The organism is Pseudomonas sp. FeS53a, assembly GCF_000931385.1.
GTDB classification, from domain to species: Bacteria; Pseudomonadota; Gammaproteobacteria; order Pseudomonadales; family Pseudomonadaceae; genus Metapseudomonas; species Metapseudomonas otitidis.
The window spans coordinates 1-57,671 of the sequence record NZ_JYFT01000069.1 but is presented as its reverse complement, the minus strand read 5'-3'; the positions used below and the strand labels follow the sequence as shown (position 1 = coordinate 57,671).

46 protein-coding genes (1 of these 46 running past the window's edge) are annotated in these 57,671 nt (G+C 68.3%); 18 read left to right on the top strand and 28 right to left on the bottom strand.

The features are described 5' to 3' along the window. From SZ55_RS22185 to yaaA, 13 genes are all read right to left on the bottom strand, one after another. On the bottom strand, positions 1-43 hold the 5' portion of the coding sequence (locus SZ55_RS22185; protein ID WP_044411782.1) for a mannose-1-phosphate guanylyltransferase/mannose-6-phosphate isomerase. The gene continues 1,406 nt to the left of window position 1, outside the view; only the first 43 of its 1,449 coding nucleotides appear in the window; it begins with the start codon at positions 41-43; its stop codon lies beyond the left edge, outside the window. Between the two features lie 135 nt (positions 44-178). Then, complete coding sequence (locus SZ55_RS22180; protein WP_044411779.1) at positions 179-823, bottom strand: alginate O-acetyltransferase AlgF; 645 nt, start codon at positions 821-823, stop codon at positions 179-181. A 56-nt stretch (positions 824-879) separates the two neighbouring features. Beyond that, positions 880-2,013: an alginate O-acetyltransferase gene (locus tag SZ55_RS22175; protein ID WP_044411776.1), complete on the bottom strand. Its 1,134-nt coding sequence runs from the start codon at positions 2,011-2,013 to the stop codon at positions 880-882. Between the two features lie 13 nt (positions 2,014-2,026). Then, complete coding sequence (locus tag SZ55_RS22170; protein ID WP_044411773.1) at positions 2,027-3,583, bottom strand: MBOAT family O-acyltransferase; 1,557 nt, start codon at positions 3,581-3,583, stop codon at positions 2,027-2,029. A gap of 173 nt (positions 3,584-3,756) precedes the next feature. Continuing rightward, positions 3,757-4,863 carry a mannuronate-specific alginate lyase gene (locus SZ55_RS22165; RefSeq protein WP_044411770.1) on the bottom strand — a complete coding sequence of 369 codons (1,107 nt, stop codon included), beginning with the start codon at positions 4,861-4,863 and terminating at the stop codon, positions 3,757-3,759. 14 nt (positions 4,864-4,877) lie between these two features. After that, complete coding sequence (locus tag SZ55_RS22160) at positions 4,878-6,308, bottom strand: alginate O-acetyltransferase (RefSeq protein WP_044411767.1); 1,431 nt, start codon at positions 6,306-6,308, stop codon at positions 4,878-4,880. Positions 6,309-6,321: 13 nt separating this feature from the next. Continuing rightward, a complete protein-coding gene (gene algG / locus SZ55_RS22155; RefSeq protein ID WP_044411763.1) occupies positions 6,322-7,881 on the bottom strand; it encodes a mannuronan 5-epimerase AlgG in 1,560 nt (519 codons plus the stop codon). Positions 7,882-7,907: 26 nt separating this feature from the next. Next, a complete protein-coding gene (locus SZ55_RS22150) occupies positions 7,908-9,359 on the bottom strand; it encodes an alginate export family protein (protein WP_044411760.1) in 1,452 nt (483 codons plus the stop codon). Positions 9,360-9,369: 10 nt separating this feature from the next. Next, positions 9,370-10,743, bottom strand: coding sequence for an alginate biosynthesis TPR repeat lipoprotein AlgK (algK, locus tag SZ55_RS22145; protein ID WP_044411758.1), 1,374 nt, complete (start codon positions 10,741-10,743; stop codon positions 9,370-9,372). A gap of 11 nt (positions 10,744-10,754) precedes the next feature. Then, complete coding sequence (locus tag SZ55_RS22140) at positions 10,755-11,921, bottom strand: alginate biosynthesis protein Alg44 (protein ID WP_044411755.1); 1,167 nt, start codon at positions 11,919-11,921, stop codon at positions 10,755-10,757. Between the two features lie 25 nt (positions 11,922-11,946). Next, complete coding sequence (alg8, locus tag SZ55_RS22135; protein ID WP_044411752.1) at positions 11,947-13,428, bottom strand: mannuronan synthase; 1,482 nt, start codon at positions 13,426-13,428, stop codon at positions 11,947-11,949. A gap of 110 nt (positions 13,429-13,538) precedes the next feature. Further along, positions 13,539-14,849 carry a GDP-mannose 6-dehydrogenase gene (gene algD, locus SZ55_RS22130; protein ID WP_044411749.1) on the bottom strand — a complete coding sequence of 437 codons (1,311 nt, stop codon included), beginning with the start codon at positions 14,847-14,849 and terminating at the stop codon, positions 13,539-13,541. Between the two features lie 738 nt (positions 14,850-15,587). After that, complete coding sequence (gene yaaA, locus SZ55_RS22125; protein WP_044411746.1) at positions 15,588-16,367, bottom strand: peroxide stress protein YaaA; 780 nt, start codon at positions 16,365-16,367, stop codon at positions 15,588-15,590. Positions 16,368-16,547: 180 nt separating this feature from the next. Between yaaA and SZ55_RS22120 the strand changes: the two genes are divergently transcribed. The 6 genes from SZ55_RS22120 (at position 16,548) to moaE (ending at position 21,950) form a co-directional block, all read left to right on the top strand. After that, positions 16,548-17,732, top strand: coding sequence for a tetratricopeptide repeat protein (locus SZ55_RS22120; RefSeq protein ID WP_044411744.1), 1,185 nt, complete (start codon positions 16,548-16,550; stop codon positions 17,730-17,732). Positions 17,733-17,800: 68 nt separating this feature from the next. Beyond that, on the top strand, positions 17,801-18,943 hold the full coding sequence (locus tag SZ55_RS22115) for a polysaccharide deacetylase family protein (protein WP_044411742.1): 1,143 nt from the start codon (positions 17,801-17,803) through the stop codon (positions 18,941-18,943). A 311-nt stretch (positions 18,944-19,254) separates the two neighbouring features. Further along, positions 19,255-20,646: a PhoH family protein gene (locus tag SZ55_RS22110; RefSeq protein ID WP_044411740.1), complete on the top strand. Its 1,392-nt coding sequence runs from the start codon at positions 19,255-19,257 to the stop codon at positions 20,644-20,646. Between the two features lie 119 nt (positions 20,647-20,765). Continuing rightward, the gene (moaC, locus tag SZ55_RS22105) at positions 20,766-21,236 is read left to right on the top strand and encodes a cyclic pyranopterin monophosphate synthase MoaC (protein ID WP_044411737.1); all 471 of its coding nucleotides are present in this window, start codon (positions 20,766-20,768) and stop codon (positions 21,234-21,236) included. Positions 21,237-21,238: 2 nt separating this feature from the next. After that, positions 21,239-21,487 (top strand): MoaD/ThiS family protein, encoded by a 249-nt coding sequence (locus SZ55_RS22100; protein WP_044411734.1) that lies wholly within the window; start codon positions 21,239-21,241, stop codon positions 21,485-21,487. A 1-nt stretch (position 21,488) separates the two neighbouring features. Continuing rightward, complete coding sequence (moaE, locus tag SZ55_RS22095; protein ID WP_044411731.1) at positions 21,489-21,950, top strand: molybdopterin synthase catalytic subunit MoaE; 462 nt, start codon at positions 21,489-21,491, stop codon at positions 21,948-21,950. Between the two features lie 3 nt (positions 21,951-21,953). Here moaE and SZ55_RS28480 read toward each other — a convergent pair whose 3' ends face one another. After that, a complete protein-coding gene (locus SZ55_RS28480; protein ID WP_164707481.1) occupies positions 21,954-22,118 on the bottom strand; it encodes a hypothetical protein in 165 nt (54 codons plus the stop codon). A 299-nt stretch (positions 22,119-22,417) separates the two neighbouring features. On the opposite strand from SZ55_RS28480, the gene SZ55_RS22090 reads away from it, so the two are divergent. After that, a complete protein-coding gene (locus SZ55_RS22090) occupies positions 22,418-23,194 on the top strand; it encodes an ABC transporter substrate-binding protein (RefSeq protein ID WP_044411728.1) in 777 nt (258 codons plus the stop codon). 559 nt (positions 23,195-23,753) lie between these two features. Here the strand turns inward: SZ55_RS22090 and SZ55_RS22085 are convergent. The 8 genes from SZ55_RS22085 to SZ55_RS22050 all read right to left on the bottom strand — a co-directional run bounded on the left by SZ55_RS22085 (position 23,754) and on the right by SZ55_RS22050 (position 33,310). Beyond that, positions 23,754-24,395 carry a helix-turn-helix transcriptional regulator gene (locus SZ55_RS22085; protein WP_044411726.1) on the bottom strand — a complete coding sequence of 214 codons (642 nt, stop codon included), beginning with the start codon at positions 24,393-24,395 and terminating at the stop codon, positions 23,754-23,756. 76 nt (positions 24,396-24,471) lie between these two features. Then, positions 24,472-25,596, bottom strand: a complete 1,125-nt coding sequence (locus SZ55_RS22080; protein WP_044411725.1) for an NAD(P)/FAD-dependent oxidoreductase — start codon at positions 25,594-25,596, stop codon at positions 24,472-24,474. After that, complete coding sequence (locus SZ55_RS22075) at positions 25,593-26,549, bottom strand: ornithine cyclodeaminase family protein (RefSeq protein WP_044411723.1); 957 nt, start codon at positions 26,547-26,549, stop codon at positions 25,593-25,595. Before SZ55_RS22075 ends, SZ55_RS22080 begins: the two co-directional genes overlap by 4 nt. A gap of 173 nt (positions 26,550-26,722) precedes the next feature. Further along, on the bottom strand, positions 26,723-28,219 hold the full coding sequence (gene rhlB, locus SZ55_RS22070) for an ATP-dependent RNA helicase RhlB (RefSeq protein WP_044411796.1): 1,497 nt from the start codon (positions 28,217-28,219) through the stop codon (positions 26,723-26,725). Positions 28,220-28,314: 95 nt separating this feature from the next. Then, on the bottom strand, positions 28,315-29,478 hold the full coding sequence (locus SZ55_RS22065; RefSeq protein ID WP_044411720.1) for a dipeptidase: 1,164 nt from the start codon (positions 29,476-29,478) through the stop codon (positions 28,315-28,317). A 68-nt stretch (positions 29,479-29,546) separates the two neighbouring features. Continuing rightward, positions 29,547-30,485 carry a GGDEF domain-containing protein gene (locus SZ55_RS22060; protein WP_044411717.1) on the bottom strand — a complete coding sequence of 313 codons (939 nt, stop codon included), beginning with the start codon at positions 30,483-30,485 and terminating at the stop codon, positions 29,547-29,549. Positions 30,486-30,716: 231 nt separating this feature from the next. Then, positions 30,717-32,624: an acyl-CoA synthetase gene (locus tag SZ55_RS22055; protein WP_044411715.1), complete on the bottom strand. Its 1,908-nt coding sequence runs from the start codon at positions 32,622-32,624 to the stop codon at positions 30,717-30,719. Between the two features lie 26 nt (positions 32,625-32,650). Continuing rightward, the gene (locus tag SZ55_RS22050) at positions 32,651-33,310 is read right to left on the bottom strand and encodes an alpha/beta hydrolase (protein ID WP_044411713.1); all 660 of its coding nucleotides are present in this window, start codon (positions 33,308-33,310) and stop codon (positions 32,651-32,653) included. A gap of 466 nt (positions 33,311-33,776) precedes the next feature. Between SZ55_RS22050 and SZ55_RS22045 the strand changes: the two genes are divergently transcribed. From SZ55_RS22045 to SZ55_RS22030, 4 genes are all read left to right on the top strand, one after another. Next, positions 33,777-34,805 carry an amino acid ABC transporter substrate-binding protein gene (locus SZ55_RS22045; protein WP_044411711.1) on the top strand — a complete coding sequence of 343 codons (1,029 nt, stop codon included), beginning with the start codon at positions 33,777-33,779 and terminating at the stop codon, positions 34,803-34,805. A gap of 63 nt (positions 34,806-34,868) precedes the next feature. Further along, positions 34,869-36,053, top strand: a complete 1,185-nt coding sequence (locus tag SZ55_RS22040; protein WP_044411708.1) for an amino acid ABC transporter permease — start codon at positions 34,869-34,871, stop codon at positions 36,051-36,053. A gap of 10 nt (positions 36,054-36,063) precedes the next feature. Continuing rightward, positions 36,064-37,158: an amino acid ABC transporter permease gene (locus SZ55_RS22035; RefSeq protein ID WP_044411705.1), complete on the top strand. Its 1,095-nt coding sequence runs from the start codon at positions 36,064-36,066 to the stop codon at positions 37,156-37,158. Between the two features lie 10 nt (positions 37,159-37,168). After that, positions 37,169-37,930: an amino acid ABC transporter ATP-binding protein gene (locus SZ55_RS22030; RefSeq protein ID WP_044411703.1), complete on the top strand. Its 762-nt coding sequence runs from the start codon at positions 37,169-37,171 to the stop codon at positions 37,928-37,930. 107 nt (positions 37,931-38,037) lie between these two features. On the opposite strand, the gene SZ55_RS22025 is transcribed toward SZ55_RS22030, so the two are convergent. Next, the gene (locus SZ55_RS22025) at positions 38,038-38,991 is read right to left on the bottom strand and encodes a GlxA family transcriptional regulator (RefSeq protein ID WP_044411700.1); all 954 of its coding nucleotides are present in this window, start codon (positions 38,989-38,991) and stop codon (positions 38,038-38,040) included. Positions 38,992-39,115: 124 nt separating this feature from the next. Here SZ55_RS22025 and SZ55_RS22020 point away from each other — a divergent pair, with 124 nt between their 5' ends. The 4 genes from SZ55_RS22020 to SZ55_RS22005 all read left to right on the top strand — a co-directional run bounded on the left by SZ55_RS22020 (position 39,116) and on the right by SZ55_RS22005 (position 41,653). Continuing rightward, entirely contained in the window at positions 39,116-39,586 is a 471-nt protein-coding gene (locus SZ55_RS22020) for a nuclear transport factor 2 family protein (protein WP_044411697.1), read from the top strand. An 80-nt stretch (positions 39,587-39,666) separates the two neighbouring features. Continuing rightward, positions 39,667-40,365 (top strand): glutathione S-transferase family protein, encoded by a 699-nt coding sequence (locus tag SZ55_RS22015; protein ID WP_044411694.1) that lies wholly within the window; start codon positions 39,667-39,669, stop codon positions 40,363-40,365. After that, complete coding sequence (locus SZ55_RS22010; protein WP_044411691.1) at positions 40,362-40,670, top strand: GIY-YIG nuclease family protein; 309 nt, start codon at positions 40,362-40,364, stop codon at positions 40,668-40,670. The genes SZ55_RS22015 and SZ55_RS22010 overlap by 4 nt, the downstream gene beginning before the upstream one ends. Before the next feature lie 50 nt (positions 40,671-40,720). Further along, positions 40,721-41,653 (top strand): glutathione S-transferase family protein, encoded by a 933-nt coding sequence (locus SZ55_RS22005; protein WP_044411688.1) that lies wholly within the window; start codon positions 40,721-40,723, stop codon positions 41,651-41,653. 74 nt (positions 41,654-41,727) lie between these two features. Here SZ55_RS22005 and yejK read toward each other — a convergent pair whose 3' ends face one another. Continuing rightward, positions 41,728-42,732 carry a nucleoid-associated protein YejK gene (gene yejK / locus SZ55_RS22000; RefSeq protein ID WP_044411685.1) on the bottom strand — a complete coding sequence of 335 codons (1,005 nt, stop codon included), beginning with the start codon at positions 42,730-42,732 and terminating at the stop codon, positions 41,728-41,730. A gap of 170 nt (positions 42,733-42,902) precedes the next feature. Further along, positions 42,903-43,244 (bottom strand): hydrolase, encoded by a 342-nt coding sequence (locus SZ55_RS21995; protein WP_317620196.1) that lies wholly within the window; start codon positions 43,242-43,244, stop codon positions 42,903-42,905. Between the two features lie 258 nt (positions 43,245-43,502). On the opposite strand from SZ55_RS21995, the gene SZ55_RS28835 reads away from it, so the two are divergent. Then, positions 43,503-48,467: a C39 family peptidase gene (locus SZ55_RS28835; RefSeq protein ID WP_044411681.1), complete on the top strand. Its 4,965-nt coding sequence runs from the start codon at positions 43,503-43,505 to the stop codon at positions 48,465-48,467. Between the two features lie 48 nt (positions 48,468-48,515). Here the strand turns inward: SZ55_RS28835 and SZ55_RS21985 are convergent, their stop codons facing one another. After that, a complete protein-coding gene (locus SZ55_RS21985) occupies positions 48,516-49,856 on the bottom strand; it encodes a TAXI family TRAP transporter solute-binding subunit (RefSeq protein WP_044411679.1) in 1,341 nt (446 codons plus the stop codon). A 138-nt stretch (positions 49,857-49,994) separates the two neighbouring features. Between SZ55_RS21985 and sbcD the strand changes: the two genes are divergently transcribed. Further along, entirely contained in the window at positions 49,995-51,215 is a 1,221-nt protein-coding gene (gene sbcD / locus SZ55_RS21980) for an exonuclease subunit SbcD (protein WP_044411677.1), read from the top strand. Between the two features lie 4 nt (positions 51,216-51,219). Here the strand turns inward: sbcD and pdxR are convergent, their stop codons facing one another. Further along, positions 51,220-52,707 (bottom strand): MocR-like pyridoxine biosynthesis transcription factor PdxR, encoded by a 1,488-nt coding sequence (gene pdxR, locus SZ55_RS21975; protein WP_044411675.1) that lies wholly within the window; start codon positions 52,705-52,707, stop codon positions 51,220-51,222. Between the two features lie 152 nt (positions 52,708-52,859). Between pdxR and SZ55_RS21970 the strand changes: the two genes are divergently transcribed. Continuing rightward, positions 52,860-56,282 (top strand): AAA family ATPase, encoded by a 3,423-nt coding sequence (locus SZ55_RS21970; protein WP_044411672.1) that lies wholly within the window; start codon positions 52,860-52,862, stop codon positions 56,280-56,282. A gap of 381 nt (positions 56,283-56,663) precedes the next feature. Here the strand turns inward: SZ55_RS21970 and rlmF are convergent, their stop codons facing one another. Further along, positions 56,664-57,650, bottom strand: coding sequence for a 23S rRNA (adenine(1618)-N(6))-methyltransferase RlmF (gene rlmF / locus SZ55_RS21965; protein WP_044411670.1), 987 nt, complete (start codon positions 57,648-57,650; stop codon positions 56,664-56,666). Positions 57,651-57,671 lie beyond the last annotated feature (21 nt).

Below are 57,671 nucleotides of genomic sequence, written 5' to 3'. Positions count from 1 at the left end.
AGAGCCGGGAGCCGCTACCGCCAGAAAGGATTACAGGGATCATGGTGTTTCTCCTAAGAAGCTTGTCCGTTTGTGAGGTTGCTCATCACATCGATCACTGGTTTCTGTCTTGTAGTCCCACTGTCTCGTGCGGCGGGTACGAAGCGTGGCCCGGGGCGTCGGCCCCGGGCGGGGCGGATCAGGACTCGGCGGGGCGCTTGACCCAGACCGGGGAGAGCTTGCCGCCGCTGCCGGTGATGTAGAGGCAGACGACTTCGCCGCGCTGCAGCGAGACGGGCTTGAGGTCACTGACCTTGCGGGTGCCGTCGAACAGGGCGAGGTTGACCTTCACCGGGTTGATCTCGCGCTCGCCACGGCCCTGGGCGGCCACGTCCTCGACCACGGCGGTCTTGCCGTCGGCGGTCTTCAGGGTGAGCTTGGCGTCGGAGAGGTTCTGCACCCGCAGCAGGGCCTTCTGCTTGTTCTTGAAGGCCGGCTCTTCCACCAGCTTGGGCTCGGCGCCCGGCTGGCTGACCAGGGTGTAGTAGCGGTCGGACTCCAGTTTCACCGGGACGCTGGCGCTGCCCACCTGGGCGTTGTAGTTGCCGGCCGGCAGGAACTTGAAGTCGCTGGAGCCCAGCGGGGCGACGTCGTTGAGGGCGGTGTTGCCGACGCTGACGTCCAGTTCGCTGGCACCGGCGTTGTAGGCGCGGACGAAGGCCGAACCCTTCGGCGCCTGCGGGCCGTAGAGGCCGCCTTCATCGGCCAGGGCGGAGAAGGCGCTGACGCCCAGGGCCAGGGCGCAGGCGTACGACGTCCAGGTGCGTTGCTTCTGTCGGTTCATGGTGTTTCCTCCTTTGGTGCAATGCGCATGGCGCTTGGGACCCGAAGGCCCGTTCGTTAATGGGTGGCGGCGACGCGCTCGCCGGGGGCGCCCTTGCGCAGCTGGGCGATCCACTGCGGGTCGAACTCGCTCAGGTCGTTGGGCATGGGCAGGTAGCGCTCGGGGAATTCCCAGATCACCAGCTCGGGGGCGGCGTCCTTCAGCTCGTCGCTCTTGAGGTACTTGAGCATCGGCAGGATCGGGCCGTGGCCGTCCTCGGCGTGGTTCACCAGGTCGCGCTGCAGGGACTGGCGCAGGGCGCCTGCGAAGTTCCAGTTGGGGTTGGCGCTGTAGCTGGTGCCCACCAGGGCCACCGGCACGCTGCTGTCGCCGAACAGGTCGCCGGATTCCTCTTCGCCTGCGGCGCGGGTCTCGCGCTTCTGCAGGGTGTCCGGGGCGGGCATCAGGTCGGCGAACAGCGGGTCGAGCGGCAGGAAGCGGGTCAGGTCGCCCTTGTAGTCCTCGTTCTTCACCGCTTCGGTGACGAAGGCCTGGTCGCTGCCGGACAGGCTGACGCGCTCGCGCACCACCTGGCCCAGGCGCTGGGCCACCACTTCGGCGCCCTGGGGCGTCCAGTGGGTGTCGGTGCGCAGGAACACCTGGCCGTTGTTCTTGGCCTGTTCCAGCGGGCCGAGCAGGTCCGGGGCGATGATTCCGGCCTTGCGCACGGCGCCACGGAAGTGGGCGTAGAGGTCCTGGCGCAGGGCGGTGGGGCGAGCCTCGCCGACGTGCTCGGGGTAGATCCGCGACTTGGACGGGACGATCGCCAGCACCAGCTTGATGCCCCGGCTGTCCAGCTCGTCGCGCACGCCCTGGATCAGCGCCAGGTTCTCCTGCAGGTGGCGCTCGCCTTCGGCCACCGGGTCGAACTCCTCGTCGGAGAACAGCCAGCCGTCCTGGCCGATCACCACGCCCTGGCGGCCTTCGCCGAACAGGCCGTAGTCCACCAGGGCCCAGAGGTTGGTGCCGATCTGCTTGATGGGGAATTCATCGTCGTAGTGCTTCTCGAAGGCGTGGGCCAGCTTGCCGTTGAGCACGGTGGTTTCCTTGGCGACGCTGAAGCCGACGATGCCGCGCATGGACCACAGGCTCAGGGCCAGCAGCATGCCGGCGAAGGCCACGATGTAGAGGGTGTTTGCAGTTCTGCTCATGTGTGCGCTCCCTTCAGAACTGGAAGTAGAGGAAGGGGGAGAAGCTCTGCGCCGAGAGCTTCAGGATCGACGCGGCGAACAGCAGCAGCAGGGCGACACGGGTGGCCAGCACCGGCAGCTGGGTCATCCAGGTCTGTTGCCAGACCAGGGCGCCGCTGGGGGAGTAGGCGATGGCGGCCGGGTCGTCGGCGGCGGCCTGCGGGCTGCGCGGCTGGGCGGTGGCCGGGCCGTTGGCGTCGACGTGTTCGTCGGCACGGGCCTTGGGCGCGCCGGTCAGCGGCTTGGCGTGGAACTGGCGGATGCCGAACCAGGCCAGCACGACGTAGGCCAGCACCAAGGTGGCGATCTGCAGGCTGGTGAGCTGGGCGCGGTTGAGTTCGGAGAGGCTCCAGTCACCGAAGCTGAACATGGCGGCGTACATGCGCCAGGCGACGTCGAGGTTCTCGGCGCGGAAGATCACCCAGCCGATCACCACCAGCAGGAAGGTGAAGGCCCAGCGCAGCGGGTTGATCACCTTCGGCGCGGCGTCCACGCCCAGGGCGCGTTCGATGGCCAGCCAGGCGCCGTGCCAGGCGCCCCAGATGATGTAGGTGAAGTTGGCGCCGTGCCACAGACCGCCCAGCAGCATGGTGAGGAACAGGTTGCGGTAGGTCTGGAAGGTGGTGCCGCGGTTGCCGCCCAGGCTGATGTACAGGTAGTCCCGCAGCCAGGTGGAGAGGCTGATGTGCCAGCGCCGCCAGAACTCGGTGATGGACTGGCTGATGTAGGGCTGGTTGAAGTTCTCCATGAAGCGGAAGCCCATCATCAGGCCGAGGCCGATGGCCATGTCGCTGTAGCCGGAGAAGTCGAAGTACAGCTGCGCGGTGTAGGCCAGGGCGCCGAGCCAGGCATCCCCCGTGGTCGGGTCGGAGAGGGCGAAGCAGTGGTCGGCGATGGGCGCGATGCTGTCGGCGATGAAGACCTTCTTGATGAAGCCCTGCATGAACCGGGTGCAGCCCTCGGCGAACTTGTCGACGGTGTGGGTGCGGTGGTTGAACTGGTCCACCAGGTCGCGGAAGCGCAGCACGGGGCCGGCGATCAGGTGCGGGAAGATCGCCACGAAGGCGGCGAAGTCCACCAGGTTGCGGGTGGCCGGGGTGTCGCCCCGGTACACGTCGATGATGTAGCTGATGGACTCGAAGATGTAGAACGAGATCCCGATCGGCAACAGGATGTGGGTGATGACGAAGGGCTCCATGCCGAACTGGGTGAAGATCGCGTTGAAGGTCTCCACGCCGAAGTTGGCGTACTTGAAGTAGCCCAGCACGCACAGGTCCACCGCGACGCCGAGCAGCAGCCAGCGCTGCGCGGGCTTGGTGCGCACCCCGGCGGCGCCGATGCGCAGGCCGATCCAGTAGTTGAACACCGTGACGGCGGCGAACAGGGCCAGGAAGTCGATCCGCCACCAGGCGTAGAACACGTAGCTGGCGATGAGCAGGAGCAGGTTTCGATAGCGTGTCCCGACCAGGTAGTACAAGCCGAGGAAGATCGGCAGGAACAGGAACAGGAACACGTTTGAAGAAAAGACCATCCGAGTCTCTCCACTTGTACGTAACTTTCTGGGCCGCCGCCGGACGTTCCAGCCCGGTGTGCGACCCGCCATTCCCTCCCCAGGGTGTGGCGTTCAAATCCTTGCGCCGCCGCGTCTGCCGCGCGGTCGGTTCGTTGCGTCAGGTGGCTCCCCCGGTGGGGGAGGGCACCGGGTCAGCTGCCGCTGCCGCCCTCCTTCTTCGGGTGGAACACCTGGGTGATGTCGCCCCCCAGGCGGAAGGTCTTGTAGGGGGCCATGGAGTCCTTCCAGCGCAGGGTCTCGGGCTTGCAGCCGTAGAGCGCGCACCAGGGTTCGAGCCAGGCGAACTTGGCGCGCTTCTCCAGGTCCTCCATGTCCTGGTCCTTGCCGGTCCTGTCGTCGAAGGGTTCCTGGTCATCCACCCCGGCGATGACCTTTTCGCCGAGGCGGCGCAGGGCGCCGTCGTTCTCGTTGCGCAGGTCCACGCCGTTGGCCTGGGCGAAGGCGGCGATCATGGCCAGCGGCGGCAGGCTGTAGTTGTGGTAGGCCAGGGCGCGCTGCTCGCGCTTGAGTTCGTTGGGCAGGAAGCCGTCCTTGTCCACCTGGCTGGCGGCGACGCGGAACTGGGCGACGGACCAGTCGAAGAGGTCGCGGCGGTTGGTGGCGACGGCGGTGGCCATCACCGACCAGGCGGCCCAGTAGGAGTGGTTGTTGATCTTCTTCAGCGGCAGGCCGCTCCAGTCGTGCACCGTCTGGTCGGCCAGGCGCGAGAACCAGGACTCGATCTGCTGGCTCTGCTGGGTGTAGCCGGCCAGCGGGTGGGAGTTGGAGAACTTCAGCCGCAGGTAGGCCGAGGACAGGCTGCCCAGGGCCCATTTGCGGATGGACTTGCCGGTGTGGTTGTACTCGGTGCTCTGCAGGGCGTTGGCCTGGGCCCAGCTGCCCATCCACTGCAGGGCGCACTCCAGTTGCGCCCGCTGGCCGTCGCGCATGTACGCCATGACCATCTTGTTGACCCCGCGCTCCATGCGGGTGATGTCGGCGGTGCTGTCGCGGAAGGCCCGTTCCGCCGTGGGGTTGAGGGTGGCGCGGGCCTGGTTGGAGCCCTCGTACTTGCTGCGGAACTCCAGCTTGCCGGTGTATGGCGGCGGTGGGGCTTCGCAGCTGTCGGCCTTGTGCTCGTCGACCTCCACCGGGGCGTAGTAGCCCGAGGGCGGGACCAGGTCGCCGGCGTGGGCGAGCGGGCCGAGCAGGGCACCGCCGAACAGGCAGGGGGCGAGCAACCGGAGTCGGGGTTTCATGATGACCTCCTTCCTCACTCGGCCTTGGCCGCGAGGTGTTCACCCGAGTGGCCTGGGCGCTTGCACAGGGTCACGTCGACGCTGAGGTTCTCAGGCATCTCTTCGGGGCTGTGGATTTCCAGGGCGAGGACGTTGAGGTCCCGCCAGTCGGGGTCGTTGCGCAGTTCGAAGGCGTAGCGGCCGCCGGTGTCGACGCGGTCGCTCTGTTCGATCTTGAAGTTCTCGCGGCGGCCGTTGAGGTACCAGACGGTGGCCTTGGACTCGTGCACGGTCGGGTCGCTGAAGGTCAGGTCCACCTGGTAGTCGCCGCCACGGATGTCCTTGATCGGCTGGTTCTGGCCGTTGACGAAGACTTCGTTGGCGCCAGGCTTCATGCGCACCTTGCGGTGCATCACCGCCGGCTGGCCCTCGCAGCCGTTGTTCACCAGCGGCAGGGCCTGGCGGTAGAAGCTCTTCTGCGCCATGTCGTAGTGGGTGGCGAACTCCCAGATGATGATCTTGGGCGGGTGCTCGTGGAATTCCGGGCTGCTCATGTACTGCAGCAGGGCGCTGTCGAAGCCGCCGCCGCTGACCGCCATGTTGAGCACCTCGGCGCCGCTGTGCTGCTGCAGGAAACCGGCGAAGTTGTAGGCCGGGCCGCTGTTGCTGGTGCCCACCAGGACGATCTGCGGGTTGGATTCGTCGCCGAACAGGGCATCGCCGGCGGCGCCGTCGCCCGAGGCTTCGGTCTCGTAGCGGTCGACGTACTGGGTGGCGTAGGTGGTGCCGCAGAGCTGGCCGGCGGTCTTGTGCAGGGTGCCGGCCTTGGGTAGCAGGCCGACGACCTTGCTGTCGAAGGTCTTCTTGGGGATCTCGTCGAAGCCGGGCATCTGCTTCAGCGTCTCGGCCACCAGCTTGGCGGTGCGGTTGGCGCCGGCCGGGGTCCAGTGGTGATCGGCCTTGAAGTAGTAGTCGGTGTCCACGCCCTTCTCGTCGAACAGCGGCGAGAGGTCGGTGACCCAGATGCCGGTCTTGCGGAAGTCGTCCACGGCCTTGAGGTAGTTCTTCTTCGCCAGGTCGTAGTCGAAGCGGGCCTTTTCCGCTTCGGTGAGCTGCTCGCGGTTCACCAGGCCACGGGTTGGCTGGTAGACCACCATCAGCTCGACGCCCTTGGCCTTGAGCGCGTCGCGCAGGCGCTTGAATTCGCTGTAGCCGAAGGCGCTGGTGCCGAAGTCGGTGCGCAGGTCGTAGCGGGTGCGGAACAGCCAGTCGCCACGGCCCTGGACCAGGGCGGTGAAGAAGCTCAGGTACTTGGTGTTGTACACGCTCGGGTCCTGGGCGACGGCGCACAGGGGGCCGGTGCGCTGCACGCTGTACTCGGGCGCGGCCCAGGCCCCCTGGGACGCGGCCAGCAGGGCGGCGGCGAGGGTGGAGGGGGCGAGCCATTTCATGGGGTGTCTGTGCATGGTGGTGTGTGCCTCAATCCTGGAGTTCGGCCTGGCTTTCGACGGGGTCGATGAGCACCGCTTTGTTGCGGCGCACCATCAGGTCGAGGATTTCCTCCTGTTTCTCGCCCAGTACGCCGGCGAAGCTGATGCCGGTGGATTTGCTCGGGGCGAGCATTTCCACGCGGTACAGCTCCACGGAGAGGGGGGAGTCGATGGACAGGGGCGAGGAGCCGTTACCGGCGAGCTTGCCGCCGACCACGATCATCGAGACCTTGGTGTCGAAGGGGTCCAGCTCGATGTCACGGTCGGTGTTGGACAGGTCCTTGATGTGCCCGTAGACGCCGGTCAGGCCGTTGGCCATGGACAGGTTCTCGTACAGGCGGATGTTGACGCTGTTGCGCAGGCGGATGCCGTGGCGCTGGTTGCCGACGATCTTGTTGCCCCACAGCAGGTTGTTGGAGCTCTCGTAGAGGGTGATGCCGTCGGAATGGTTCTGGTAGACCTCGTTGTAGGCCACCAGGTTGTTCACCGAGTTGCGGTCGATGACGATGCCCGACAGTTTGTTGTCGTAGCTCTTGTTGTTGATGATCCAGCTGTCGTCCACCTCGCGGGAGATGATGATGCCGTGCTTCTTCCTGGTGCCGTGGACGGTGTTCTCGGCGATGACCAGGCCGTGGGAACGGTCGTGGGGGTCGATGCCGTAGACGATGTTGTCGCGGTAGGTGTTGCCCTTGATGACCACGTCGCGGGCTTCGTAGCAGTAGAAGCCGTACCAGTGGTCGACGAACTCCGAGTTCACCAGCCAGCCGGTGGGTTCCGGGCGCTTGAGGCGCTCGTGCATGCCGGGGGTGTACTGGGTGATGGAGACGCCGTAGGACTTGGAGTTGTCGTAGCCGAGGCTGGTGACGGTGCTGTCGGCGATGTACAGCTCGCTGCCGCCCCAGGAGACCAGGAACGGGCGGAACTCCGAGGGCTTGCGGAACCAGGCCGGGGTGTCGTCCTGCTCGCGCCAGGCCGTCAGCCTGGTGCCGGTGATGAACAGCTTGCCGTCGTTGACCAGGAACGCGCCGCGCTCCTGGGACAGGCGGAAGTCACGGGTCTCTTCGCCGATGCGCAGGCTGGCGCCCTGGGCCACCACCACCGGCAGGCGGGCGATGTAGACGCCCGGTGCGGTTTCGGCGAACTGGCTGTCGGGCAGGACCTTGGCCAGGTCGGCCGGGGTGACGAAGCCGCCTTCGATGAAGATCGCCTGGGGCATGCCGCGCTGGCGGCTGACCCATTCGCGCATGCGCTCGTTGCCGCCGATGAAGTCCTTCAGGGCGTCCTGCTGGAGCATGCGCCGGACCACCACCTTGCCGGCGGTGCGGCGGTCCACCTTGGCCTCGATGGCTTGGCGGGTGTAGCCGGAGAGGTCGGGCAGCTCGGGCGGGTCCAGGTGGAGCTGGTCCACCGGGGCGCTGGTGACGGTGTAGTTCTGGGTTTCCTTGAGGCCCTTGGCCGGCTCGGCCGCGTGCACCCACGGGGCGCTGGCCAGCAGCGCGCCGAGCACCAGGCCGCTGAGCGGCCGGGGGGTTGCGAGGAGGTTGGGCATGGCTGTTCTCCCTGGGCTCGCTGGCATCAGAAGCGCCAGATGAAGTCGACGAAGGCGCGGTGCATGAGCGAGTCGGTGCCGCTGCCGTAGGCGTCTCCCGGCTTGAACACGCCGCCACGGAAGCGCACCAGGGCGGAGGCGTCGTCCAGGTGCTCGGCCATCCCGGCGGGCAGCAGGCCCTGGCGGAAGTAGCGGGTCACCACCAGGTCGACTTCCTGGCCGATGTCCTTCTCGCCGTCCTCCAGCGGGGCGGTGATGCCGGCCTGGCCGACGTCCTGGTTGTCGTCCACGCGCCAGAAGCGGTGGTAGACGAGGCTGGCGTCGTAGTCGTCGTGCAGCTGCCAGGAGGCGAAGGCGGTGGCCACCTGCAGGTTGCTCAGCTCGCCGCGGAAGGCTTCGCCGAAGCGGTGCATGCGGGCTTCGGTGCCGGTGAAGTTGGAGCGGTTGCTCTCCATGCCGGTCTGGCGGAACTGGCGGGAGCTGTCGTCGTCACCGCCGCCGCTGCCACGGGCGTAGGCGCCGCCGACCTTCCATTGCTCGGAGAGGTTCCAGCGCAGGCCGAGGTCGACGCCCCAGGCGTTGACGTCGACGTTGCGCGAGCCGCTGGCGAGGCGCTGGTCACCGACCACGCTCTGGGTCAGTTCGTCGGTGTCGCCGGTGAGCCAGGTGGCCTGGGCCCAGTAGTTCAGCGGGGCGGTGGAGCGCCGGTCGAAGAAGCCGCCGTCGGCGTCGATGCCGACCCAGGTGAGGTCGCCGGTGTAGCGCTTGTCCAGGGGCTCCACCACCTCGCCGGCGTCGGGCAGGCTGCCGTTGTCGCGGCTGTGGTGGACCTTGAGGCCGACCCAGTGGCCCGGGGCCCACTGGGTGGCGATGTCGCCGAAGACGTGCTGGCGGTCCTTGTCTTCGGGGGCCAGTTCGTCGAGGTCGGTGCGGTATTCGCTGAAGCGTTCGGCGACGCCGACGTGGGCGGTCAGCAAGGTGGTGTCGAAGCTCCAGCGCAGGGCTTCGATGTTGGTGTCCCACCAGGTGCCTTCGGCGCTGCGCACGCGCTGGCGGCCGAAGCGCAGGTGTTCGCCGGGGTAGGCGGTGAGGCCGCCGTAGTCGACCCAGAATTCGCGCAGGGCGAGGTAGCTCTTGTCCGGCTGGCGGCCGTCGTCGCGCGCGCCCTGTTCGCCGTCGGTGTCGCTGGATTGCAGGGTGTCGGTCTCGACGATGTCGGTGGCGCTGACGGCCTGGCCCATGGCGAAGGCGCTCCAGTCACCCCGTTCGGCGTAGACCCAGGGGCGCAGGTCGATACCCACGCCGCTGACGTCGCCGCCCTTCTGGGTGCCGAGGTCGCGGTCGTCCTCGGACTGGGCGGTGATCTTGATGTCGAGGCCGAAGTTCTTGTCGCTCATCTGCACGGCGAAGGCGCTGCTGGTGGAAAGAAGCGTGAGGCCCAGGCCGAGGCTGGCGGTCGTCCAGAGGTTGAATTTCATGTCGGTTCCTTCAAGGGGTCTGCATGGCCTGCATCTGCGTGGTGTCCTGCAGGGCGACGCCGCGGAACTGGCGTTCCTCGCGCAGGCGCTGTTCGGCGCGGGCACGGTCGGCGGGGCTCAGCTGCTGTTCCACGGTCTGCGCCAGTTCAATGGCCTGCGGGGTGTTCTTGGGCAGCGCCAGTTGGCTGAAGACGTAGGCGTTGACGAGGTCGGGGCGGATGCCCTTGCCCTGGGCGAACAGTTGGCCGAGGGCGTAGTCGGCGTTGATCTGGCCGTTGCGGGCGGCGCTCAGCAGGTAGTCCAGGGCCTTGTCCGGGTCGATGTCGCCCAGGTAGCCACGGATGTAGATCTGCCCCAGCAGGTAGTTGGCGGTGGGCTCGGTGGCAGAGGCCTTGAGCAGGTGGCGCTCGGCTTTCACCGGGTCCAGGGGGACCAGCTTGCCTTCGTAGTAGAGGCGGCCGAGCAGCAGTTCGGCGCGCGGCTGGGCGGCTTCGCGGCCGTGGTCGAGGTACTCCATCATCTTGTCGATGTCGCCCAGGCCCGGGTACTCGTAGAGCAGCTTGGCGAGGCTGACCCAGGCCGGCGGGTAGGCCGGGGCGATGCGTTCGAGCATTTCCTGGGACTTGCCTTCGTCAGGCTTGCCCAGCTCGGCGTCGGCCAGCACCTGGGCCACCGAGTCGACGCGCTGGGCGGGCAGGGTGCCGGCGGCGTAGCGGGCCATGACCTGCTCCACCAGGGCCTGGCGCTCGTCGCCCTTGCCCTGCTTGCTGTAGACGGTGGCCAGTTCGACGTAGCAGGCGTCGGCCTGCTGCAGGTTGCGGGTGCAGATGTCCTCGATCTCGGCCAGGTGCTGGTCGTAGGTGCCCTGGGTCCGGTAGTAGAGGATCTGCGCCAGCTCGGCCTGGGGCTGGCCGTCGGCGCGCCACTGGGCGATGCGCTGCTGCACGTTCACGCCGGGGAAGTCCTGGGGGAAGGTGAGGTAGAGCATCACCAGGGGCAGCAGGCTGTTGGGCTCGCCGGCCTTGTAGGCGTCTTCCAGCAGCTGGGCGGCTTCCTGGCGTTCGGCCGGGGTGCCGTCGGGCTTGCGCGCCAGCAGCTTGCCGAGGCGGGCCTTGGCGCGCGGCGACTGGTCCATGGCCTGGCGGTAGGTCTGCTCGGCCTGGCGCATCTGCTCCGGGTCGCCACTGTCCACCTGCAGGTCGGCGAGGCCGACCTGGGCGTTGACGTAGCCGAGCTCGGCGAGCTGGCGGAAGTTGCGCTCGGCGGTGGCGGTGTCGCCGCGCTTGAGTGCTTCGCTGGCCAGCCGCTGGTCGGGCAGGCCGGCGCAGCCGGCCAGCGCGACGGCGACGCCGAGCAGCAGGGTGCGGGAGGGAAGGGTCGCCACGGGTGTCCTCCTCAGAAGCCGGCCGCCAGGGCGCGGTTGATCATCCAGTCGAAGGAGGGACCGCGGTCGATGCTGACTTCGACGGGCTGCCCGGCGAGCTTGCTGTCCAGTACCTGGTCGGGCTGGATGACGACGCGGATGTCGGAGGACAGGCCGCTGTCGATCAGGCTGGAGCTGATGATCTTGCCGTGGCGCGGGGTGTCTTCGCCGGCCACCTGGAAGGTGACGCTGGCGCCGGGCTTGGCCTGGGCGAAGTTGCGGTAGGGGAAGCGGGCGCTGACGGTGGCTTCGAAGTCCTGGGGCACCAGTTCGAAGATGACGTCGCCCTTGCCGGCGAACTGGCCGTCGGCCACCAGCTGGCGGGCGACCTTGCAGTTGCAGGGGCTGGTGAGGGTGCCCTTCATCTGCTTGCCGAACAGTTCCTCGACGTTGGCGGGGGCGAGCTGGTCGTCGGTCAGGTGACCCTTGAGCATCTCCAGCATGGTGGCGGAGAAGGAGGCGATCGGGGCGCCCTTCTGCACCACGGCGCCTTCGCCGCCGATCAGGCTCTGCACGGTGCCTTCGCGGGGCATGGTGACCTGCATGGCGGGCACGGCGACCATGCCGGATTCGGCGTGGGTGACGAAGTACAGGCCGTAGAGCGATTTGAAGATGAAGCCGAAGGCAGCCAGGCCGACGAGGAACAGGCCGGCGCTGAAGGTGACGGCGCGCAGGCGGCCGAACATGCCCATGCCGCCGCCGCTGCCGTTCTTGCGCGGCTTGGTGAAGTTCTCGCGCTGCAGGGTGTTGAGGATGTCGCCGGCGCTGACCACTTCGCCCGAGAGGTGGGCGCTGATGAGGTAGCGCAGGGTGGCGATGTCACGCGGCTTGAGGTTGTGGAACTGGCAGCCGGCGCGCTCCTGCTGGGGGTCGAGGAAGCGCACCTGGAACTCGACGTCCAGGCCGAGGCTGAGGTTGTCCACCTGGAACTGCATGCGGCCCTGGTGGTAGTCGCCCACCTGCACCTTCTGCCCCGGTTCCACCTGGAAGGCGAACCCGCCGGCGGAGAGGTCCAGCAGGCGGTGCTCGACGCGCTCCTTGCCCACCAGGTAGCGCACCTTGGCCGGGAGCTTGACCCGGGCGTGCTGGCGCTGGGCTTCGGATTCGTGCACCACATTGACGTTGACGGCTGTATTCATGGTCTGGATTTCCTATCGGGTTCGGTCACACGAACGCCATCAGCGTGGCTACGAAGACGCTGGTGGCGGTGAAGGTCATGGCACGGGAAGACCAGGTGTTGAACCAGCGGGTGAAGCTGGCCAGGTCCCGGTTGAGCTTGGTGTTCTGGCGCGTCCAGGACTGCTGGTCCAGGCGGAAGAAGACGTAGATCTTCACCAGCGCGCCGACGATCTGGTTGTAATAGAGGATCAGCGGGTAGGCCGGTCCTATGGGGTGCCCTGAAACGCTCAGCAGCAGGGTGAGGATGAAGCGGGTGAGGCCGATCCACAGCAGGTACACCAGGAGGTAGGCGATGCTGTACTTGAGGCTGGCGATCACCGCGACGGCCAGGCCCAGCAGGCAGGTCCACATGGACACGCGCTGGTCGCTGAGCACCAGGGTGGTGAACCAGCCGAGGCGGCGCGGGCCGAGGGCCAGGGCGCGGGTGTTCTGCCGCAGGTTGTTGCCGTACCAGCGGAACATCAGCTTGCGGCTGGCCTTGATGAAGCTCTTCTCCGGCGGGTGCTCGACGGTGTTGATGGCGGCGTCCGGCACGTAGAAGGTGTCGTAGCCCAGGCGCATCAGGCTGTACCAGCTGGACTTGTCGTCACCGGTGAGGAACTGGAAGCGGCCCAGGCGCCAGTGGTCGAGGTGGTCGCTCTCCACGTCGGCGATGAAGCCGGGGTCGGTGACCACCTTGGCGCGGAACACCGACATGCGCCCGGTCATGGTCAGCACGCGCTTGGAGAGCGCCATGGAGCACATGTTGATGTGGCGCTGGGCGAAGCGCAGCTTGTGCCATTCGCTCATTAGGTAGCTGCCGCGCACCTCGCAGAACTCGTTGGTGGTGAGGCCGCCGACGTTGGGGAAGTACTTGAACCAGGGCACGGTCTTCTTCACCACGCCCTGGGTGAGCACGGTGTCGCCGTCCACCACGGCGACCACGGCGTCGTCGTCGGGCAGTTGCCGGGAGATGGCGCGGAAGCCGTAGGCCAGGCCGTCGCGCTTGCCGGTGCCGGGGATGCGCACGAAGTCGAGCTTGACGCGCTCCGGCGGGGCCAGGCGGTTCCACTGGTTCTTGATCAGCAGCTCGTCGGAGAGTTCGACGATGGAGCAGACCACGGTGGTGGGGTAGCCGCAGTCGATGGCTTCCTGGATCACCGAGCGGTAGACCATGGCGGTGGTCAGGGCGTCGATGCGGAAGCTGGTGACCAGCAGGTAGACGTGGGACGGGTCGGCCGCTGCGCCGAGCTTGCGCACCTGGCGGCGCTGCCAGGGGTAGACGACGTAGAGGAACAGGGTGCCGCGCAGGAAGTGCAGGGCGCCCATGGAATAGCGCCAGATACCGACCACGCCGATGAGCAGCAGGAAGTGCTTGGACTCGGGATCGAACACCGAGCGGGGCAGCGCCAGCGCGAGCAGCATCAGGCCCGTCAGGAAGAACAGCCAGCCGGCTGCCTCGGTGAGGCTTCGCTTGAGCTTGTCCATTGATTCATCCATTCCTTCGTGAACGCTGGACGGACCTCGGGCGTGGGCGCTGCTTGTCATTGTTTCGCTCGCCCAAGGTGCGTCATCGCGTTGCGCTGAAGCGGTCGCGGTTACCAGCAGATGCCTTCGGCGTTGCCGTGGCTGGCCTTGGGCATGAAGCCCACCAGGTCGATCACGTGCTTGCCTTCGGGGGCGCGCTGGGCAAGGGGGGCGAAGAGTTCGTCGCGGTTGCCCAGGACGATCACGTCGGCGTTGTCGACGACGCCGTCGAAGTCACTGTCGAGCAGGGACGAGACGTGGGGGATCTTCGATTCGATGTAGTCCTTGTTGGCGCCGTGGACGCGGGCGTATTCGACGTTGCGGTCGTAGATGCGCAGGTCGAAGCCCTTGCCGATGAGCATTTCGGCCAGCTCCACCAGGGGGCTCTCGCGCAGGTCGTCGGTGCCGGCCTTGAACGACAGGCCGAGCAGGGCAACCTTGCGCTTGTCCTGGGCGGCGATGATGTCGAAGGCCTTCTGCACCTGGGCCGAGTTGCTGCGCATCAGCGAGCCGATCAGCGGGGCTTCGACGTCCAGGGAGCTGGCGCGGTAGCTGAGGGCGCGCACGTCCTTGGGCAGGCAGGAGCCGCCGAAGGCGAAGCCGGGGCGCATGTAGTACTTGGAGAGGTTGAGCTTGTGGTCCTGGCAGACCACGTCCATCACTTCGCGGCCATCGACGCCGACGGCCTTGGCGATGTTGCCGATCTCGTTGGCGAAGGTGACCTTGGCGGCGTGCCAGACGTTGCAGGTGTACTTGATCATCTCGGCGACCTCGATGTCCTTGCGGATGATCGGGGCGTCCAGTTCGCGGTAGAGGGTTTCCAGCAGGTCGCCGGACGTCTTGTCCAGCTCGCCAATGACGGTCATGGGCGGGAAGTCGTAGTCCTTGATGGCGGTGCTTTCGCGCAGGAACTCGGGGTTCACCGCGACGCCGAAGTCGACGCCGGCCTGCTTGCCGGAGCAGTCTTCGATGATCGGGATCACCACGTTCTTCACGGTGCCCGGCAGGACGGTGCTGCGGACCACGACGGTGTGGCGCTCGGCCTTGTCGCGCAGGGCGAAGCCGATCTCGCGGCAGACGCCTTCGATGTACTCCAGGCCCAGGTCGCCGTTCTTCTTGCTCGGGGTGCCGACGCAGATGAAGGACATGTCGGTATCGCGTACGGCGGCGGCGACGTCGGTGGTGCCGCGCAGGCGGTTGGTCTTCAGGCCCTGTTGCAGCAGCTCTTCCAGGCCCGGTTCGACGATGGGGGATTTGCCTTTGTTGATCAGGTCGATCTTGGTGCTGGAAACATCCACGCCGACAACTTCATGACCACGAGCGGACAGGCAACCGGCACATACTGCACCGACGTAGCCCAAACCAAAGATGCTGATACGCATCGCTATCACCTCATTCCATTTAGTACGTGTTAATAAGTGGCTTATTAGCCACGGCCGTTTCTGCAGTTGTCACCAAACAGCAACTTTCTACTGCGTGCAGGCATGACGGATACCGGGCACCGAAACTGCGGGTACCTGAAGCGGAGCCTGTAATGACGCTGGCTCCAGAGAGTTCTGGACTGATCACCTCAACGGCTCTGGCCCTTGGTTTTTATGTCACTCGTCGAAAATGGCGTTGCACTCCTTGTCCAAGTGGAACTTTCCGTTACGCATAACTACCCCCTCGGAGTGCTCCGATAGCGGGGGCAGTTTTCATAGTCAGTAAGAAACGGAAATATGAAGAATTATGTGTCGCGGTTTATGAGTGTGGGGCTGTTTGGATAGTTCCGGCCATTCGTCAATATTTTGCGGCGTTTCACTTTTTCGATGAACGGCAAGTTTGGCATCACAATGATGGCAAAGTTTGCTTACTTCTAACTTGCGAAAAAGTTCAAACTTTCAAACGCCAGGCGTGGCGCGGGTTTGCGCTGTAGGGCGCGTGCTAGAGGGCGCGGAGGAAGTTGGAAAAGTATTCGCTGGTAGGCCGCTACCGTTATTGCACGGTGATATCAAAGTCTGCCGGCAAGCGGTGAAGTGGGAAGTGCGTTGGGCGGGATGGTTATAAGACCCTTCATCGGGTCGGGAGCATAAGCGGGGGGAGGCACGTGCCCCTCCGGGGAGGAGGGGCGAGGGGGCGGGTCAGTCCTGCGGGGTGTCGCGCAGGAACACCAGCTTGTTCTCGCTGGAGGCTTCGGCGGCGAAGCGGTAGCCCTGGTAGTCGAAGTCCTTCAGGCCCTGCGGGTCGGTGAGGCGCTCCTTGATCACGTAGCGGGCCATCAGGCCGCGGGCCTTCTTGGCGTAGAAGCTGATGATCTTGTACTGGCCGTTCTTCAGGTCCTTGAATTCGGTGTCGATGATGCGGGCGTCCAGCACCTTGCGCTTCACGGCGCTGAAGTACTCGTTGGAGGCCAGGTTGAGCAGGACGTTGTCGCCCTGTTCGGCCAGGGCTTCGTTGAGCCAGGTGCTGATGCGCTCGCCCCAGAAGGCGTAGAGGTCCTTGCCCCGGGCGTTGGCCAGCTTGGTGCCCATTTCCAGGCGATAGGGCTGCATCAGGTCCAGCGGGCGCAGTAGGCCGTAGAGGCCGGAGAGCATGCGCAGGTGGCGCTGGGCGAAGTCGAAGTCGGCTTCGGCGAAGCTTTCGGCGTCGAGGCCGGTGTAGACGTCGCCCTTGAAGGCCAGCAGGGCCTGCTTGGCGTTCTCCGGGGTGAAGTCGGGGTGCCAACTGCCGTAGCGCGCGGCGTTGAGGCCGGCGAGCTTGTCGGACAGGTGCATCAGTTCGGCGATGTCGGCCGGGGCCAGGGTACGCAGTTGCTGGATCAGCTCCTGGGCGTGGTCCAGGTGGCGGGGTTGGGTGTAGCGGTCGGTGACCGGTGGGGTTTCGTAGTCCAGGGTCTTGGCGGGCGAAATCACCATCAGCATCGGCTTGTCTCCTTCGGCAATGGCGCGATTGTAGGGACTTGCCCGTGCAGGCTCCACCTATCGCCCCGATTGAGCCGGCAGGGGCCATGCCCCGCGTCACACACCGGGCCGGGAGGCTGCGCTATAGTGCGCTCCCCTGCGGCCCTGGCCGCCCATTCCCCGACTGACAAGGAGGTCGTTGTGAAGACCCTCTCGCGTATCGCACTTTCCCTGCTGTTCGCTTCCGGTGCCGTGGTGGCCCAGGCCGCGCCGGTCTCCATCGAGGTGCTGAGCGCCGTGGTGAAGGACGAGAAGATTGCCGGCGCCGAGGTGCTGCTGCAGAAGAACGGTGCCCAGACCGTGACCGGCCGCACCGATGCCCAGGGCCGCGTGACCCTGGACAGCAGCTTCGCCGATGACCCGGAAAGCCTGGTGATCGTGAAGAAGGACGGCTACTCCAACCTCGTCGCCAAGTGCCCGTGCACCGGCATGACCTATGCCATCAGCCCGGTGATGAAGGACCTGGACGGCTTGCGCATCGTGCTGAGCTGGGGCGAGAAGCCGGAGGACCTGGACTCCCACATCGCCTACCCGGGCAACCACATCTACTTCGCCGAGAAGGAAGGCACCGACGCCGACCTGGACGTGGACGACACCGACAGCTACGGCCCGGAGACCATCACCCTGCACAAGAAGCGCTACGGCGAGACCTACGTCTACGCGGTGCATGACTTCACCAACCGGGACAACCCGTCCTCCAAGGCACTGGCGGGCAGCCAGGCGAAGGTGTTCGTCTACGTCGGCCAGTCCCTGGTGCGCACCTACTACGTGCCCAAGGAACAGCGCGGCAACCTGTGGAAGGTGTTCCGCATCACCGCGTCCGGTGACTTCCAGGACATCAACACCCTGGAGGGCAGCCAGGCGAAGGACGCGGCCTACGTGCTGGGCGACATCGAGCCGCTGCTCAACGAGGGCCGCAGCGTGGCTGCGCAGGCGGCTTCCCAGGCTGCCCAGGGCGATGCCAAGGCGCTGAACCGCAAGGGCGAGGCGGCCTACCACGAAGGCAAGCTGGACCTGGCCATCGACTTCTACCGCCAGGCCATCGAGCTGGATGCCAACTACGGCCAGGCCTACAGCAACCTCGGCCTGGCCTACCAGAAGGCCAACCGCACCGCCGAGGCCATCTGGGCCAACCGCAAGGCCATCGCCCTGGCCACGGGTGCCAACGCGGCCACCGTGCGCGCCAGCTCCTACTACAACATCGCCCGCATCTACGAGGCGGCCGAGCAGTACGACGATGCCCTGCGCCACTACCACCTGGCCAAGGAACAGAAGGCGAACCCGGTGTACGACAAGGCGATCCAACGGGTTCAGGACCGTCACTGATCCCTCCCTGCTGACAGCGCGCCCCTTCGGGGGCGCGTTCGTTTCCGCCGCCGTGAACGGAGAACGCCATGTTCCGTACCCTCGCTTTCGGTGCCGCACTGCTCGGCGCCACCTTCGCCCAGGCCGCCGGCCCCAGCCGCATCGCCCTGATCGACCGCTCCACCTGGCCCGCTGCGCTGGATTCGCCAGCGGCCTTCGATGACGCCTCCCGGGGCGAGATCCTGGTCTTCGCCCAGACCCTGCTGCAGAGCGAGGGGCTGGACGCCGCCGCCTGGCAGCAACGCCTGGGCCTCAAGGCGGTGGACCTGGACGGCATCGCCACGGTGCGCAAGCGCTTCTGGGCGCGCCTGGCGGAGAACTACCGGCTGGCCAGCCAGGGCTGCGACGCCACGCGGCCGTTCTGCGAGCCGGCGGCTGACGAGGCGGCGGCTGACGAGGCGGCGCTGCGCGAGCGCGCCCGGCGCTTCGAGGTGACGCCGGATTCGCCGTTCTTCGCCTGGTCCGAGGCCAGCCGGGGCTTCCACCTGCGCTACCTGGACGAGCAGATGCGCCTGGCGGCGCTGTTCCCGCGCATCAGCAGCGAGATCGGCCTGTTCTCCGAGCAGGAGCGTAATGGTGATGAGCTGAAGGACCGGCAGTTCCTGCTCACCTTCGACGATGGCCCGACGCCCCGTTACGGCCTCAGCGATCGCCTCACCACCTGGCTGCGCGAGCAGCACATGAGCGCGACCTTCTACGTGCTGGGGCAGGAGTTCCAGACCCGCCTGGGCAAGTCCTCGCCGGAGGCGATGCGCCAGCTCTACGCCGGCCAGTGCGTCGGGTTGCACGGCTGGGAGCACAAGTCCCACAGCAGCTGGGACCAGTGGCAGGACTCGGTGGTGCGGGTGCGTGATCTGGTGGCCCGCACGCTGCCGGACAACGCCGTGCCGCTGTTCCGCCCGCCCTATGGCCAGCGTCGTGCCGACAGCGGGGCGTTCTTCGCCGCCCAGGGGCTGACGGTGGCGCTGTGGAACATCGATTCGCAGGACTGGAACGCCCGCATCAGCGGCGACGAAGCGGCGCAGCGGGTGCTGAACCTGATGCTGCTGTGGCGCCGGGGCGTGGTGCTGTTCCATGACATCCACCCGAAGGCCCTGGCGGCGGTGCCCTGGCTGAAGGACCGGACGGCCCTGGCGGGAGTGGACTGGATGCCGTGCAACACCTACCGCTGAGGGCAGCGGAGCGGCGAGGGCAGGGGGGACTTCGGACTTTAGCGGCGCCCCTGTCCGGCGCCAAGGGTTATTCGTCGAGGGATAAAAAAAGGTTTTTGCGGACCAAAAAGTTCTTTTTTCTGTCATCTCTCTTGGGTTATTAACAAATCAGACCGCCGAATCCTGAGGACAGGGTGGCGGCCCCAGGCCCTCATCCTCCTCATGGAGTCCCTGGCTCCCGGCATGACCCGGGCAGGCAGGGCGGCAGTCCTTCCTCGGCGGAGCGCCGTACCGGCATTCCGTCGCCCGGACCGACAAGAAGGTGACCGAGTATGGATGACCACGGACGCGCCCGCTCCACCGCTCCAACCCTCTACGCCCTCGATACCAACGTTCTGATCCACGATCCCAACGCCCTCCTCAACTTCGAAGAACACCACGTGGCCATCCCCATGACGGTGCTGGAGGAACTGGACAAGCTCAAGAGTGGCAAGCAGGGCGTGGCCGCCGAATGCCGGCAGGCCATCCGCCTCATCGACAAGATCCTCGGTGGCGCGACCCCCGAGGAGGTGGAGCACGGCGTACCGATCCAGCGCGAGAAGAGCGGCCCCTGCGGCTTCCTCTCGATCCTCATGAGCAAGAGCGCAGCCCCCATCACCTGGCTGCCGGACAACCTCAACGACAACCGCATCATCAACCAGCTGGTGGAGCTGAAGACCCGCCGGCCCGGCCTGTCCGTGGTGCTGGTCACCAAGGACATCAACATGCGCCTGAAGGCGCGCGCCTGTGGCATCGATGCCGAGGACTACCACACCGACCAGCTGGTGGACGACGTGTCCCTGCTGTCCCGTGGTTATCACGACATGCCCGGTTCCTTCTGGGAGCGCGTCAGCAAGGTGGAGACCCGCCAGGACCACGGCCGCACCTGGCACCGGGTGCAGCTCACCGACAACCTGCCGGCGGTGCACGTCAACGAGTTCATCGTCGACGAGCAGGGCTTCGTCGGCTGGATCAAGGGCATCCAGGGCACCGAGCTGACCATCCTCGACCTGCACCAGGAGCCGTTGCTGCACCAGGAAGCCTGGGGCCTGCGCCCGCGTGACGTGTACCAGGCGCTGGCGCTGTACGCGCTGCTGGACCCGGACATCCACCTGGTCAACCTGTCCGGCGCCGCCGGCTCGGGCAAGACCATCCTGGCGCTGGCCGCAGCCATCGAGCAGACCATGGTGACCAAGCGCTACCGGCGCATCATCGCCACCCGCAGCGTGCAGGGGCTGGACCAGGAGATCGGCTTCCTGCCCGGCACCGAGGCCGAGAAGATGGAGCCCTGGCTGGGGGCCATCACCGACAACCTCGAAGCCTTGCACATGGATGACGAGAGCACCCACGGCAGCGTGGACTACATCCTCAGCAAGGTGCCGCTGCAGTTCAAATCGCTGAACTACATCCGCGGGCGCAGCTTCCAGCAGAGCCTGATCATCATCGACGAGTGCCAGAACCTCACCCCGCACCAGATGAAGACCATCATCACCCGCGCCGGCACCGGCTCGAAGGTGATCTGCCTGGGCAACCTCGCGCAGATCGACACCCCCTACCTGTCGGCGCCCAGCTCGGGCCTGACCTACCTGACCGAACGCTTCAAGGACTTCCCCCACGGCGTTCACATCACCCTCCAGGGCGTCCCGCGTTCGGTGCTCGCCGAATACGCCGAAGCCCACATGTAGCCGCCGTCGCCGCCGGGCGCTCACCCGCCCGGCGGCGAAAGCGCGACCGCCACCGGCTCTTCTGTATACAATTCGCCTCCTGCGGCCCGCTCCCACCGGGTCGCCCGAGGAGACTTGCAGTGCTGACCCATCTCGATTCCCAAGGCCGCGCCAACATGGTCGACGTCACCGAAAAAGCGGTGACCGCCCGTGAGGCGACGGCCGAAGCGCGGGTGCGCATGCGCCCGGAAACCCTGGCGATGATCCAGGCCGGCGGCCACCCCAAGGGCGACGTGTTCGCCGTGGCGCGCATCGCCGGCATCCAGGCGGCGAAGAAGACGTCCGACCTCATCCCCCTCTGCCACCCGCTGATGCTCACCAGCGTCAAGGTGGAGCTGGCCGCGGAAGGCGACGACGTGGTGCACATCGTCGCTCGCTGCAAGCTGGCCGGGCAGACCGGCGTGGAGATGGAGGCCCTCACCGCCGCCAGCGTCGCCGCGCTGACCCTCTACGACATGTGCAAGGCCGTGGACCGTGGCATGACCATCGAGTCCGTGCGGCTGCTGGAAAAGCTCGGCGGCAAGAGCGGCCACTACCAGGCGGAGGCGTGACCATGATCCGTGTGCAGTACTTCGCCCGTTACCGCGAGGCCCTCGGCCTGGATGGCGAGCAACTGGCCTGGGACCCGGCCTTCGCCCGCCTCGACGACCTGCGCCAGCACCTCGCGGCGCGCGGCGGCGTGTGGGCGGTGCTCGACGAGCAGAACCTCATGTGCGCCCGCAACCAGGAGCTGTGCAGCCTCGACGAGGCGCTGGCCGAAGGCGACGAAGTGGCCTTCTTCCCCACCGTGACCGGAGGCTGACATGGCCATTCGCGTGCAGAGCGCTGCCTTCGACCCGGGCGTTGAACTCAATGCCCTGCACGCCGCCAACGTCGGTGTCGGTGCGGTGGTGGGGTTCGTCGGCTACGTGCGGGACTTCAACGACGGCCAGGACGTGGCCGGGATGTTCCTCGAGCACTACCCGGGCATGACCGAGAAGGCGCTGCAGAAGATCGCCGACGAGGCCTCGGCCCGCTGGCCGCTGCTCAACATCGACATCCTCCACCGCATCGGACGGCTGGAGCCGGGCGAGCCCATCGTCTTCGTCGGCACCGCCAGCGCCCACCGCCAGGCCGCGTTCGACGCGTGCAACTTCGTCATGGATTTCCTCAAGACCCGCGCGCCGTTCTGGAAGAAGGAAGACACCCCCGACGGCCCCCGCTGGGTCGAGGGCCGCTGCAGCGACCAGGCCGCCGCGAAGCGCTGGGATACCCCCGAGGGCTGAGGCTCAGCCCAGCTCGATGTACATCTTGAAGACGATGGGCATGAACATGGACGCCGTGCCCAGCCCCGTCAGCCACACCCCCCATTCCTTCTCCCGGTTGCTGAAGCCGATGCCCAGCAACAGGAAGCCCGCCACCAGCAGCGTGATCATCAGGTGTACGTGGTCCATGGCCTGCCTCTCCCGTTGGGTTGCCTGTAGGCAGCCTAGACGCCCCGTCGGGTCATGGCATGACCTGGGTCAGCCGTGCCGGTTGTTGAGCGGCCGATTGACGATTTGTACGTAAAAGTCCAGAGTGGACTGAAATTCCAATAACAAGGTGTCGCCGTGCCGCGCGATTCCCTTTTCCTTCTCCACGCCGGGTACCTGCGCCAGCCGCAGGGGCCGGTCACTGCCCTCCTTCAACGCCCACCACGAAACGGCTCGCCCCTGAACGGCCGGGCCCACACATGCACAGCGGGAGTCGCACCATGAAGAAACTCGTCCTCCTTGGCAGCCTTGCCCTCGGCCTCCTGGCCTCCACTGCGTTCGCGGCCGACAAGCCGTTGCGCATCGGCATAGAGGCGGCCTATCCGCCCTTTGCCTACAAGACGCCCGACGGGCAGATCGCCGGCTTCGACTACGACATCGGCAACGCCCTGTGCGCGGAGATGAAGGTGCAATGCCAGTGGGTGGAGCAGGAATTCGACGGGCTGATCCCCTCGCTGAAGGTGAAGAAGGTGGATGCCATCCTCTCGTCCATGACCATCACCGAGGAACGCCGCAAGTCGGTGGATTTCACCGGCAAGTACTACTACAGCCCCGCACGGCTGGCGATGAAGGCCGGCAGCAGCGTCGACGATGGCTTCGCCAGCCTGGTGGGCAAGACCGTCGGCACCCAGCGCTCCACCACCACCGACCGCTTCGCCACCGAGGTGCTTGAGCCCAAGGGCGTGAAGGTGGTGCGCTACAGCACCCAGAACGAGATCTACCTGGACCTGCTCTCCGGGCGCCTGGACGCGGTGCTGGCCGATGTGTTCCCGCTCAACGAGGGGTTCCTCAAGACCGAGAACGGCAAGGGCTACGCCTTCGTCGGCCCGGTGCTGAACGACCCTCGCTACTTCGGCGAAGGCGCCGGCATCGCCGTGCGCAAGGGCGACACCGCACTGCGTGACAAGCTGGACGCCGCCATCAAGGCCCTGCGCGCCAACGGCACCTACCAGACGATCCAGGCGAAGTACTTCGATTTCGATATCTACGGGGATTGATCGGAAGCGAGCTCTGCTCGCAAAGAACCGGGCGACTGAAGTCGCCCCTACAGGACGCCGGATGGCTTCCTGTAGCCCGGACTTCAGTCCGGGGTTCGCGTGTATGTCCCGGGCTGAAGCCCGGGCTACGAACGCTGCAGGAGCGAGTTCTGCTCGCGAAGAGCCGGGCGGCTGAAGTCGCCCCTACAGGGCGCCGGATGGTGCCTGTAGCCCGGACTTCAGTCCGGGTTTCGCATGTATGTCCCGGGCTGAAGCCCAGGCTACGAACGCTGCAGGAGCGAGTTCTGCTCGCGAAGAACCGGGCGACTGAAGTCGCCCCTACAGGGCGCCGGATGGTTTCCTGTAGCCCGGACTTCAGTCCGGGGTTCGTGTGTATGTCCCGGGCTGAAGCCCGGGCTACGAACGCTGCAGGAGCGAGTTCTGCTCGCGAAGAACCGGGCGACTGAAGTCGCCCCTACAGGGCCCCGGATGGTTTCCTGTGGCCCGGACTTCAGTCCGGGTTTCGCGTGTATGTCCCGGGCTGAAGCCCGACCTACGGGGCTGGGGGAACGAATGGCCCCTACCTATCCGTTTCGGGTTCTTCCTTGAGTTCGCGCAGGTGCTTGTAGACCGTGGCGCGGCCCATGTTGAGCACGTTGGCCACATAGTTGGCGGCGCTCTTGCCCTTGAAGGCGCCCTCGGCATGAAGGGCCAGGACCAGCTCGCGCTTGTGCTCGCGGGTCAGCAGGTTGAGGCCGAGCTGGCGCTGGCGCATCCAGCTGTGGAGGAAGGTGTTGATGCGCTCCTGCCAGTCGTCGCGGAACAGCGCGTCCGGCTGGGGGATCAGCTTGCCGGGGGCGAGGAACAGGTCCAGCGCCGCCTTGGCCGACTCGAACAGGGAGATGTTCAGGTTGATGCACAGCACCGCCACCGGCTTGCCCTCGGCATCGCGTAGCACGGTGCTCACCGAGCGGATCTTCTGGCCGTCCCAGTTGAGCTTCTCGTAGGGGCCGATGTTCCGCTCCTCGACCCCTTCTTCGAGCATGTCTTCCAGGGCCGAATCGTCACCCACCGAGCGCTTGGACAGGTTGTGGGCGATGTAGTCGATCGCCTGCGTGCGCAGGTCGTGCACGACCACTTCGGCGTGGGGGAAGAACAGCGTGGCGATGGCGTCGGCGATGGCCCGGTAGTTGTCCAGATCGGGGGCAGGGCTTGGCGTCATGCGGGGCTCCAGGGACGGGAAACGGCGCCGGCCCGGTGGCCGGCGCGGGGGAGTGTGGCGCAAAGCGCCGGGGCCGTCATCCCAGGCGGGCGGGGGCCAGCATCGCCTCGGTGAGACCGAAGCGGGCGAGGTGCTCGGGCAGCGGCTGGCGGCGGATCAGCGCGGCGCTGGCCTCGCCCATGGCGGCGGAGGTCTGGATGCCGTAGCCACCCTGGCCGGCCACCCAGTAGAAGCCCGGCAGGCGGGGGTCGTAGCCAGAGACCAGATCACCGTCGGCGAAGAACGAGCGCAGGCCGGCCCAGGTGCGGGCGGGGCGGCGAATGTTCATCAGGGTGTGCTCCTCGATCTGGTAGATGCCCAGGGCGATGTCCAGCTCTTCGGGCTGCACGTCCTGGGGCTCCACCGGGTCGGCGTTGGCCGGGGAGCCCAGCAGCATCCCGGCATCGGGCTTGAAGTAGAAGGATTCGTCGAGGCTCACCAGCGCCGGCCAGGCGTGGCAGTCCATGCCTTCCGGCGGGGTGAAGATGAACGCCGCCCGGCGCTTGGGCTGCAGGCCCAGGGGGCGGGCCCCGGCCAGCTCGGCGACGCGGTCGCACCAGGCGCCGGCAGCGTTCACCACCACGGGGGCGCTGAAGCGGCCGGCACGGCTCTCCACCTGCCAGGTGTCGCCGTGGCGTTCGAGGGCGGCGACTTCGGCCCCGGTCAGTACCTCGCCGCCGTTGCGGCGGATGCCGCGCAGGTAGCCCTGGTGCAGGCCGTCGGTGTCGATGTCGGCGGCGCTGGGGTCGAGCATGGCGCCGTGGACTTTCTCCCGGCGCAGCACCGGCACCAGGCGGCAGGCTTCGTCGGCGTCCAGCAGGCGCACGTCGGGCACCTGTTCCCGGGCGCTGTCGAACTGGCGCTGCAGTTCGTCACGGTCGCCGGTGAAGTCCACCACCATCTCGCCCCGTGGGGTGAGGATCGGGTGTTCGCAGAAGCCTTCCGGCGGTGCATCGAAGAAGGCCCGGCTGGCCGCCGTGAGGGCGCGCACCTGGGGTGTGCCGTAGGCCACGGTATAGAGCGCGGCGGAGCGTCCGGTGGCGTGGTAGCCGGCGTGCTCTTCGCGCTCCAGCAGCACGACCCGGCCGTGGCGCGACAGCCAGTAGCCGGTGGAGGCGCCGGCGATGCCGCCGCCGATGATGATGAAGTCCGCCTGGGTCATGCCGTTTCCTCGTTGCTGAGCCGGTGCAGGGCGTGGGCCAGGGCGACGTCTTCGAGGCCCAGGCCGATGGAGCGGAAGAATACCGGACGCTGGTAGTCCGGGCGGGGCGCACGACCGGCCAGCAGCTCGGGCAGGTCGCCACGCAGGGCGTCGACGGACCAGCCGTGGTGTTCAGCCGCCAGTTGCATCTCCCCGGCGCTGGCGGGGGTGGTGGCGCGGTAGTCGCAGTACACGTCCATCGCGGCCAGGGCCTCGGGCGGCACTTCATGGGCGCGCGGGGCATTGGTGCTGATAGAGGTGACCAGCGGCGCATGGCCGAGGCTGCGCGGGTCCAGCACCGGCCCGGCGGATGAGGTGCAGAGCAGGATCACCCCGGCACCGGCCACGGCATCGTTCTGCCGGGTGCAGAGGGTCACGCGCGGGTCCAGCGCGCGCAGGGCGTCGGCACGCTCGCCCTCGGCCTGCAGGCGTGGGGAGTGCACGCGGATGCGCTGCCACGGCCGCAGCGCCAGGCAATGGCGGATGTGCGCGCGGGCCACGGCGCCGCTGCCGATGACGGCCAGCTCGGTGGCATCGGCCGGGGCCAGGGCATCCACCGCCAGCGCCGTGGTGGCGGCGGTGCGCTCGGTGGTGAGGGTGGCGGCGTCGCAGAGCAGCAGCGGCTGGCCGTCCTGCATGGACATCAGCAGGGTCCAGGCGGTGACCACCGCGCCCTGTGGTTTGGGCAGGTAGGGCGAGGTCTTGACCCCGTAGACCTGCTCGCGGGCCAGCACGCCGAGGTAGTTGATGAAGTCGCCACCGCCGGGGAACGGCACCAGTTGCTGGGGCGGCTGCACGGCCTCCCCGGCGGCGAGGTCGAGGAACATGCCGCGCAGGGCGGCCTGGACGTCGATGCGGGGCAGCAGGCGTTCGGCTTCGTGGGCGGGGATGACCCGGGGCAGGGCGCTGGACATGGTGGGACTCCGCTGTAAATAATTTGTCTATAGTGGAATTTATTGTATCGATCAGCAAGGGCCGGACGATGGAGGGCGAGGAAATGGTGAGGTTTTTACATCGGTCTGCAGGGGGCTGAAATGAAAAAGGCGAAGCCCGGGGGCTTCGCCTTTTCCTGTCGCCTGGCGGCGGATCAGTGCTTGTTGCGCGGAACCGACTTGAGCAGCTCGGCCGGCGGCATTTCGCAGTTGATCTTGCGGCCCAGCAGTTCTTCGATCGGCGGCAGGGCGAAGGCGTCGTCCTCGCCGGCGAAGCTGATGGAGGTGCCGCTGGTGCCGGCGCGGCCGGTACGACCGATGCGGTGCACGTAGTCGTCCGGGTCTTCCGGCAGGGTGAAGTTGATCACGTGGCTGATGCCGTCGACGTGGATGCCGCGACCGGCCACGTCGGTGGCGACGAGGACGCGGATCTTGCCTTCGCGGAAGCCTTCCAGGGTCTTGATGCGCTTGTGCTGGGGCACGTCACCGGACATCTGGGCGGCGCTGATGCCGTCCTTGGTGAGGCGTTCCTCGATGCGGCGCACTTCGTCCTTGCGGTTGGCGAAGACCATCACCCGTTCCCAGTTGTTCTGGGCCACCAGGTTGTAGAGCAGCTTGTACTTGTCGCTGCTGGCCACGGCGTAGACGTGCTGCTCGACGGTGTCGCTGGCGACGTTCTCCGGCTCGATCTCGACGATGGCGGGGTCGACGGTCCACTGCTTGGCCAGGTTCATCACGTCGTCGGTGAAGGTGGCAGAGAACAGCAGGGTCTGGCGCTCGCCCTTGGGCGGGGTCTGGCGGATGATCTGGCGGACCTGGGGGATGAAGCCCATGTCGAGCATGCGGTCGGCTTCGTCCAGCACCATGACTTCGACCATGTCCAGGTGGACTTCGCCGCGCTGGTTGAAGTCCAGCAGGCGGCCGGGGGTGGCCACGAGGATGTCGCAGAAGCGGCTTTCCAGCTGCTTGAGCTGCTTGTCGAAGTCCATGCCGCCGACGAAGCTCATCACGTTCAGGCCGGTGTACTTGGTCAGCGCCAGGGCGTCCTTGGCGATCTGCACCACCAGCTCGCGGGTCGGCGCGATGATCAGCGCACGGGGCTCGCCCATGTAGCGCTCTTTCGGCGGCGGGGTCTGCAGCAGCTGGGTGATGATCGAGATCAGGAAGGCGGCGGTCTTGCCGGTGCCGGTCTGGGCGCGGCCGATGGCGTCCTGGCCCTTGAGGGTGAAGCCCAGTACGCCGGCCTGGATCGGGGTGCAGTAGGGGAAGCCGAGGTCGTGGATGGCGTGCATCAGGCTCGGGGCGAGCTTGAAGTCGTGGAAGCGGGTCTTGCCTTCCATCGGCTCGACCACGAAGTCTTCCAGCTTCCAGGTGTCCACCGGCTTGGGTGCGCGCTCACGGCGCGGCTTCTCGCTGCGGGGCTTGTCGGTCTTGGGCTTGTCGGCGCGGGGGGCGTCGGCGGTCTTCTCGGCGCGCGGCTTGCGCTCGCCACGGGGGGCGTTGTCGCGGGCCGGCTTCTCGGCGCGTGGCGCCTGTTGCGCCGGTACGGGGCTGTTTTCACCTTCGCGGGTGGGGGTGGCCGGTGCGCTGGGTGCGCTACCGGCGAAGGGCGCTTCGCCCTTGCCGAATATCTTTTTGAGTGCTTTGAGCACGGTCATCTCGTCGATTGGTTAAGGAGTGAACGGGCGCCAGTGTAAAGCAAGAAGCCATCGCGGCGAAGGCCCCGGACTTTCCGGGGCCTGCAGCCTCACTCGGTGGGCAGGTTGGCCAGCAGCAGGCGGCGCACGTTGCCGCCCATGATGGCGGCGATATCGTCCTGGCTGAAGCCGGCCTTCTGCAGGCCTTCGGTCAGCAGGGCCAGGCCGCTGGTGTCGAACGGGGTGTGCACGGTGCCGTCGAAGTCCGAGCCCAGGGCGACGTGCTGGACGCCCGCCCGGTCGGCGGTGTAGCGGATGGCCTTGACGATGGCGTCCACCGAGGTGTCGCAGACGGCGGCGTCCCAGTAGCCGATGCCGATCACCCCGCCGGTGGCGGCGATCCGTTTGATGTGGTCGTCGGTGAGGTTGCGCGGCCCCTTGCAGGTGCCCTCGACACCGGTGTGGGAGACCAGCACCGGGCGTTCGGCGATCTTCAGCACGTCATCGATCAGGGCGCGGGAGGCGTGGGCCAGGTCCACCACCATGTGCTTCTCTTCGAGGCGCGCGATGACCCGGCGGCCGAAGCGGGTCAGGCCGCCCTTTTCCATGCCGTGGGCGGAGCCGCCGATCTCGTTGTCGAAGAAGTGGGTCAGGCCGGTGATGCGGAAGCCCGCGTCATACAGGCGGTCGACGTTCTCCAGCTTGCCCTCCAGCGGGTGCAGGCCTTCGGTGGCGAGGATCGCGGCGACCCGCTGCGGGTCCTTCTGCCAGGCGGCGAGGAAGCCTTCCAGGTCACCCCGGGTGCGCACCAGCACCAGCTTGCCGTCGCTGCGGCGGGCAGCGTCCTCCAGCTTCTCGCCCTGGTACAGCGCGCGCTCCAGCAGGCTGTGCCAGGTGCGCGCAGGCCAGCGCTGGGCCATGGCCAGCAGGGTGATGTTGTCGCTGTCGCTGTCGTTCTTCTCGTAGTTGATGCCGCGCGGCGTCTTGGTGACGGTGGAGAACACCTGCAGGCCGACGTGGCCCTCCAGCAGGCGCGGCAGGTCGCTGTGGCCATAGTCGTGGCGCTCCAGCAGGTCGCGCTGCCAGAGCAGGGCGTCGTCGTGCAGGTCGGCGACGAACAGGGTCTTGTGCAGGTCGGTGGCACTGGCGCCGGCCTGGTAGGGGCCGGGCTGGGCCACGGTGTTCATCCGCCTGTCCAGCAGGTTGGGCAGGGTGAAGAACACGGCCAGACCGAGCACGGCCACGACGGCCAGCGCGATGAGGACTTTGCGCATGGGAGCATCCCGCTTCTGTTGTTGTGGAGGCGCACTCTAGCAAGCCGTCGGGGCCGATGCAGCGGGGCTCAGCCGCTAAGGCAGTTTCGTCCCCGCATCTTGGCGTCATAGAGGGCCTGGTCGGCCCGGGCGATCAACGACTTGAGGTCGTCGCGCGGGTCCATCTCGGTGAGCCCGATGGAGACGGTCACCCCCGGCAGCACGCCGACCGGTGAATAGAAGGAGGAAATCTGCTCCAGGCTGGCGCGCAGGCGCTCGCCGATGCGGCGGGCCTCGTCCAGGGCGATGTCCGGCAGGAGGATGACGAACTCCTCGCCGCCGAAGCGCGACATGCTGTCCTTCGGCCGCAGCTGGTTGCGCAGCGTGTGGGCCACCAGGCACAGCGCGTAGTCGCCGGCCAGGTGGCCGTGGCGGTCGTTGTAGGCCTTGAAGTGGTCCACATCCAGCATCAGCAGGCACAGCGGCTGGCCGTTGAAGGCGCAGCGGGTGCTTTCGCGGGCGTACACGTGTTCCAGCCAGCGCCGGTTGTAGAGGCCGGTGAGGGTGTCGACGTTGGCGTTCTGCTCGGTGTCGAGGATGACCCGGTTGCCGCCGCGCACCCGCTCGCAGAGCAGCTCCAGCAGGTTCTGCATCATCTGCGGGGACTGCTGGAACAGCTTCAGCAGCGCCTCCCGGTGCAGGCGCAGCACGGTGCTGGGCTCGGCGGCGACCACGTAGGCAGACGGATGCTCGTGGTCGATGAAGCTGATTTCCCCGGCGCAGTCACCCACGCCCAGGGTGGACATGGGCTGGTTGTCCAGCGAACCGAGGTAGACCTGCAGGGCGCCGCGCACCACCAGGTAGAGGTACTGGTTGCGATCGAAGGGGGAGAGCAGCACCTCGCCCTGTTCCAGGTCGTAGGCGGTGAATTCGCGCAGGACCTGCCGGAGGCTGTGGGCGGCGACGTTCTGGAACAGCCGTTGATCCTTCAACTGCTGCACATCGGCCTGCCAATGGGCGTTCTTCATGGATCACCTCCATCACGGAGGCCAACGGAAGGAGACATTGCAGAACGGTCCGTGTCATCGCGGGAATTGCATGACCCGACATTATTGCTGCGCAGAGGCGCTTTCAACGCACGCCGGAAGTCGGGCCGACCGGTGGCCGGCGAAAATCCGAAAGGCGTCACAAACCGGCCATTCCATCGGCCGGTTGCAGGGTGGGGAGGCCCCCGTCCGGGGGGCCGGGGGCGGTGGATTTCAGTCCGCGAGGTACAGCGCGTAGCGCACGGCGAAGCCGGCCAGGCCCTGTTCCAGAGCGCTGCGTCGGGCGTCGTCCAGGCCTGGTACATGGATGTGGGCCAACTGGCCGTGGCGGTCATCGCTGCGCACCTCGACCCGTACGCCGGGGGCGACCTCGGCCAGGCGCTCTTCGAACACGCGACGGATAGCGTCGTGGCGCAGAGCCGGCTTGAAGGTCTTGCCCACGGCGGTGACCGGCAGGGCGTCGATGATCCACACGTCCTTGGGCACGGCGGCGCGCTCCGGCACGTGGGCGGCGGCGTGGGCCAGCAGTTCGTCCTCGCTGGCCTGCTGGCCGGGCTTGAGCTGCACGTAGGCCACCGGCAGTTCGCCGGCCTTCTCGTCGGGCTTGCCGACGGCGGCGGCCATGGCCACGGCGGGGTGGCCGTGGAGGGCCTCCTCGATCATCTGCGGGTCGATGTTGTGACCGCCGCGGATGATCAGGTCCTTGCTGCGGCCGGTCAGCCATATATAGCCGTCGGCATCCATGCGCCCCAGGTCGCCGGTGTTGAACCAGTCCCCATCGACCCAGATGCCGGCGTTCTTGCCGGCCTGCAGGTAGCCCTTGAACACCGTCACGCCGCGCAGGCAGACGTTGCCGATCTCGTTGGCAGCGGCATCGCGCAGGTAGCGACCGTCCTCGTCCAGCACCTTGATGCTCACCTCGCAGTAGGGCATGCGCAGGCCGATGGAGCCGGGGCGGCGCTCGCCGGCATTGGGGTTGCCGCAGCTGCCGCAGGTGCCTTCGGTGAGGCCGTAGCCCTCGATGAGCTTGAGGCCGGTCTTGGCCTCGAACTGGCGGATCAGCTCCACCGGCATCGGCGCGGCGCCGCACAGGGCGTAGCGCAGGCTGGAGAGGTCATGCCCCTCGCTGGGCACTTGCAGCAGGCCGGCGTAGATGGTGGGCACGCCGCTGAAGAAGCTCACCCGGTAGCGCTCGATGACCTTCCAGAAGTTCTGGATCAGCGTGGTGCTGCGGTAGCCCTGGGGCGTGGCCAGCAGCACCTGGGCGCCGACGAAGAAGGGCGCCAGGCCGGTGACCATCACGCCGTTGACGTGGAACAGCGGCAGGCCGCAGAGCGTCACGTCCTGCGGGCCGAGGTGGATCGTGTAGGCGAGGATCATCGCCATCGCCACCTCGTTGCGGTGGGTGTGCGGCGCCAGCTTCGGCGTGCCGGTGGTGCCGCCGGTGTGGAAGTAGGAGGCGATGTCGTCCGGGGCGATCACCCGGCCGCTCTCCAGGTGGTCGGCCGGGCAGTCGGCGATCAGCGTGTCGAAGTCCAGCACGCCCTCCGGCAGCGGGCCGCGCTGGGCCTTGAGGGCGCTGCGCTGGGGTTCCGGCAGGTAGTTGGCCAGGTCCACGGTGACGATGGCCTTGAGCGAGCCGAGGTGGTCGCGCAGGCCGGCCACCTTGTCCCACAGGTCGGTGCCGGGGAAGGGCGCCAGGGTCACCAGCACCTCGGAGTCGGCGGCGCGGACCAGTTCGGCGATGTGCTCGGGCTCCAGCAGCGGGTTGATGGCATTGACGATGCCCGCCGCCTCGCCGCCCCACAGGGTGAAGTGGGTGTGGGGCAGGTTCGGCAGCAGGAACGACACCGCCTTGCCCGGGCGCACACCCAGGCGGTGGAAGACGTTGGCGGTGCGCGTGACCTGGGCCAGCAGCTCGGCATAGGTGAGCTGCCAGGGCGTTTCCTCGGCGCTCCCCTGGAGCAGGAAGCTCATCGCGGTGGCGTCGGGGCTGCGCTCGGCGCTCTGGCGGATCAGCTCGTAGGTGCTGGCGGGCATGCCGCGCTCTTCGAGCGGGGTGCGCTCGATCGCTTCGATGTCGAGCAGGGTGACGATGGGCGTGATGGGCGTCTGGGTCATGGCCGGCTTCTTGTGGGTTGTTCGGGTCAGCGGACGAGGCGCTCGGCCAGCCAGGCGCCGATGTCGCGCACTTCCTCGGGCAGCACTTCGTGGCCCATGGGGTAGTCGCGCCAGGTCACCGGCACGCCGGCAGCGGCGAGCTTGTCATGGGCGGCGCGGCCCATGGCCGGCGGCACCACGTCGTCGAAGGTGCCATGCAGGCAGAGGGCCGGCAGTTGTAGTTTTGTATCCGCCAGCTCCAGCGCATCGGGGAAGGTGGGCGCGTAGGTGGACAGCGCCATCACTCCGCCCAGGGGGCCGTTCCAGCGCAGGAAGGCGGTGTGCAGCACCACCGCGCCGCCCTGGGAGAAGCCGGCGAGGATGATCCGCGCGGGGTCGATGCCGGCATCGCGCTGGCCTTCGATCATGTCGATCACCGTCTGCGCCGAGACTTCCAGCTGGTCCTGGTCGATGGCCCGGGCCGGGGTCATGGCGAGGATGTCGTACCAGGAGGGCATCGCCCAGCCACCGTTGATGGTCACGGCGCGGGTGGGCGCCTGGGGCAGGATGAAGCGGGTGCCGGTGAGCTGCTGCTGCAGGGCCTCGGCCACTGGCTGGAAGTCGTAACGGTCCGCCCCCAGGCCGTGCAACCAGATGACGCACGAATCGACGGAGTGTGTAGGTTCCAGGATCAGGGATTCACGCATGTGGGGCTCCGGTTTGGGGCGTGCGCACCAGTGTGGTGCTGGCGCATTGCAGGGTTGTGGTCTATCTGTGAAGAACATGTCGCACCATCAAAACTTTTCCTATTGACCTATCGGAAGAGTCCTTCGGAAAAGGTACTGGTACGGGCCTTGCTAAGGCCGTAGCAGACTGCTGGCACCGGCCGTGAGGTAACACACTCCGGGCGGCGGCCCAACGGGTTGGGGCACGGCTTGCCGTGCCCTTGCAAACGTCCGCTGGCTGCGGGGTTCCGTGAAGCCTGTGGACGAAAATCCGTCTCCAGCCCATTTGACCAATGGGCGGGGAAAGCGCGGGACGAGTGGAGCGATGCATCCCCGCTTTCCTTAGGTCCGATTCCCCGGTTGGCCGCCCAGGCGGTTGAACCTGCCTCACGAGGGTACGGCGGTAGGACCGAGACTCCAACACAAATAAAAGCAACTGGAGGTTTTGATGAAGATGGTGAAATCCACCCTGGCTGTGCTGACCGCAGCTGCTGTGCTCGGCGCCAGTGGTTTCGTGCAGGCCGGCGCCACCCTGGACGCAGTGAAGAAGAAAGGCTACGTGCAGTGCGGCATCAGTGACGGCCTCCCGGGCTTCTCCTACGCCGATTCCAAGGGCGAATACAAAGGCATCGACGTGGACGTCTGCCGTGCCGTTGCCGCTGCAGTCTTCGGCGACGCCAGCAAGGTCAAGTACAGCCCCCTGACCGCCAAGGAGCGCTTCACCGCGCTGCAATCCGGCGAAGTGGACATCCTCTCCCGCAACACCACCTGGACCAGCTCCCGCGACGCGGCGATGGGCCTGAACTTCACCGGCGTGACCTACTACGACGGCCAGGGCTTCCTGGTGAACAAGAAGCTGGGCGTTTCCAGCGCCAAGGAACTGGACGGCGCCACCGTGTGCATCCAGGCCGGCACCACCACCGAGCTGAACCTGTCCGACTACTTCCGCGCCAACAACCTGAAGTACACCCCCATCACCTACGACACCTCCGACGAGAGCGCCAAGTCCCTCGAATCCGGCCGTTGCGACGTGCTGACCTCCGACCAGTCCCAGCTCTACGCCCAGCGCATCAAGCTGGCCGCGCCGAACGAGTACGTGGTGCTGCCGGAAGTCATCTCCAAGGAACCCCTCGGCCCGGCCGTGCGCCAGGGTGACGAAGAGTGGTTCGACATCGTGCGCTGGACCCTGTTCGCCCAGCTGAACGCCGAGGAACTGGGCATCGACTCGAAGAACGTCGTGGAAACCGCCAAGTCCACCAAGAACCCCGATATCGCCCGCCTGCTGGGCGCCGAGGGTGATTTCGGCAAGGACCTCAAGCTGCCGAAGGACTGGGCCGTCCAGATCGTCAAGCAGGTCGGCAACTACGGCGAGATCTTCGACCGCAACGTCGGTGCCGGCAGCGACCTGAAGATCGAGCGCGGCCTCAACGCCCTGTGGAACAAGGGCGGTCTGCAATACGCACCGCCGGTGCGCTGACCGACCACGCTGCCGCCTGCGGAGGCGGGCGGCAGCGTTCCGTTCCAATCGTCGAGGGCTGTCATGCACAACACTTCCCAAGCCCCGCGTGCCCGAGGGTCGGTACTGACCGATCCCAAGGTGCGCGCGTGGCTATTCCAGATCATCGCCGTGGTCGCCGTCGTGGCCTTCGGCTGGTTCCTCTTCCATAACACCCAGGTCAACCTCGAGAAGCGCGGGATCCTTTCCGGCTTCGGCTTTCTCGACCAGAGCGCCGGCTTCGGCATCTCCCAGCACCTGATCGACTACCAGGAAAGCGACACCTACGGTCGCGTCTTCTTCATCGGCCTGCTCAACACGCTGCTGGTGACGGTGATCGGCATCATCCTCGCCACCATCCTCGGCTTCATCCTGGGCGTGGCCCGGCTGTCGCCCAACTGGCTGGTGCGCAAGCTGGCCACCGTGTACATCGAGACCTTCCGCAACATCCCGCCGCTGCTGCAGATCTTCTTCTGGTACTTCGCGGTGATGCTGCCCATGCCCGGGCCGAAGCAGAGCCTCAGCCTGGCCGACACCTTCTTCATCAACAACCGGGGCGTGTACATGCCCTCGCCCACCGTGGCCGATGGCTTCTGGCCCTTCGCCATTGCCGTGCTGCTGTGCCTGGTGGCCATCTATGCCCTGCGGCGCTGGGCCCGCAAGCGCCAGGACGAGACCGGCCAGCGCTTCCCCGTCCTGCTCAGCGCCATCGCCCTGCTGGTGCTGGTGCCCGGCCTCAGTACCCTGCTGATCGGCAGCCCCTTCCACTGGGAGGTGCCGCAGCTCAGCGGCTTCAACTTCCGTGGCGGCTGGGTGGTGATCCCCGAGCTGGTGGCGTTGATGATGGCGCTGTCCATCTACACCGCCGCCTTCATCGGCGAGACCGTGCGCGCCGGCATCCAGGCCGTCAGCCACGGCCAGACCGAAGCCGCCCACTCCCTGGGCCTGCGCCCCGGCCTGACCCTGCGCCTGGTCATCGTGCCCCAGGCCCTGCGGGTGATCATCCCGCCGCTCACCAGCCAGTACCTGAACCTGGCGAAGAACTCGTCCCTGGCGGCCGGCATCGGCTACCCCGACATGGTCTCGCTGTTCGCCGGCACCACGCTCAACCAGACCGGCCAGGCCATCGAGGTGATGGGCATCACCATGAGCGTCTACCTGGCCATCAGCATCAGCATTTCGCTGCTGATGAACGCGTACAACAAGCGCATCGCGCTGATCGAGCGGTGAGGGCACAGCCATGAACACCCATACCTTCAAGCCCGATCTGCCGCCGCCGAGCAATGTCGTGGGGCCGGTCGCCTGGCTGCGCCACAACCTGTTCGCCAGCCCGCTGCACGTCGTGCTCACCCTGCTGTCGCTGTACCTGTTGTGGCTGATCCTCCCGCCGCTGCTGAACTGGGCGGTGATCCACGCCACCTGGAGCGGCACCACCCGCACCGACTGCACCGGCGAGGGCGCCTGCTGGGTCTTCATCCAGCAACGCTTCGGCCAGTTCATGTACGGCTTCTACCCCAGCGAACTGCGCTGGCGGGTGGACGTCACCGTGTGGCTGGCGATCATCGGCGCCGCGCCGCTGTTCCTGAAGAAGATGCCCCACAAGGCCCTGTACGGGATCGGCTTCCTGGTGGTCTACCCGCTGCTGGCCTTCTGGCTGCTGCACGGCGGGCTGGGCCTGCAGGAAGTGCCCACCAGCCGCTGGGGCGGCCTGATGCTGACCCTGGTGATCGGCTACGTCGGCATCGCCGGCGCCCTGCCGCTGGGCATCCTGCTGGCCCTGGGGCGGCGCTCCAAGCTGCCGGCGATCAAGGTCATCTGCGTGACCTTCATCGAGTTCTGGCGCGGCGTGCCGCTGATCACCGTGCTGTTCATGTCCTCGGTGATGCTGCCGCTGTTCCTGCCCGAAGGCATGAACCTCGACAAGCTGCTGCGCGCCCTGGTGATGGTGATCTTCTTCGAGGCGGCCTACGTCGCCGAAGTGGTCCGGGGCGGCCTGCAGGCCATCCCCAAGGGCCAGTACGAAGCCGCCGCCGCACTCGGCCTGGGCTACTGGCGCAGCACCGCGCTGGTGATCCTGCCGCAGGCGCTGAAGCTGGTCATCCCCGGCATCGTCAACACCTTCATCGCCCTGTTCAAGGACACCAGCCTGGTGATCATCATCGGCCTGTTCGACCTGCTCAACAGCATCAAGCAGGCGACCACCGACCCCAAATGGCTGGGCATGTCCACCGAAGGCTACGTATTCGCCGCCCTGGTCTACTGGATCTTCTGTTTCAGCATGTCGCGCTACTCCATGAGGCTGGAGCGCAAGCTGCATACCGGGCACAAGCGTTAGGAGAATCTGAATGAGTGAAGCAATCCGCAATGACGCCGCTGCGCCGATCATCCAGCTGCAGGGCGTGAACAAGTGGTACGGCCAGTTCCACGTGCTCAAGGACATCAACCTGAACGTCAAGCCGGGCGAGCGCATCGTCCTCTGCGGCCCGTCCGGCTCCGGCAAGTCCACCACCATCCGCTGCATCAACCGCCTGGAAGAGCACCAGCAGGGCCGCATCGTCGTCGACGGCACCGAGCTGACCAACGACCTCAAGCAGATCGAGACCATCCGCCGCGAAGTGGGCATGGTGTTCCAGCACTTCAACCTGTTCCCGCACCTCACCGTGCTGCAGAACTGCACCCTGGCACCGATGTGGGTGCGCAAGATGCCCAAGCGCCAGGCCGAAGAGATCGCCATGCACTACCTGGAGCGCGTGCGCATCCCCGAGCAGGCCCACAAGTTCCCCGGCCAGCTCTCCGGTGGCCAGCAGCAGCGCGTGGCCATCGCCCGCGCCCTGTGCATGAAGCCGAAGATCATGCTGTTCGACGAACCCACCTCCGCCCTCGACCCCGAGATGGTGAAGGAAGTGCTCGACACCATGGTCGGCCTCGCCCAGGACGGCATGACCATGCTCTGCGTGACCCATGAGATGGGCTTCGCCCGCACCGTGGCGGACCGGGTGATCTTCATGGACAAGGGCGAGATCGTCGAACAGAACGAACCCAACGCCTTCTTCGACAACCCGCAGAACGAGCGCACCAGGCTGTTCCTCGGGCAGATCCTGCACTGATCGTCAGCGCGATACGGAAAGGGGCCTTCGGGCCCCTTTTTCATGTCCGCCGTAGCCCGGACTTCAGTCCGGGAATGCCGGCCACTCCGCACGGTGCATGACGCGGATCACGCCTGTTCCCGCAGGCGCCTGCGGAAGGCCCCTGGCGTTTCCCCGCACACCTGCTTGAACAGCTTGGCGAAGGTCGCCCGGTCGCCGTAGCCCACCTGCGCCGCCACCTGCTCCAGGGAGCGGCCCGGGTGGCGCAGGGCGAGCTGGGCGGCGCCGATGCGCAGGCGCTGCACGTACTCGTTCGGGGTCAGCCCGGTCACCGTGCGGAAGCGCCGCAGCAGGGTGCGGGTCGAGCAGTGGGCCCGCGCCGCCAGGCCCGGCAGGTCGATGGGCTCGGCGTAGTGGGCCTGCAGCCAGGCCAGCAAGGCGCCCAGTTGCGGGTCGTCCAGGCCGGCCTCGGGGACCAGCGGGGCGAAGCGGTTCTGGCCGCCGCGCTCGCGCTCCACCACCAGCGCGCTGGCCACCCGCTGGGCCAGCCACTCGCCGGCGTGCCGGGCGATCAGGTGCAGGCACAGGTCCAGCCCGGCCTGGGCGCCGCCGGAGCAGAAGCGCTCGCCGTCCTCGGTGTACAGCGCATCCGCCTCCAGGCGCACCCCGGGGAAGCGTTGGCGAAAGGCGCCGGCCAGGGCCCAGTGGGTCGTGGCACGCCGGCCTTCCAGCAGCCCGGCGGCGCCCAGCAGAAAGGCGCCGCTGCACAGGCTGGCCACCTGCTGCCGGGCGGGCCGCTGCGCCAGCCAGCGCAGCAGCTCCGGGTTGGCGGCGATAGTGCGTTCCACCGCGCTGCCGGTGGCCGGCAGCATCACCAGGCGCGCGCCTTCGGCCAGGCCCAGGTCGCCATCCACGCGGATGCTGGCCATGCCCAGGTCCACCGGCTGGCCATCCCGGCTGACCCGCAGCACCTCGAACAGCGCCTCGCCCGCCAGGGCATTGGCCAGGCGGAAGGCGTCGTCGGCCATGGCCAGGCTGGAGCAGACCGTCTGTGGGCAGACCAGCAGGGCGATTCGGATCATCACAAGGCTCGGCGCGGGGGAGGGAAGGGTGGCGATTATTGCCACAAAGATGGCGATACAGCCAATCGCCGCCCAGCGGAAAGGCGTCGATACTCTCCTCACCCCACTTGCCGCGAGCCGCCCCATGAGCCACCCCAACGCCGCCCTCATCGAACGCTTTTACCGCGCCTTCCAGGCCCTGGACGCCGAGACCATGGCCGCCTGCTACGCCGCCGACGTGCGCTTCGCCGACCCGGTGTTCACCGACCTGCGCGGCAGCGAGGCGGCGGACATGTGGCGCATGCTGACCCAGCGCGCCCAGGCCTTCTCCCTGACCTTCGACGGTGTCGAGGCCGATGACCGCGAGGGCCGCGCGCGCTGGGTCGCCACCTACCTGTTCAGCCAGACCGGGCACACCGTGATCAACCGCATCGAGGCGCGCTTCCGCTTCGAGAACGGCCTGATCGTCGAGCACCGCGACAGCTTCGACCTGTGGCGCTGGGCCCGCCAGGCCCTCGGCGCCAAGGGCCTGCTGCTGGGCTGGCTGCCGCCGGTGCAGGCGGCGATCCGCCGCCAGGCCGCCCAAGGTCTGGCCGCCTGGCGCGCCAACCACTGAGCAGCCGGAGCCGGGGTGGCGCGATGCCACCCGGGCAACCTGCTAAGCTCGCCGGCGGATTGTTCACCGGTAACTTCTTCATGATCAGGCTCTACCAGTTCCCTGCCGGGTTCGACGTGCCCAACGTCAGCCCCTTCTGCCTCAAGCTGGAGACCTTCATGCGCCTGGCCGGCGTGCAGTACCAGGTGCGTGCGCTCCGCGACCCGCGCAAGGCCCCCAAGGGCAAGCTCCCCTACATCGACTTCGACGGCGAGCTGATCGCCGACAGCGCCATCATCCAGCGGGTGCTCACCGAGCGCCTGCACCTGGAGCTCGACCAGCACCTCGACGCCGAGGCCCGTGGCCGCGCGGTGGCCGTCACCCGCCTGTGCGACGACCACCTCTACTGGCTGCTGGTGTACTTCCGCTGGCTGGAGCCGGAGGGCTGGCAGCAGACCCGCCAGGCCTTCTTCGGCCACCTCGGGCCGGCGCTGCTGACGCTGATCACCCCGCTGATCCAGCGCCGCGTCAGGGCCGACCTGAGCGCCCAGGGATTCGCCCGCCACGAACGGGAAGACCTGCTCACCTTCGCCCGGGAAGACCTGCAGGCCCTCACCGACCTGCTCGGCGACGCCCCGTTCTTCGGCGGCGACCACCCCTGCAGCGCCGATGCCTCCGCCTACGGCGTGCTGGCCAACCTGGTGTTCTGCTCCCTGCAGACCCCGCTCAACCGCCTGGCGCGGGAATACCCCGTGCTGGTGGACTACTGCCAGCGCCTGCGAGCCGTGGCCTGGGCATGAGTGCAGCGCCACCCCGGCCCTGGTTCGTCTACCTGGTGCGTGCGTTGAACGGCGCGTTGTACTGCGGCATCAGCGACCACCCGCTGCGCCGCTTCGAGCAGCACCAGAGCGGCAAGGGCGCGCGCTTCTTCCATTCCAGCCCGGCCCAGGCGCTGGTCTACGTCGAGGTCTGCGCCAGCAAGGGCGACGCCCTGCGCCGCGAGCGCGCCATCAAGGCCCTGAGCAAGCGCGCCAAGGAGGCGCTGGTGGCGACCTGCATCAGCGAGGCTGATGGCCTGTCATGCCGGTTGGGCGATAGGCCGTAGCGCGCTGGCCGGTTAAGCTGCGGCTCCCACGCCACCCGATGGAGCGCGCCATGCACGAGCTGATCCTGCACCACTATCCCGCCTCGCCCTTCGCCGAGAAGGCCCGCCTGATGCTGGGCTTCAAGCAGTTGTCCTGGCGCTCGGTGCACATTCCCCGGGTGATGCCCAAGCCCGACCTGATGGCCCTGACCGGCGGCTACCGCAAGACGCCGGTGCTGCAGGTGGGCGCCGACATCTACTGCGACACCGCCCTGATCGCCCGTCGCCTGGAGCAGGAAAAGGCCGTCCCGGCGCTGCTGCCCGATGCCCATGCCTTCAACATCGCCAGCTTCTGCCACTGGGTGGACGCGGTGATCTTCCAGCACGCCGTGACCCTGGTGTTCCAGCCCGAATCGGCCGCCGTGCGCTTCGCCGGCCTGCCGCCGGAGGCGATCAAGGCCTTCATGGCCGACCGCGCCGCGCTGTTCAGCGGCGGCACCAGCAGCCGCCTGCCGCTGGAGGTGGCCCGGCACAACTGGCCCACCTTCATGGCCCGGGTCCAGGCGCAGCTGGCTGTCGGCGGCGACTTCCTCTTCGGCGAGCCGAGCATGGCCGACTTCTCCCTGGCCCACTGCCTGTGGTTCCTCAAGGGCACCCCGGTCACCGCCCCGCTGGTGGATGACTACCCGGCGGTCGCCGCCTGGCTGGGCCGCGTGCTCGGCTTCGGCCATGGCGCCTCCAGCCAGCTGAGCGCTGCCGAAGCCATCGAGATCGCCCGCGCCGCCGAACCGGCCCCGCTGCCGGCCGAGCCCTTCAGCGATGCCAATGGCCTGGTGGCCGGCCAGGCGGTCAGCATCGCCGCCACTGACTACGGCGTCGACCCGGTGGAAGGCGAGCTGCTGTTCGTCGGCCTGGAAAGCCTCATCCTGCGCCGTGAGGACGACCGCGCCGGCGTGGTCCACGTGCACTTCCCGCGGGTCGGCTTCCATATCGAGGCGCGCTGAAAACACCGAGCCTCCAGCGTCAGCGGACAACAAAAAGCCCGGCGATATGCCGGGCTTTTCGTTGACGCCGGGAGCTAGTCCTTGCGGCGCTTGAGCTGATCCTTCAGCTGGGTCGGCACCTGCCGGATGATCAGCATGTCGCGGCCCTCGTCGTACTCGATCTTCGAACCCAGCAGGTGGGCCTCGAAGCTGATGGACAGGCCCTCGGCACGGCCGGTGAAGCGCTGGAACTGGCTGAGTGTGCGCTTGTCCGGCGGGATCTCCGGAGACAGGCCGTAGTCCTTGTTGCGGATGTGCTCGAAGAACGCACGCGGGCGGTCCTCGTCTATCAGCCCGGACAGCTCTTCCAGGGTGATGGCCTCGCCCAGCTTGGCCTGGGTGGTGGCGTAGTCCACCAGGGTCTTGGTCTTCTCGCGGGCCTGTTCCTCGGCCAGGTCCTCCTGCTCGACGAAGTCGCTGAAGGCCTTGAGCAGGGTGCGGGTCTCGCCGGGGGCGTCGACGCCTTCCTGGCAGCCGATGAAGTCGCGGAAGTAGTCCGAGACCTTCTTGCCGTTCTTGCCCTTGATGAAGGAGATGTACTGCTTGGACTGCGCGTTGTTGCGCCATTCCGAGAGGTTGATGCGCGCCGCCAGGTGCAACTGGCCCAGGTCCAGGTGGCGGGCCGGGGCCAGCTCCAGGGATTCGGTCACCGTCACCCCTTCGCTGTGGTGCAGCAGGGCGATGGCCAGGTAGTCGGTCATGCCCTGCTGGTAGTGGGCGAACAGCACGTGGCCGCCGGTGGAGAGGTTCGACTCGTCCATCAGCTTCTGCAGGTGCTCCGCCGCCTGGCGGGTGAAGGGCGCGAACTCGCCGCCTTCCAGGTAGGCCTTCAGCCAGCCGCTGAAGGGGTAGGCGCCGGACTCCTCGTGGAAGAAGCCCCAGGCCTTGCCCTGCTTGGCGTTGTAGCTGTCGTTGAGGTCGGCCAGCAGGTTCTCGATGGCCTTGGACTCGGCCAGCTCGCTGTCGCGCGTGTGCAGGGTGGAGGCGCTGCCGTCGGGCTTCTTGTCGATGAGGTGGACGATGCAATGGCGAATCGGCATGGACGTATCCGGGAACGGTGGACGGGGCGACCGCTGGGGTCGGCTGAGGGGCGGAAGTCTAACAGGCTCCCGGCGCAGCGGCGCGGCGGGTGGTCGTTTCGCGGGAGGGGTAACAAGGGCGGTAAACGAAAACGCCCGCACAGGCGGGCGTTCTCACTGAAGGGACGGGATCAATCGTCGCGGTTGCCGTCATTGTCCTGGTCGGTATCGCTGCCGTTGAAGCGGACATCCCGGTAGCTGTCGTTATCCAGGTCGGTGTCGCTGCCGCCGAACTGCGCATCGCGGTAGCCGTCGTTGTCCTGGTCGTAATCGCTGCCACCGAACTCGGCATCACGGTAGCCATCGTTGTCCAGGTCGTAATCGCTGCCGCCGAACTGGGCATCGCGGTAGCCATCGTTGTCCAGGTCGTAATCGCTGCCACCGAACTGCGCATCGCGATAGCCATCGTTATCCAGGTCGTAGTCGATTGCCTGGGCCGTCACCGCCCCCAGCGCCACCACGGTCAAAAGCACGCCCAACACACGTTTGGTGAAGACACCCGCTTTTGTCGCCATCTCGTTTCTTCGCTCCTGAAGGAACCCGACGACTGCTACCCGGTTCACACCCCTGTGAACCGATGAGCCGTCGCGCAGTAGAACGCGGCCGCAGGCGCTGGTTCTGCCCGGTGCCGGGCATTATTCTTTTCAGCCTGTTTCGCGGATGAATCCGCTCTCACCTTGAGCGTGGCGCCACCTCAGCGTGGCGGCCCCGCCTGACCAGGGATGGTTCCGATGACCGACATCGCCCTCGATCTACCCGCCCACCAGCGCGCCGAGCTGCTGCACGCCATCGAGGCGCTGGCCGACCGTGGCCTGTTCCTCCAGGCCCATGCCCTGGCCGGCCGCCTGGGTGACTACCGCCAATGGCGCGACCCCGCCGCCCTGGCGCTGGCCTGCCGCCTGGTCGGCCACATGGGCGCGCCGCGCCTGGCCGACGCCCTGGCCTGGCGCACCTACCGCCGCCACCCCGAATCCCCCGAGGCACGCCTGCGCTATGCGCGCTTCCTGCTCTCGCGTCGCGGGCAGTACCGCGCCTGGCGCTTCGTCCAGGGGTTCGACGGCTGGCTGCCCGAGGCGCCCGAGCTGCGCGCCGAATGGCTGTCCTTCCTCGGTTACCTGCACGCGCTGCTGCGTGATTTCGACCGCAGCGCCGAATGCCACGCCGAAGCCGAGCGCCTGCTGCCCGGCGACCCGTGGTTGCCGGTGGAGCGCTCCTACAGCCTGGAGCAGGAGGACCGCTACGAAGAAGCCCTGGCCCTCTGCGAAGCCGTGCTCGCCGAACGCCCCGACTACCGCGGCGCCCAGCACCAGGCCGCGCAGCTGGAACTGCAACTCGGCCGCGAGGACGCCGCCCTGGCGCGCCTGCGGGCCGATTGCGCGCGCAGCGAGAGCGCCAGCCTGTGTGCCCAGCTCACCGACCTGCTGATCGAACGCGAAGCCCTCGACGAGGCCGAGCACTGGCTGGCCCATGGAGAACAGCTGGCGCCGCTGATGGAGAAGGGCATGCGCGGCTGGTACGCCGCCCGCCGTTGCGACATCGCCTGCCTGCGCGGCGACCTGGCCGCCGGGCATCGCCTGGCCCTGGAGTCGGCGTCGCCGTTCTACCGCAAGGTCGCCGAGCACCTCGCCGAGCCCCAGGGCCGGCGCTGCCTGCTGCCGGTGCGCTTCGTCCGCCAGCACCACATGACCTGCGTACCGGCCACCCTCACCGCGCTGTCCGGTTACTGGGGCCGCCCCGTCGGCCACCTCGAAGTGGCCGAGGAGATCTGCTACGACGGCACCTCCCACCAGGCCGAGCGCGCCTGGGGCGAGCGCAACGGCTGGCTGGCCCGTGAGTTCACCGTGGACTGGGCCACCAGCCGTGCCCTGATCGACCGCGGCATCCCCTTCACCCTGACCCTGCAGTACACCGGCAGCGGCCACCTGCAGGCCGTGGTGGGCTACGACGAACCCCGTGGCACCCTGCTGATCCGCGACCCCGGCCAGGCCCACTTCGGCGAATCCCTCGCCGTCGGCCTGCTGGAGAGCCAGCGCCCCTCCGGCCCGCGCGGCATGCTCCTGCTGCCCCCCGAGGAAGCCCACCGGCTGGACGGGCTGGAACTGCCCGAAAGCGACGTCTGGGATCACTACTACCGCCTGGTCAGCGCCCTGGAAGTGCACGACCGCGAAGAGGCCGAGGCCGCCCTCCAGGCCCTGCGCCAAGCCGCGCCCGAGCACCGCCTGGCCTACCAGGGCCTGCGCGCCCTCGGCTGGTACGACGGCCGCGAGAGCCAGGTGCTGGAAGCCACCGAGGCGCTGCTGCAGCGCTTCCCCGAAGACGCCAACCTGATCCTCTCCAAGGCCACCTCGCTGTCCCAGCTGGAAAGCCGCGAAGTCCACCTCGACTGGCTCGCCCAGCACTGCCAGGAGCGCTGGTGCGACCCCGTGCTGCTGGTGCGCTACACCAGCGTCCTCGGCGAGGACGGCCGCGATGCCCCCGAGGCCCGCCGCCTGCTGGCCCGCGTCCTGCGCCAGGCACCGACCAACGCCCTGGCCTGGAACGAGCTGGCCAGCCAGCTGTGGAGCGCCGGCGAGCGCGAGGCGGCCTGCGACTACTACCGCATCGCCGCCTGCCTGCACGACACCAACGAAGGCTTCAGCGTCCAGTACTTCCGCGCCCTGCGCTTCCTCGGCCGGCAGGAGGAGGGCCTGGCCTTCCTGCGTCGCCGGCAGGCACGCCTGGGCAGCCTGGACGCCGGCCCGAGCCTGACCCTCGCCGAATGCCTGGAGGAGCTGGACTTCTCCCGCGAGTGCCGCGAGGTCCTGGAGCAGGCCGTCGAACAGCGCCCGCGCGACCCCGCGCTGCTGCTCAGCCTGGCCGACTTCTACGGACGCATCGGCGAGCTGGAGCTGAACCAGGCCCTGCTCGAACGCGCCGAACCGGTCAGCCGGCGCGGCAACTGGCTGCGCGCCGCCGTGCTGCACAGCCAGCGCGCCGGCGGTGACCTCGAACAGGCCCAGGCCTGGTGCCGCGAAGCCGCCGAACTGGACCCGCTGAACATGCGCGTGCACCGCCTGCAGGTGGACCTGCTGCTGCAGAGCGCCGGCGAAGAGGCCGTGGACGCCTACGTCGAAGCCCTGGTGGCGCGCTTCCCCCATCACCGGGGCATCGCCGACCTGGCCGTGGAGCGGGCCAAGCGGCGCTCACTGGAAGACACCGAGACCGCCCTGCTGCGCCTGCTGGCCAGCCACCCCGAGCACGCCTGGGCGATCCGCGAACTGGCCGTGACCCTGGCCCGCCTCGGGCGCGACGACGAAGCCCTGGAGACCTGCGAACGGGCCATCCAGGTGGAGCACGGCGCCACCAGCGCCCAGTCCACCCTCGGCTTCGTGCACCTGCAGGCCGGCCGCCGCGAGGCCGCCCGCGAGGCCTTCCGCCTGGCGCTGGCCCGCAGCATCGACAACGACTACGCCCTGAGCATGCTGCTGGACAGCTGCGCCAGCCGTGAGGAACTGGACGAAGCCCTGGCCTACATCCACACCCAACTGGTGCAGCAGGTGAACTTCGGCGACGGCTGGCTCACCTACGCCTACCAGGCCCGCGCCCTGCTGGACGATGCCGCGCTGCTGGAGCAGCTCCAGGCCGCCCTGGAGCGCCAGCCGGACACCTGGCAGCTGTGGGTGGTCACCGCCCGCCAACTGGCCTTCCTCGAACGCACCGACGAGGCCGACGCCCTGCTGGCCCGTGCCCAGGAGCGCTTCAGCCAGATGCCGCGCCTGGGCCTGGAGCGCGCCCTGCTGCTGCGTGACCAGGGCCGCTACGCCGAGTGCCGCGAGACCCTGCGCGACAGCCTGCGGATCAACCCGCTGTGGACCCAGAGCGTGCGCCTCTACGTGGAAACCCTGGTGGAGGAGGGCACCGGCCTCGACGAGGCTGAAGCCATGCTGCGCGGCGTGCTCCAGCGCACCCCCGACAACACCGACCTGCGCGCCTGGCTCGGCTACGTGCTGGGCGAGCGCGGCGAGATGGCCGCCGGTGCCGACGAGGCCGAGCGCGTCCTGCTCGACGAGCCCGGCAACGGCTGGGCCTGGAACCAGCTGCGCCGCTACAGCGCCGCGCTGGACCAGCCCGAGCGGCCCCTGGCCCTGGCCCGCAGCCTGGTGGAACGGCGCGCCGGCGACAGTGACGCCTGGCTGGCCCTGGCCGAGCAGGAAAGCACTGACGAAGCCCGCGAACAGGCCCTGCGCCGCGCCCTGCAGCTCACCCCCCGGCACCGGGGCGCCAACGACCAGCTGGCCCGCCTGCTGCTGGAAGGCGGCCGCCAGGACGAGCTGGATGCCTTGCTCCAGGCGCCCTGCTGGGGCGGCGCGCCACCGGTGGAACTGGCGCTCTACGGCCCCCGCGTGCGCCTACGCAACGACGACCGCGAGGGCGCCCAGGCCGAACTCGACGCACTGCTGCGGGTGCACCCGGATGCCTACGACGGCTGGCGCGAGCTGGCCGACCTGCACGACAACGGCGGCAACGCCGAGGCCTACCTGGCTGCCGCCGACCAGATGGTCCGCCTGGAACCGCGCAAGGCCGTCTCCCATGGCTTCCGTGGCCATGCCTTGCTGATGGCCGAACGCAAGGCCGATGCACTGCCGGCCTTCCTCAAGGCCTTCGAGCTGGACCGCGACTACAGCTTCGCCGGGCTGCATGCCTTCGACCTGCTGGCCGAGAACGGCCGGCACGCGGAGTCGGCCGACGTGGTGCGCCGCCTGCTGGCCGGCGAGGCCAGCCCCTCCGCGCTGGTGCGCGGCGTGCGGGCGGCCGGGATGGTCAACGACCGCGAACTCAAGCGCCAGGCTCTCGAGCGGGTCTGCACCACCGCCGCGGGGCTGGATGCCTGGCAAGGCGTCATCGAGGTGCTGGGCGTCCCAGTGGATGATCGGATCTGGAGCGACGTGCTCGAGCAGTTCGCCCCGAGCGGCGAGCTGCACCGCATCGCCTACCGCCACTGGTTCGCCATGGAGGATGCCCGCTGGTTGCCCGGTTCCCTGTGGCGGGCCTTCCAGCGCGTGCTGCCCCAGGATGAAAGTCATGCCGCCCGCCACGGCATGCTCGACCTGCTGGCCGAGCGCAAGAACGCCAGCGGGCTGCTCACGCGCACCCTGGAAGCGTGCGCCCCGGCCATCCGCGAGAACCCCGTGACCTGGGGCATGGCCAGCTACGCGCTGAGCAGCCAGGAGCGCTACTCGGCGATGCTCCACTGGATGGGCGACTGGCGCGAGCGCGACGACCTGCCCGCCTGGGCGCTGGACAACCTGTCCCTGGCGCTGCGTGCCCTCAAGCGCGATGCCGAGGCGGCGGAGGTGTCGCGCCTGTCCCTGGAGCGCGACCCCAACAACCACGACGCCATGGCCTGGCTGGTGGGCGACGCCGCCCTGGCCGGTGACCGTGAAGCGGTGGCGGAGTGGCTGGCCAGGCTGGAAGGGGCAGAGTTGAGAGCCTTCTACCTGTGCCTGAAGCGGCTGGCCGAAGGCACCGCCAAGGCCTGGGAACAGAGCGACGCCCGCGCCGCCCGAGCCCTTTTCGGGGAGGCCGGCGGGTACGCCCGTCATGTCGGCAGTCATCCCTTCTACCGGCGCCTGCGCCATGGCCTGGCACGGCGCCTGGCCTTCGGCCCGCTGACTCCGCGCTGGGCGGCACTGTGGCGTTGGTTGCAGTTGGCGTAGGTCGTTGAATCGGGCGTTGCGGGCCGGGGTGACCCGGCCCGCTTGCGTTCAGTCCCGCATGCCCGGTGGGTCGGCCTGGCGCTGGGCGCGCAGGGCCTTGAGGCGTTCGATGACGTAGCGCAGGTGCATGTGCAGGTCGTACAGCTCGTGGGTGTAGGACAGCGGTACGTCGACCCGGTCCAGCTGTGCCTCCAGGGCTTCCAGCCCGCGTATTTCCTCGTCCAGGGCCGGGAAGGCAGTGCCGTGCTGCAGCTTGCGGTCGATCTCCCGCAGGTGCTTGTACCAGCGGTAGATGCGCGCGCGGACGCGCCAGCGGTACACCGGGCCCACGGCCTTGAACAGCGGGAACATCACCACCAGCAGCGGGATCAGCAGGATGATGTAGCGGTCCGCCAGGGAGGCGATGCGGAAGGGCAGGTAGCGCTGCAGGATCGGCAAGCCGTTGCGGTAGTAGTAGCTGGCCTCGTCCAGGGCGGCGAGGGTCATCGGCTGCTCCTTCGGGTAGGTGCCGGACGGGTCCAGCAGGCTGCCGTTCTGCATCACCTCGCGGGCGGCTTCGAGGATCAGCGGCGTCAGCGAGGGGTGGAAGCCTTCGCCGGCCACCAGGGTGGCCACCGGGCCGAGGGTGAGCACGTCCTGGCGGGGCACGTTGTTGGCCAGGTTGAGCAGCCCTTCGCCCACTTCCAGGCGGGTCAGGTAGGGCAGCCGTGCGCGGTAGGCGGCGCTGCGGCGGAAGCTCACCAGGTCCACCCCCGGGCTGGCGGCCAGGCGCTGCACCACGGCGTTCTCCGCCGGGCCGACGAAGAAGGCCGCATCCAGCTCGCCATTCAGCAACTGCTCGGCGGCGCGGCTGCCGCTGTAGGCCTGCCAGCTGGCCGGGTAGCTGTCCGTGGGGATGGCGTTGGCGGCGAACAGCGCATCGGCGATGGCGCGGGTGCCGCTGCCGGGCTTGCCGATGGCCACCCGCAGCTGCTGCAGGTCGGCCATGCTGTCGATGTCCACGTCGGCGCGGCGGAACAGCCACAGCGGTTCCTGGTACATCACGCCGAGGCCGTGCAGGCGCTGGCGCACCTCCACGGGCAGGGTCAGTTCCTGGCCGCTCTGCACCAGGGCCATCTCCACTTCGCCGTTGCGCAGCTTCTCCAGGTTGTCCAGCGAGCCGTCGCTTGGCACCAGCTCCAGGTCGAAGCCCTGGCGCGCCAGTTCCTCCTTGAGGCGCTGGCCGAACACCGCGTAGCCACCATTGGCACCGCCGGTGGCCAGGCGCGCGTGCATGGGCGGCGGCGGGGCGACGAAGTAGAACAGCGCACCCACCAGCGCAGCCAGCACCGGCACCGTCCACAGGTTGGCCAGCAGCATGATCTTCAGGTCTTTCAACAGCCTCGGCATGGGGACTCCGTTGCGGGTATGACGGCTACAGGATAGTTCGTGCTGCTGCGCTGGGCAGCACGAGCCGCTTGCGGTGGTTGCCAGCGCCGGTGGCCGATGACAAGGTGGCCGCCTTCATCGTCTTCAGCGTGGTTTCCGATGCGCATCCTGCACACCTCCGACTGGCACCTGGGCCAGCATTTCATGGGCAAGACCCGCCAGGCCGAGCACCAGGCGTTCTGCCAGTGGCTGCTGGAGCAGGTTCGGGTGCATGGGGTGGACGCGGTGCTGGTGGCCGGCGATGTGTTCGACACCGGCGCGCCGCCCAGCTATGCCCGCGAGCAGTACTACCGCTTCATCGTCGACCTGCGCGCCTGCGGGGCGCGGCTGGTGGTGCTGGGGGGCAACCACGACTCGGTGGCGATGCTCGGCGAGAGCCGCGAGCTGCTGGCCCAGCTGGACACCTGGGTGGTGCCGGCGGTGGTGGCCGACCCGGACGAACAGGTGCGGGTGCTGCTCCGGCGCGATGGCCAGCCCGGTGCAGTGCTCTGCGCGGTGCCCTTCGTGCGCCCCCGCGATGTGCTGCTGAGCCAGGCCGGGCAGAGTGCCGAGGACAAGCAGCTGGGCCTGCAGCAGGCCATCCAGGCCCACTACCAGGCGCTGTTCGAGCGCGCCCTGCAGTGCCGCGCCGCCTCGGGCGGCGACCTGCCGATCATCGCCACCGGCCACCTCACCACGGTGGGCGCCAGTGCCAGCGAGTCGGTGCGGGAAATCTACGTCGGCGCGCTGGAGGCCTTCCCCACCAGCGCCTTCCCGGCGGCCGACTACATCGCCCTGGGGCACATCCACCGGCCGCAGAAGGTCGGCGGCCTGGGGCACATCCGCTACAGCGGCTCGCCCATCCCCCTGGCCTTCGACGAGGCGCGCCAGCAGAAGGAGGTGCTGCTGGTGGAGCTGGACGGCAGCGGCCTGCGCGAGGTGCAGGCGCTCCCGGTGCCATGCTTCCAGCCGCTGCTGAGCCTGCGCGGCAGCCTCGCCGAGCTGCCCGAACGCCTGGCCGAGGCCGCCCGCGAGGGCACCCCGGAGCGTCCGGCCTGGCTGGAGGTGGTGGTGACCACGGACGACTACCTCAATGACCTCCAGGCCCGCCTGGCACAGCTGTGCGACGGGCTGCCGGTGGAGGTGCTGCGCATCCGCCGCGAGCGCGGTGCCGCGCGCCCCGGCCTGCAGGGCGAGGCGCGGGAAACCCTCGACGAGCTGAGCGTGGAGGAGGTGTTCCAGCGCCGCCTGGGGCTGGAAGCCCTGGAAGAGGCCGAGGCCGCGCGGCTGACCGACCTCTACCGCCAGGTGCTGGAGCAGGTGCGCGACGACACGGCCTGAGCCATCACGCCCACAGCGCGTCGGCCAGGCGCCGTACCGCCCCTTCGATCTCGTGGTCGCTGAGGGCCGAATAGCCCAGCAGCCAGCCCTGGCGTTTCTCCGCCCCCAGGTACAACCGACTGAGCCCCGGCAGCAGCAGCCCGGCACGGGCGGCGAGCGCCTGGGTGCGCGCCTCCGTCCAGCCCTCGGCGAGCAGGCAGGGCAGTTGCAGGCCGCCCGGTGGCCGCAGGGCCTGGACCACGCTCGGCAGGTGGCGCTCCAGGGCATCCACCAGCACCCCCTGGCGTTGCGCGTAGAGCTTGCGCATGGCGCGCACGTGGGCGTTGTAGTGGCCGTCCTCCATGAAGCGCGCCAGGGTCAGCTGCAGCACCTGCGGGCTGTGGCCGTCGATGATGCTGCGGGCGTGGGTGAAGGCGGGCACCAGCGCCGGGGGCAGCACCATGTAGCCCAGGCGCAGGCCGGGGTACAGGGCCTTGCTGAGGGTGCCCAGGTAGAGGGTGCGCTGCTGGTCGTCCAGGCCCTGGACGCAGGCGGTGGGCAGGCCGTCGTAGTGGAACTCGCTGTCGTAGTCGTCCTCGATGATCCAGCCCCGGCGCTCGGCGGCCCAGCCGATCAGCTCCAGGCGCCGCTGCAACGGCAGGGTGGCGCCGGTGGGGTACTGGTGCGACGGCGTCACGTACACGCAGCTGGCGCCGCTGCGGTCGGCCCGCAGCGCCTCGGTGCTCAGGCCCTGGGCGTCCACCGGGACCGGCAGCACCCGCGTCCCGGCAGCCTCGAAGGCGCGGCGGGCGCCGATGTAGCCCGGGTCTTCCAGCAGGATCGGGCGACCCTCGTCCACCAGCAGCTGGGCACAGAGGAACAGGCCCTGGCGGGTGCTGCTCAGCACCAGCACCTGGTCCGGGCTGCAGCGGGCACCGCGCTCCAGGTTCAGGTAGGTGGCGATGGCCGTGCGCAGCGCCTCGCAGCCTTGCGGATCGCCGTGCAGCAGGGCGCCCGTGTCCTTCTGCGCCTGGCGTTGTAGGCGCGTCCAGGTGGCGAGGGGGAAGGAGCGGGTCTCCGGCAGGCCGGTGGCGAAGGCGCGCACCTGGCGGTGGTCCTGGATGCCGCCGCTGGCGAGGATGGCCTCGCCGCGRCGGCTCAGCCCGCTGGTCGGGGGGGCGGTGGCGGCAGCAGGGCGGGGCGCCCGGCGTTGGACGGGGGCGCCGCGCAGGCGCTGGCCGAGGCTGTCGGAGACGAAGCTCCCCGAGCCCTGCTGGCGGGCGATGTAGCCGTCGCGCTGGAGCTGCACGTAGGCGTTCTCCACCGTGTCGCGGGCCACCCCCAGGGCAGTGGCCAGGTTGCGGGTGGCCGGCAGGCGCAGGCCGGGGGCCAGGGTGCCGTCGAGGATCAGCCCCTGCAGCGCCCGCTGGATGCGCTGGTGCAGGTCCAGGGGCTGCAGCTCGGCCTGGGCGATGCGCATCTTCAGGGTGTCCAGCTCGAAACGTGTCGCCATGGCGTGGCCTGTGGGTGGTCTGGCAGGAAGTCGGCGAGTGTAAGGCTTTGGCAGGCCAATGGGGCAGGGCCGCTGCGCAGGTGCGGATGCGGGTCGGCACGGGCGCGCGGGGATGACAGAATGCCGGCTTCCCGGATGAGCACGACCCCCGCATGAAAATCCTCAGCCTGCGCCTGAAGAACCTCAACTCGCTCAAGGGTGAGTGGAAGATCGACTTCACCGCCGAGCCCTTCGCCGGCAACGGCCTGTTCGCCATCACCGGCCCCACCGGTGCCGGCAAGACCACCCTGCTGGACGCCATCTGCCTGGCGCTCTACCACCGCACACCGCGCATGAGCAGCGTCTCCGCCTCGGCCAACGAGCTGATGACGCGGCACACCGCCGACTGCCTGGCCGAGGTGGAGTTCGAGGTGAAGGGCGTGGGCTACCGCGCCTTCTGGAGCCAGCGCCGGGCCCGCGACAAGGTGGACGGCGGGCTGCAGCCACCCAAGGTGGAGCTGGCGCGCATCGCCGACGGGGAAATCCTCACCGACAAGATCAACGACAAGCTCAAGCAGACCGAAAGCCTCACCGGGCTCGATTTCGAGCGTTTCACCAAGTCCATGCTGCTGGCCCAGGGTGGGTTCGCCGCCTTCCTCGAAGCCAGCGCCAACCAGCGCGCCGAGTTGCTGGAGGAACTCACCGGCACCGAGGTGTACGGGCTGATCTCCCAGCGGGTGTTCGAGTCCACCCGCGAAGCCAAGGCGGCCCTGGAGCAGACCCGCGCCCGCGCCGAGGGTGTCGAACTGCTCGACGACGCGCAGCGCCAGGGCCTGCAGGACGAACTCGCCGCCCTCGACCCCCGCGAAGCCGCCCTCAGCCAGCAGCAGGAGGCCCTGCAACGCCAGCGCCAGTGGCGCGAGGCCGTGGCCAACGCCGAGGCCCGCCTGCACGCCGCCCAGGCCCAGGGCGAGGCCGCCCGGCAGGCCCGGGACGCCGCCGAGCCGGAGCTGCAGCAACTGGCCGCCAGCGAGCCGGCCGAGCGCCTGCGCAGTGCCCACCGCGACTGGCAGCGTGCCGAGCAGGCCGCTGCCGAAGCCGCGGCGGCCCTGGGACAGGTGCGTGAACAGAAGGCCGAGGCCGCCCGCGAGGTGGCCGACGGCCTGTGGAGGGCGCGCGGCTACAGCCTGCAGCGGGCGACAGCTCTGGCTGCCCGATGCGAGGCCCTGGCCGGGCAGAGGCGGCAGGTGGAGGCACAACTGGCGGCCAACCCGCAGCACGGCCTGTTGGGCGAGCGCCTGGGTGCCTGGCGCGAGCAGTTCGGTGCGCGCCGCAACCTGGCCCAGGCCATCGCCCAGTCGCTGGCCCGCCAGCAGCAGGACAAGCAGGACGCGGAGCGCATGGCGCAGCGCATCGCCGGCCTCCAGGCCACGCTGGCTGACAGTGACCAGCACCTGGAGCGGGCCCGCGCCGACGACGCGCAATCCCAGGTTGCCCTGGGCGCCTTGCTGGCCGGTGAGTCCGAAGCCGCGTTGCGTGAGCGCTGGCAGCGCCTCAGCGACCAGGGCCACCAGCTCACCCGTCTGCAGCAGCTGGCGGACACCCGCACGCGCCTGGCGCGCCAGCTGGCCGAGGCACAGGCCGGCATCGACGCCGACAGCCGTGCCCAGGCGGAGAAGGCGGCGGCGCGGGATGCCCTGCGCCTGCAGTTCACCGACCTCAAGCAACAGATCCAGGACAAGGAAAAACTGCTGGAACAGGAGCAGCGCATCCTCAAGCTGGAGGCCCACCGCGCGGCCCTGCAGCCAGGGGAGGCCTGCCCGCTGTGCGGCTCCTGCGAACACCCGGCCATCGCGGCCTACGGTGCGCTGGACACCTCGGATACCCAGCGTGCCCTGCAAGCCAAGCGCGCCGAGCAGGACCAGGTGCGCGAGCGCGGCGAGGCGCTGCGCGACGAACTGGCCGCCCTGGAGGCGCAACTGCGCCAGCGCCAGCAGGATGCCCAGCGCCTGCAGGATGAATTGCAACAGCTGCAGGCCCAGTGGCAGCAGCTGTGCACGGCACTGGGCCGGCCACTGGCCGATGCCCAGGCGGTGGAGGCGGCCCAGGCGCAGCAGCAGGCGGACCTGGCTGCCCTGCAGCGCAGCCTGGGTGAGCTGGATGGCCTCAAGCAGGCCCTGGAAAACGCCCGAGCCCGGCATGTGCAGGCGCAGCGGCAGCAACAGGAGGCCGCCCAGAACCTCGCCCTGGCCGTGCAGGAGCAGGACGCCCTGCGCCGCCGCGAAGCGGAGAACACCGAGCACCTGGGCCAGCTCCAGGCGCAGCAGGCCCGCCAGGAGGCGGAGCTGCGCGCCGCCCTGGAGGCACTCGGCTATGCCCTGCCCGAGGATGGCGAAGGCTGGTTGAGCGAGCGCGAGGCCGAAGCCCGGACCTGGCGCGAGGCCCAGGCCCTGCAACAACGCCTGGAGCGGGATGAGCAGGCGCTGGGAGTGGAGCTGCAGGCGGCCGAAAGCGCCGCCAGCCGCTGGCAGCAACGCTGGCGCGAACTCGGCCAGGCCGATGGCGAGCCCCTGGCCCCTGTGGATAACCCTGTCGCCGCCCTGGAGCAGGCCGAGCAGCGCCTGGCGCTGGCCCAGGAACGCAGCCAGGCCCTGGTCGGGCGCGAACACACCCTGGTCGAGCAGGGCGAGGCCGCCCGTGGTTCCCTCGACGCCCAGCGCAGCGCCTGGGAGCAGGCCCTGGCCCACAGCCCCTTCGCCGACGAGGCGCAGTACCGGGCGGCCCTGCTGGACGAAGACACCCGCAACCGGTTGCTGGCCCTTCAGGCGCGCCTGGACAAGGCCGCCACCGAAGCCCGGGCCCTGGAGGCCTCGGCCAAGGAGGCCCTGGATGCGCTGCTGGCGGCGCCGCAGACCGAGCAGACCCTGGCCCAGCTCGACGAACAGCTGCAGGCCGTGCAGGCGGAGCGCCGTGGCCTGGCCCAGCGCCAGGGCGAGGTCCGTGGGCTGCTGGTCGCCGATGCCCAGCGTCGGGAAGGGCAGCAGGCGCTGTTCGCCGAGATCGAGTGGCAGACCGCCGCCTACGACCTCTGGCAGCGCCTCAACAGCCTCATCGGCGCCGCCGACGGCGCCAAGTACCGGCGCTTCGCCCAGGGCCTGACCCTGGATCACCTGGTGCACCTGGCCAACCGCCAGCTGCAACGCCTGCATGGGCGCTACCAGCTGGCACGCAAGGCCGAGGGCGAACTGGAACTGGAGGTGCTGGACACCTGGCAGGGCGACGTCGCCCGGGATTGCCGCACCCTCTCCGGCGGCGAGAGCTTCCTGGTCAGCCTCGCGCTGGCCCTGGCGCTCTCCGACCTGGTCAGCCACAAGACCAGCATCGACTCGCTGTTCCTCGACGAAGGCTTCGGCACCCTCGACGGCGAGACCCTGGAAATCGCCCTCGACGCCCTGGATGCCCTCAACGCCAGCGGCAAGATGATCGGCGTCATCAGCCACGTCGAAGCCCTCAAGGAACGCATCCCCGTGCAACTCAAGGTGCACAAGGGCGTCGGCATGGGCTACAGCCGCCTGGAGCAACGCTTCGCCGTGTAGCTGGGCAGGGCTGTTCGCAGGGTGGGCTTCAGCCCACCAGCGGTAACCAGCGTGGGCTGAAGCCCACCCTACGGCTAGAGCAGGCCGTTGCGCGGGCCATTCGTGGCCGAGCCCTGTAGCCCGGGCTTCAGCCCGGGGATGTGTGCACCGGCTTTCCCGGACCGAAGTCCGGGCTACGGCGCTGGGCGGGGCTGTTCGTCGGGTGGGTTTCAGCCCACGCGGTGCGTTTGTTGGTGGGCTGAAGCCCACCCTACGGCTAGAGCAGGCGGTTGTGCAGAACGTTCGTGGCCGAGCCCTGTAGCCCGGGCTTCAGCCCGGGAGCATGTGCACCGGTTTTCCCGGACTGAAGTCCGGGCTACGGCAGTTTGGGCTGCGCGGTGCTTATGGCCAACGTGCCTTGCGCCAGGCGCGGCGCTGGTTTTTCTCCAGGTAGGTCCAGGCGACGAAGCGGCTCTGCTTTTGGCCCTGGGCCATGTGCACCACGCGGATGTCGGTGGCGCCGAGGGCCTTGAGGCGCTCCTGCAGGGGGGCGACGTTGCCGGCCTTGGAGACCAGGGTGCTGAACCAGAACACCTGCTGGGCGAAGGCGGCGCTCTCGTCGGCCAGGCGGGCGATGAAGGCGGCTTCGCCCCCTTCGCAATGCAGCTCGTTGGACTGGCCGCCGAAGTTCAGCACCGGCAGCTGGCGGCTCGGGTCCTGCTTGCCGAGGTTCTTCCACTTGCGGGTGCTGCCGCTGCGGGCTTCGTCCAGGGAGGCGTGGAAGGGCGGGTTGCAGAGGGTGAAGTCAAAGCGTTCGTCCGCCTGCACCAGGCCTTGGAAGATGTGCTGCGGGTTTTCCTGGCGACGCAGTTCGATGGCGTCGCCGAAGCGTGGGTTGGCGGCAAGGATGGCGGCGGCGGAATCCAATGACTGCGGGTCGATGTCGGCGCCGACGAAGCGCCAGCCGTAGTCGTGGTGGCCGATCAGCGGGTAGACGCAGTTGGCCCCGACGCCGATGTCCAGCCCGCGCATGCCGGGGCCTTGGGGGATGACGCCGTCGTGGGCGGTACCGAGCAGGTCGGCCAGGTGATGCAGGTAGTCGGCACGCCCGGGGATCGGCGGGCACAGGTAGCCGGCGGGGATGTCCCACTGGCGGATGCCGTAGAACTGCTTGAGCAGGGCCCGGTTGAACACCTTCACCGCTTCGGGGTTGGCGAAGTCGATGCTCGGCTTGCCGTAGGGGTTGGTGATGACGAAGGCACCCAGCTCGGGGCTGCCGGCGATCAGCGCGGGAAAGTCGTAGCGGCCCTGGTGGCGATTGCGCGGGTGCAGGGCGCCCTTGCCGGCCTGGGCTTCAGGCGTGCGGGGGCGTTTCGGCGGCTGGGGCATGGGGCGGCTGTCGGCTGGGGG

Coding starts and splice junctions, on each gene's coding strand:
- SZ55_RS22180 (WP_044411779.1), bottom strand. CDS start 823: ATGAACCGACAGAAGCAACGCACCTGGACGTCGTACGCCTGCGCCCTG.
- SZ55_RS22175 (WP_044411776.1), bottom strand. CDS start 2,013: ATGAGCAGAACTGCAAACACCCTCTACATCGTGGCCTTCGCCGGCATG.
- SZ55_RS22170 (WP_044411773.1), bottom strand. CDS start 3,583: ATGGTCTTTTCTTCAAACGTGTTCCTGTTCCTGTTCCTGCCGATCTTC.
- SZ55_RS22165 (WP_044411770.1), bottom strand. CDS start 4,863: ATGAAACCCCGACTCCGGTTGCTCGCCCCCTGCCTGTTCGGCGGTGCC.
- SZ55_RS22160 (WP_044411767.1), bottom strand. CDS start 6,308: ATGCACAGACACCCCATGAAATGGCTCGCCCCCTCCACCCTCGCCGCC.
- algG (WP_044411763.1), bottom strand. CDS start 7,881: ATGCCCAACCTCCTCGCAACCCCCCGGCCGCTCAGCGGCCTGGTGCTC.
- SZ55_RS22150 (WP_044411760.1), bottom strand. CDS start 9,359: ATGAAATTCAACCTCTGGACGACCGCCAGCCTCGGCCTGGGCCTCACG.
- SZ55_RS22140 (WP_044411755.1), bottom strand. CDS start 11,921: ATGAATACAGCCGTCAACGTCAATGTGGTGCACGAATCCGAAGCCCAG.
- alg8 (WP_044411752.1), bottom strand. CDS start 13,428: ATGGACAAGCTCAAGCGAAGCCTCACCGAGGCAGCCGGCTGGCTGTTC.
- algD (WP_044411749.1), bottom strand. CDS start 14,849: ATGCGTATCAGCATCTTTGGTTTGGGCTACGTCGGTGCAGTATGTGCC.
- yaaA (WP_044411746.1), bottom strand. CDS start 16,367: ATGCTGATGGTGATTTCGCCCGCCAAGACCCTGGACTACGAAACCCCA.
- SZ55_RS22115 (WP_044411742.1), top strand. CDS start 17,801: ATGTTCCGTACCCTCGCTTTCGGTGCCGCACTGCTCGGCGCCACCTTC.
- SZ55_RS22110 (WP_044411740.1), top strand. CDS start 19,255: ATGGATGACCACGGACGCGCCCGCTCCACCGCTCCAACCCTCTACGCC.
- SZ55_RS22100 (WP_044411734.1), top strand. CDS start 21,239: ATGATCCGTGTGCAGTACTTCGCCCGTTACCGCGAGGCCCTCGGCCTG.
- moaE (WP_044411731.1), top strand. CDS start 21,489: ATGGCCATTCGCGTGCAGAGCGCTGCCTTCGACCCGGGCGTTGAACTC.
- SZ55_RS28480 (WP_164707481.1), bottom strand. CDS start 22,118: ATGGACCACGTACACCTGATGATCACGCTGCTGGTGGCGGGCTTCCTG.
- SZ55_RS22090 (WP_044411728.1), top strand. CDS start 22,418: ATGAAGAAACTCGTCCTCCTTGGCAGCCTTGCCCTCGGCCTCCTGGCC.
- SZ55_RS22085 (WP_044411726.1), bottom strand. CDS start 24,395: ATGACGCCAAGCCCTGCCCCCGATCTGGACAACTACCGGGCCATCGCC.
- SZ55_RS22080 (WP_044411725.1), bottom strand. CDS start 25,596: ATGACCCAGGCGGACTTCATCATCATCGGCGGCGGCATCGCCGGCGCC.
- SZ55_RS22075 (WP_044411723.1), bottom strand. CDS start 26,549: ATGTCCAGCGCCCTGCCCCGGGTCATCCCCGCCCACGAAGCCGAACGC.
- SZ55_RS22065 (WP_044411720.1), bottom strand. CDS start 29,478: ATGCGCAAAGTCCTCATCGCGCTGGCCGTCGTGGCCGTGCTCGGTCTG.
- SZ55_RS22060 (WP_044411717.1), bottom strand. CDS start 30,485: ATGAAGAACGCCCATTGGCAGGCCGATGTGCAGCAGTTGAAGGATCAA.
- SZ55_RS22055 (WP_044411715.1), bottom strand. CDS start 32,624: ATGACCCAGACGCCCATCACGCCCATCGTCACCCTGCTCGACATCGAA.
- SZ55_RS22050 (WP_044411713.1), bottom strand. CDS start 33,310: ATGCGTGAATCCCTGATCCTGGAACCTACACACTCCGTCGATTCGTGC.
- SZ55_RS22045 (WP_044411711.1), top strand. CDS start 33,777: ATGAAGATGGTGAAATCCACCCTGGCTGTGCTGACCGCAGCTGCTGTG.
- SZ55_RS22040 (WP_044411708.1), top strand. CDS start 34,869: ATGCACAACACTTCCCAAGCCCCGCGTGCCCGAGGGTCGGTACTGACC.
- SZ55_RS22035 (WP_044411705.1), top strand. CDS start 36,064: ATGAACACCCATACCTTCAAGCCCGATCTGCCGCCGCCGAGCAATGTC.
- SZ55_RS22030 (WP_044411703.1), top strand. CDS start 37,169: ATGAGTGAAGCAATCCGCAATGACGCCGCTGCGCCGATCATCCAGCTG.
- SZ55_RS22025 (WP_044411700.1), bottom strand. CDS start 38,991: ATGATCCGAATCGCCCTGCTGGTCTGCCCACAGACGGTCTGCTCCAGC.
- SZ55_RS22020 (WP_044411697.1), top strand. CDS start 39,116: ATGAGCCACCCCAACGCCGCCCTCATCGAACGCTTTTACCGCGCCTTC.
- SZ55_RS22015 (WP_044411694.1), top strand. CDS start 39,667: ATGATCAGGCTCTACCAGTTCCCTGCCGGGTTCGACGTGCCCAACGTC.
- SZ55_RS22010 (WP_044411691.1), top strand. CDS start 40,362: ATGAGTGCAGCGCCACCCCGGCCCTGGTTCGTCTACCTGGTGCGTGCG.
- SZ55_RS22005 (WP_044411688.1), top strand. CDS start 40,721: ATGCACGAGCTGATCCTGCACCACTATCCCGCCTCGCCCTTCGCCGAG.
- yejK (WP_044411685.1), bottom strand. CDS start 42,732: ATGCCGATTCGCCATTGCATCGTCCACCTCATCGACAAGAAGCCCGAC.
- SZ55_RS28835 (WP_044411681.1), top strand. CDS start 43,503: ATGACCGACATCGCCCTCGATCTACCCGCCCACCAGCGCGCCGAGCTG.
- SZ55_RS21985 (WP_044411679.1), bottom strand. CDS start 49,856: ATGCCGAGGCTGTTGAAAGACCTGAAGATCATGCTGCTGGCCAACCTG.
- sbcD (WP_044411677.1), top strand. CDS start 49,995: ATGCGCATCCTGCACACCTCCGACTGGCACCTGGGCCAGCATTTCATG.
- SZ55_RS21970 (WP_044411672.1), top strand. CDS start 52,860: ATGAAAATCCTCAGCCTGCGCCTGAAGAACCTCAACTCGCTCAAGGGT.
- rlmF (WP_044411670.1), bottom strand. CDS start 57,650: ATGCCCCAGCCGCCGAAACGCCCCCGCACGCCTGAAGCCCAGGCCGGC.